At 48.5% G+C, this 57671-nt stretch carries 53 protein-coding genes, 1 pseudogene and 1 other annotated feature (1 of these 55 running past the window's edge); of the genes and pseudogenes, 17 read left to right on the top strand and 37 right to left on the bottom strand.

What is annotated here, in order from left to right; all coding sequences use genetic code 11:
* Positions 1-40 precede the first annotated feature (40 nt).
* The 3 genes from QMA13_RS06470 to QMA13_RS06460 all read right to left on the bottom strand — a co-directional run bounded on the left by QMA13_RS06470 (position 41) and on the right by QMA13_RS06460 (position 3470).
* Positions 41-1066 (bottom strand): LacI family DNA-binding transcriptional regulator, encoded by a 1026-nt coding sequence (locus tag QMA13_RS06470; RefSeq protein WP_282940330.1) that lies wholly within the window; start codon positions 1064-1066, stop codon positions 41-43.
* A gap of 102 nt (positions 1067-1168) precedes the next feature.
* Positions 1169-2032 (bottom strand): phosphatase domain-containing protein, encoded by an 864-nt coding sequence (locus QMA13_RS06465; protein WP_282940328.1) that lies wholly within the window; start codon positions 2030-2032, stop codon positions 1169-1171.
* A gap of 64 nt (positions 2033-2096) precedes the next feature.
* Positions 2097-3470, bottom strand: coding sequence for a sulfatase family protein (locus QMA13_RS06460; RefSeq protein WP_282940326.1), 1374 nt, complete (start codon positions 3468-3470; stop codon positions 2097-2099).
* Between the two features lie 276 nt (positions 3471-3746).
* On the opposite strand from QMA13_RS06460, the gene QMA13_RS06455 reads away from it, so the two are divergent.
* Both QMA13_RS06455 and QMA13_RS06450 read left to right on the top strand, forming a co-directional pair.
* Positions 3747-4073: an SPW repeat domain-containing protein gene (locus QMA13_RS06455; RefSeq protein WP_282940324.1), complete on the top strand. Its 327-nt coding sequence runs from the start codon at positions 3747-3749 to the stop codon at positions 4071-4073.
* A 98-nt stretch (positions 4074-4171) separates the two neighbouring features.
* A complete protein-coding gene (locus tag QMA13_RS06450; RefSeq protein WP_282940323.1) occupies positions 4172-4336 on the top strand; it encodes a hypothetical protein in 165 nt (54 codons plus the stop codon).
* Positions 4337-4404: 68 nt separating this feature from the next.
* On the opposite strand, the gene QMA13_RS06445 is transcribed toward QMA13_RS06450, so the two are convergent.
* The 22 genes from QMA13_RS06445 to QMA13_RS06340 form a co-directional block, all read right to left on the bottom strand.
* The gene (locus QMA13_RS06445; RefSeq protein WP_282940322.1) at positions 4405-5478 is read right to left on the bottom strand and encodes a lactonase family protein; all 1074 of its coding nucleotides are present in this window, start codon (positions 5476-5478) and stop codon (positions 4405-4407) included.
* A gap of 74 nt (positions 5479-5552) precedes the next feature.
* Positions 5553-6353, bottom strand: coding sequence for a polysaccharide deacetylase family protein (locus tag QMA13_RS06440; protein WP_282940320.1), 801 nt, complete (start codon positions 6351-6353; stop codon positions 5553-5555).
* 182 nt (positions 6354-6535) lie between these two features.
* Positions 6536-7591 carry an ATP synthase beta subunit C-terminal domain-containing protein gene (locus tag QMA13_RS06435; protein WP_282940319.1) on the bottom strand — a complete coding sequence of 352 codons (1056 nt, stop codon included), beginning with the start codon at positions 7589-7591 and terminating at the stop codon, positions 6536-6538.
* Between the two features lie 365 nt (positions 7592-7956).
* Positions 7957-8547, bottom strand: coding sequence for a DUF421 domain-containing protein (locus QMA13_RS06430; protein WP_282940317.1), 591 nt, complete (start codon positions 8545-8547; stop codon positions 7957-7959).
* An 81-nt stretch (positions 8548-8628) separates the two neighbouring features.
* Positions 8629-9396 carry an alpha/beta fold hydrolase gene (locus tag QMA13_RS06425; protein WP_282940315.1) on the bottom strand — a complete coding sequence of 256 codons (768 nt, stop codon included), beginning with the start codon at positions 9394-9396 and terminating at the stop codon, positions 8629-8631.
* 203 nt (positions 9397-9599) lie between these two features.
* The gene (locus QMA13_RS06420) at positions 9600-10997 is read right to left on the bottom strand and encodes a sulfatase family protein (RefSeq protein ID WP_282940314.1); all 1398 of its coding nucleotides are present in this window, start codon (positions 10995-10997) and stop codon (positions 9600-9602) included.
* A complete protein-coding gene (locus QMA13_RS06415) occupies positions 10994-11272 on the bottom strand; it encodes a hypothetical protein (protein WP_282940313.1) in 279 nt (92 codons plus the stop codon). The genes QMA13_RS06420 and QMA13_RS06415 overlap by 4 nt, the downstream gene beginning before the upstream one ends.
* Positions 11229-12458, bottom strand: a complete 1230-nt coding sequence (locus QMA13_RS06410; protein WP_282940311.1) for an ABC transporter substrate-binding protein — start codon at positions 12456-12458, stop codon at positions 11229-11231. Before QMA13_RS06410 ends, QMA13_RS06415 begins: the two co-directional genes overlap by 44 nt.
* A 34-nt stretch (positions 12459-12492) precedes the next feature.
* The gene (locus tag QMA13_RS06405; protein ID WP_282940309.1) at positions 12493-13308 is read right to left on the bottom strand and encodes a carbohydrate ABC transporter permease; all 816 of its coding nucleotides are present in this window, start codon (positions 13306-13308) and stop codon (positions 12493-12495) included.
* Between the two features lie 11 nt (positions 13309-13319).
* Positions 13320-14261, bottom strand: coding sequence for a carbohydrate ABC transporter permease (locus QMA13_RS06400; protein ID WP_282940308.1), 942 nt, complete (start codon positions 14259-14261; stop codon positions 13320-13322).
* Positions 14262-14274: 13 nt separating this feature from the next.
* Complete coding sequence (locus QMA13_RS06395; protein ID WP_282940307.1) at positions 14275-15279, bottom strand: Gfo/Idh/MocA family protein; 1005 nt, start codon at positions 15277-15279, stop codon at positions 14275-14277.
* 30 nt (positions 15280-15309) lie between these two features.
* The gene (locus tag QMA13_RS06390; RefSeq protein WP_282940305.1) at positions 15310-16698 is read right to left on the bottom strand and encodes a sulfatase family protein; all 1389 of its coding nucleotides are present in this window, start codon (positions 16696-16698) and stop codon (positions 15310-15312) included.
* A gap of 51 nt (positions 16699-16749) precedes the next feature.
* A complete protein-coding gene (locus tag QMA13_RS06385; RefSeq protein ID WP_282943285.1) occupies positions 16750-17556 on the bottom strand; it encodes a sugar phosphate isomerase/epimerase family protein in 807 nt (268 codons plus the stop codon).
* A 100-nt stretch (positions 17557-17656) separates the two neighbouring features.
* A complete protein-coding gene (locus QMA13_RS06380; RefSeq protein WP_282940303.1) occupies positions 17657-18763 on the bottom strand; it encodes a Gfo/Idh/MocA family protein in 1107 nt (368 codons plus the stop codon).
* A gap of 232 nt (positions 18764-18995) precedes the next feature.
* Positions 18996-20426 carry a sulfatase family protein gene (locus tag QMA13_RS06375; protein WP_282940301.1) on the bottom strand — a complete coding sequence of 477 codons (1431 nt, stop codon included), beginning with the start codon at positions 20424-20426 and terminating at the stop codon, positions 18996-18998.
* Positions 20423-21043: an adenylyl-sulfate kinase gene (gene cysC / locus QMA13_RS06370; RefSeq protein WP_349254195.1), complete on the bottom strand. Its 621-nt coding sequence runs from the start codon at positions 21041-21043 to the stop codon at positions 20423-20425. The genes QMA13_RS06375 and cysC overlap by 4 nt, the downstream gene beginning before the upstream one ends.
* Before the next feature lie 426 nt (positions 21044-21469).
* On the bottom strand, positions 21470-22303 hold the full coding sequence (locus tag QMA13_RS06365) for a carbohydrate ABC transporter permease (protein WP_481858136.1): 834 nt from the start codon (positions 22301-22303) through the stop codon (positions 21470-21472).
* Positions 22300-23166, bottom strand: coding sequence for a carbohydrate ABC transporter permease (locus QMA13_RS06360; RefSeq protein ID WP_282940299.1), 867 nt, complete (start codon positions 23164-23166; stop codon positions 22300-22302). Before QMA13_RS06360 ends, QMA13_RS06365 begins: the two co-directional genes overlap by 4 nt.
* A 124-nt stretch (positions 23167-23290) precedes the next feature.
* Entirely contained in the window at positions 23291-24646 is a 1356-nt protein-coding gene (locus QMA13_RS06355) for an ABC transporter substrate-binding protein (protein ID WP_282940298.1), read from the bottom strand.
* Between the two features lie 155 nt (positions 24647-24801).
* A complete protein-coding gene (locus tag QMA13_RS06350) occupies positions 24802-26343 on the bottom strand; it encodes a response regulator (RefSeq protein ID WP_282940296.1) in 1542 nt (513 codons plus the stop codon).
* Positions 26340-28172, bottom strand: coding sequence for a cache domain-containing sensor histidine kinase (locus QMA13_RS06345; RefSeq protein WP_282940295.1), 1833 nt, complete (start codon positions 28170-28172; stop codon positions 26340-26342). The genes QMA13_RS06350 and QMA13_RS06345 overlap by 4 nt, the downstream gene beginning before the upstream one ends.
* Positions 28173-28194: 22 nt before the next feature.
* On the bottom strand, positions 28195-29088 hold the full coding sequence (locus QMA13_RS06340) for an AraC family transcriptional regulator (RefSeq protein ID WP_282940294.1): 894 nt from the start codon (positions 29086-29088) through the stop codon (positions 28195-28197).
* A gap of 757 nt (positions 29089-29845) precedes the next feature.
* Between QMA13_RS06340 and QMA13_RS06335 the strand changes: the two genes are divergently transcribed.
* From QMA13_RS06335 to QMA13_RS06320, 4 genes are all read left to right on the top strand, one after another.
* Positions 29846-30094 carry a hypothetical protein gene (locus QMA13_RS06335; protein WP_282940292.1) on the top strand — a complete coding sequence of 83 codons (249 nt, stop codon included), beginning with the start codon at positions 29846-29848 and terminating at the stop codon, positions 30092-30094.
* Between the two features lie 7 nt (positions 30095-30101).
* Positions 30102-30326 (top strand): HAD family hydrolase, encoded by a 225-nt coding sequence (locus QMA13_RS06330; RefSeq protein WP_282940291.1) that lies wholly within the window; start codon positions 30102-30104, stop codon positions 30324-30326.
* Between the two features lie 90 nt (positions 30327-30416).
* Positions 30417-30692 (top strand) — a binding site (T-box leader).
* A 69-nt stretch (positions 30693-30761) separates the two neighbouring features.
* Positions 30762-32054 (top strand): aspartate aminotransferase type Ic, encoded by a 1293-nt coding sequence (locus QMA13_RS06325; protein ID WP_282940289.1) that lies wholly within the window; start codon positions 30762-30764, stop codon positions 32052-32054.
* 228 nt (positions 32055-32282) lie between these two features.
* Entirely contained in the window at positions 32283-33644 is a 1362-nt protein-coding gene (locus QMA13_RS06320) for a catalase (protein ID WP_282940286.1), read from the top strand.
* Positions 33645-33706: 62 nt separating this feature from the next.
* On the opposite strand, the gene QMA13_RS06315 is transcribed toward QMA13_RS06320, so the two are convergent.
* Positions 33707-34483, bottom strand: coding sequence for an AraC family transcriptional regulator (locus tag QMA13_RS06315; protein ID WP_282940285.1), 777 nt, complete (start codon positions 34481-34483; stop codon positions 33707-33709).
* Positions 34484-34509: 26 nt separating this feature from the next.
* Positions 34510-35085: a LysE family translocator gene (locus tag QMA13_RS06310; protein WP_282940283.1), complete on the bottom strand. Its 576-nt coding sequence runs from the start codon at positions 35083-35085 to the stop codon at positions 34510-34512.
* Positions 35086-35318: 233 nt separating this feature from the next.
* On the opposite strand from QMA13_RS06310, the gene QMA13_RS06305 reads away from it, so the two are divergent.
* Complete coding sequence (locus tag QMA13_RS06305; protein ID WP_282940282.1) at positions 35319-36260, top strand: S66 peptidase family protein; 942 nt, start codon at positions 35319-35321, stop codon at positions 36258-36260.
* Here the strand turns inward: QMA13_RS06305 and QMA13_RS06300 are convergent.
* Entirely contained in the window at positions 36253-36876 is a 624-nt protein-coding gene (locus QMA13_RS06300) for a C40 family peptidase (protein ID WP_282940280.1), read from the bottom strand. The genes QMA13_RS06305 and QMA13_RS06300 overlap by 8 nt on opposite strands.
* A 412-nt stretch (positions 36877-37288) precedes the next feature.
* Here QMA13_RS06300 and QMA13_RS06295 point away from each other — a divergent pair, with 412 nt between their 5' ends.
* Complete coding sequence (locus QMA13_RS06295; protein ID WP_282940279.1) at positions 37289-37435, top strand: hypothetical protein; 147 nt, start codon at positions 37289-37291, stop codon at positions 37433-37435.
* A 127-nt stretch (positions 37436-37562) separates the two neighbouring features.
* Here QMA13_RS06295 and QMA13_RS06290 read toward each other — a convergent pair whose 3' ends face one another.
* The 7 genes from QMA13_RS06290 to QMA13_RS06260 all read right to left on the bottom strand — a co-directional run bounded on the left by QMA13_RS06290 (position 37563) and on the right by QMA13_RS06260 (position 45708).
* The gene (locus tag QMA13_RS06290; RefSeq protein WP_282940278.1) at positions 37563-38438 is read right to left on the bottom strand and encodes a sugar phosphate isomerase/epimerase family protein; all 876 of its coding nucleotides are present in this window, start codon (positions 38436-38438) and stop codon (positions 37563-37565) included.
* Between the two features lie 51 nt (positions 38439-38489).
* The gene (locus QMA13_RS06285) at positions 38490-39278 is read right to left on the bottom strand and encodes a carbohydrate ABC transporter permease (protein WP_282943281.1); all 789 of its coding nucleotides are present in this window, start codon (positions 39276-39278) and stop codon (positions 38490-38492) included.
* 103 nt (positions 39279-39381) lie between these two features.
* Positions 39382-40257 carry a carbohydrate ABC transporter permease gene (locus tag QMA13_RS06280; protein WP_282940277.1) on the bottom strand — a complete coding sequence of 292 codons (876 nt, stop codon included), beginning with the start codon at positions 40255-40257 and terminating at the stop codon, positions 39382-39384.
* A gap of 662 nt (positions 40258-40919) precedes the next feature.
* On the bottom strand, positions 40920-42260 hold the full coding sequence (locus QMA13_RS06275) for an extracellular solute-binding protein (protein ID WP_282940275.1): 1341 nt from the start codon (positions 42258-42260) through the stop codon (positions 40920-40922).
* A 105-nt stretch (positions 42261-42365) separates the two neighbouring features.
* On the bottom strand, positions 42366-42545 hold the full coding sequence (locus tag QMA13_RS06270; protein ID WP_282943280.1) for a helix-turn-helix domain-containing protein: 180 nt from the start codon (positions 42543-42545) through the stop codon (positions 42366-42368).
* The gene (locus QMA13_RS06265) at positions 42533-43942 is read right to left on the bottom strand and encodes a response regulator (protein WP_282940274.1); all 1410 of its coding nucleotides are present in this window, start codon (positions 43940-43942) and stop codon (positions 42533-42535) included. The genes QMA13_RS06270 and QMA13_RS06265 overlap by 13 nt, the downstream gene beginning before the upstream one ends.
* Positions 43939-45708 (bottom strand): cache domain-containing sensor histidine kinase, encoded by a 1770-nt coding sequence (locus tag QMA13_RS06260; RefSeq protein WP_282940273.1) that lies wholly within the window; start codon positions 45706-45708, stop codon positions 43939-43941. The genes QMA13_RS06265 and QMA13_RS06260 overlap by 4 nt, the downstream gene beginning before the upstream one ends.
* Positions 45709-45876: 168 nt before the next feature.
* Here QMA13_RS06260 and QMA13_RS06255 point away from each other — a divergent pair.
* The 5 genes and pseudogenes from QMA13_RS06255 (at position 45877) to QMA13_RS06235 (ending at position 51309) form a co-directional block, all read left to right on the top strand.
* Positions 45877-46543 (top strand): annotated as a pseudogene (locus QMA13_RS06255) (helix-turn-helix transcriptional regulator).
* Positions 46540-47664, top strand: a complete 1125-nt coding sequence (locus tag QMA13_RS06250; protein ID WP_282940272.1) for an alanine racemase — start codon at positions 46540-46542, stop codon at positions 47662-47664. Before QMA13_RS06255 ends, QMA13_RS06250 begins: the two are co-directional and overlap by 4 nt.
* Positions 47665-47949: 285 nt before the next feature.
* Positions 47950-49554, top strand: a complete 1605-nt coding sequence (locus QMA13_RS06245) for an N-acyl-D-amino-acid deacylase family protein (protein ID WP_282940271.1) — start codon at positions 47950-47952, stop codon at positions 49552-49554.
* 67 nt (positions 49555-49621) lie between these two features.
* Positions 49622-50086 carry a RidA family protein gene (locus QMA13_RS06240; RefSeq protein WP_282940270.1) on the top strand — a complete coding sequence of 155 codons (465 nt, stop codon included), beginning with the start codon at positions 49622-49624 and terminating at the stop codon, positions 50084-50086.
* A gap of 95 nt (positions 50087-50181) precedes the next feature.
* Entirely contained in the window at positions 50182-51309 is a 1128-nt protein-coding gene (locus QMA13_RS06235) for a GNAT family N-acetyltransferase (RefSeq protein WP_282940269.1), read from the top strand.
* A 258-nt stretch (positions 51310-51567) separates the two neighbouring features.
* Here the strand turns inward: QMA13_RS06235 and QMA13_RS06230 are convergent, their stop codons facing one another.
* Complete coding sequence (locus QMA13_RS06230; RefSeq protein ID WP_282940268.1) at positions 51568-52884, bottom strand: PASTA domain-containing protein; 1317 nt, start codon at positions 52882-52884, stop codon at positions 51568-51570.
* A gap of 416 nt (positions 52885-53300) precedes the next feature.
* Between QMA13_RS06230 and QMA13_RS06225 the strand changes: the two genes are divergently transcribed.
* From QMA13_RS06225 to QMA13_RS06210, 4 genes are all read left to right on the top strand, one after another.
* On the top strand, positions 53301-54218 hold the full coding sequence (locus tag QMA13_RS06225; protein WP_282940267.1) for a DMT family transporter: 918 nt from the start codon (positions 53301-53303) through the stop codon (positions 54216-54218).
* A gap of 254 nt (positions 54219-54472) precedes the next feature.
* Positions 54473-55405 carry an aromatic acid exporter family protein gene (locus tag QMA13_RS06220; RefSeq protein ID WP_282940265.1) on the top strand — a complete coding sequence of 311 codons (933 nt, stop codon included), beginning with the start codon at positions 54473-54475 and terminating at the stop codon, positions 55403-55405.
* Between the two features lie 153 nt (positions 55406-55558).
* Positions 55559-56362 carry an AraC family transcriptional regulator gene (locus QMA13_RS06215; protein ID WP_282940263.1) on the top strand — a complete coding sequence of 268 codons (804 nt, stop codon included), beginning with the start codon at positions 55559-55561 and terminating at the stop codon, positions 56360-56362.
* 79 nt (positions 56363-56441) lie between these two features.
* Positions 56442-57407, top strand: coding sequence for a proline dehydrogenase family protein (locus QMA13_RS06210; RefSeq protein WP_282940262.1), 966 nt, complete (start codon positions 56442-56444; stop codon positions 57405-57407).
* Between the two features lie 246 nt (positions 57408-57653).
* On the opposite strand, the gene QMA13_RS06205 is transcribed toward QMA13_RS06210, so the two are convergent.
* On the bottom strand, positions 57654-57671 hold the 3' end of the coding sequence (locus QMA13_RS06205) for a GNAT family N-acetyltransferase (RefSeq protein WP_282940261.1). The gene runs 474 nt beyond the window's last position; 18 of the gene's 492 nt are visible here — the last part of the coding sequence; its start codon lies beyond the right edge, outside the window; its stop codon occupies positions 57654-57656.

Raw genomic sequence — 57671 nt, 5'->3', positions numbered from 1 at the left:
ATTTCACTGAAAAATGGAGAGACTTAGCACAGCAAAGTCTCTATTCTTTGGACGCCAATTGTTGAGCAATTGAAGAGCAAGTACCCCTCACAATCAGCTGCGTTTCGAGCGTAATCGAATCTGCGGTGAGCATATTGTCCGTCATCATCTGCATTAACATTTCTGCAGCCTTTCTTCCCATCTCTTTGCGTGGCTGGGCGACGGTCGTCAGCTTAATCCAATGCAGATCCGTCACTTCCAAATTATCAAAGCCGATAATGCTGATCTGATCCGGTACGGCTATGTCGTGCTTCGCCGTATACTCCAGAGCGCCGATGCCGAGCAAATCGTTGGCTGCAAATACAGCCGTCATGTCCGGTAATTGCTCCCGCAATCGCCCCATGGCCTTATATCCGCACTCAATGGTCCGACCGTTCCATGAAATACCTTGAGGGTCCGGGGTAATTCCCTGTTTCTCCATGCTGTCTATATAACCGCGATACCGTTCCTGACCGGTAAACGAATAGCGAGGCATCCCAATAAAGCCGATGTGCCTATGTCCCAAGGAGAACAAATAATCCATCGCGCGACAGGTTCCTTCGTAATGGTTAACGTCCACGAATGGCATATTCAATGTCTCCGGCGGCCGTCTGCGAAGAAATACAACCGGGATGTTCAACCTCTGCATCAGCTCCATAGCCTCATCATCCAGAAAATCCGGCGTTACGATAATGCCATCCATCTTCCGCTCCATGACACTGGTCAGAAACCGTTTTTCCTTGTCAGGTCTTCTAGACGTATTGACGTAGACGACCTGATACCCGTTTTCCGAGAGCACTTCTTCAACGTCATGAGCCATGGCCGAGAAAAAAGGATCGGTAATATCCGGGATCATAAGGCCTACCGTATTGGACTTGCGTTGAATCAAGCTTCGAGCCAAAGCGTTAGGGGTATAGTTGAACCGCTTCATCGCCTCTAACACTTCCTGCTTCGTTTCTTCCCGGATATCCGGATGGTTGTTAAGTGCCCGTGAAACGGTTGAGACGGAAACACCGAGCTGTTTTGCGATATCTTTAATAGTTAGCATAGTTGGGATTCTCCTTTGGTAACGTTTCCGGTAACGTTACCAAAAGTGTAAAATAAACCGCTTTCTTTGTCAACGAAAACATATTTGTGCAGCCGCCTATTTTCAATTGATTCCATTTTGCGCTTCGTTTGCTGCAAACCATTGCGACCAGGTTGTGACGTAATTATCTTGGTTGCAGGAGCAATAGTCATAAAACCGATGAAGAAAAGCCAAGCGCTCCAAGGCAGGGCCATATTTGAACTCATCCTTCGGATCTGCACTGCTAACGTCCTTGCCGCCAATCAGAATATGTCTTTGGAGGATGTCGTCTCTGCTGACCCGCTGAGCATTGTGCAGCATATCGTATATAAGCATAAAGCTGGTCGTTCGCCCTACTCCTCCGCGGCAGTGGAAATGCAGCCATGTCCCTTGAGGCAGCGCAATCGCATAACGAATAAAGCGATCGACTTCTTTGTCCAGCGGCCTATGGTGATCGGTAACAAAGAAACGGATGTAGTCTGCTCCTTCGGACTTAACGAGCTCCTCTTCAGTCTGAACCGACTTCTGACCGGTCACGGGCCCATCCAGATCGACGGATTTTTTCTCCAAATGGTCGAAAACAAGCTCAGGAGTATCCGTAACCTCCTGCAGCAGCCGCCCCTCCTCCGTCCGAATCTCTTCTTGCGTGAGATGCTTGTTGCAGCCATTGTTCTGCCCATACCAGCTGATCGCCATCCCATTGACGAAGCCATGGCTTTCCTGACGCAGATCAACGACCGTAATGCGCGATTTGCCAATCGTTTCTTGCATAAGCCGAAGACCTTTTTGGGAGAATTGCCCGCTGCCGGATATATTCAACTCAGCCAGACCGGTTAAATTAGCCGTTTCGCTTAGCCTTTTCGGTAACGGAGTGGTCATCCTGAACTTTTTAGGCAATGCCTGCTTATTATCTACGTCGATGATGCGTTGTGCTGTTTGACTTAGCATTCTTGCAGCTCCTTTCTGTTTCCAGGTTTATGGACAGTAGTGAACTATAACATTCCTTATGCGGTTAAAAAGGATTCGTTCTCACCGGAAGCGTATTCTCCGTTTGCATCAGCCTGTGAAGCAGCTTCCATACAAGCTCAGCACGGATTTCTCTATACTCCGGCTCATTCCATACGTTCACAGATTGAAGGGGGTCCTTGCGCAAGTCGAACAGCTCCCCTTCCTCCCGATCGCTCCATACCGTCAAGCGATAGTCGCGACTACGCAGCGTCTTCTCAAACACCTCGGCCGTATTAATACGGGACACCTCGAAGTTATGCTCGATTAAGGCGAAGGGTATTCTATACGCATCCGGCTCACCCCTAAGCAGAGGAAGCAAGCTTCTCGCTTGCATCGAGTGTGGCTTCATGCTGCCGGTCAAGTCGCAAATCGTAGGAGCCAGGTCGAACAACTGGACAACATCTTCAACTACGCGTGACGGCGGAGGCTGCCTCTTCATGTCCGGCGTTCTAACGATCATCGGAATGCGGGTGCTCTCATCCTCAGACCGGCCTTTGCCCCATCGTCCATAATCGCCAAGAAATTCTCCATGATCACTGGAAAATAAAACAGCCGTCCGATCAGCCAATCCTGATTCGTTCAAGTATTGAAGCAATTCGCCTACACAGTCATCCACATGTGAGACCAACGTGTAATATGCCGCCTTCTTTTCACGAATCACCTCCTCATTGTCTGGTGTAATCTCGCAGTTTCTTGGCAGAGACACTGCCTTAGGGTCGTAGCGACCGTTCAAATCGGACGGAACGATAAAGGGTGAATGCGGATCAAAGAAGCTCGACCACAGCAAAAAGGGAGCGCCGCCATACTGCTCCAAAAATTCAATGGAAGCGGTGCTAACCCATTTGCTGTGCGAAGCGCTCGCAGGAAAGCTGCCTCTGGCCGACAGATGGTCCGTGCTGTTTCTGACGCGGAGCGCACCCGGCTCCATCCGAATCGCATCCGCATATTCAGGATAATTCCGCTCCACCCATTGCGTGTACGGATCACGATAAGTGCCCCGTTCATCCGTAACCTGAAGTGTGCGGTAGCCGTAGCTAGGATGCGGCGCCGTATGATCGCGGTACGTATGGTTCTGCACATGCAGCTTGCCAATGTGAGCCGTATGATAGCCGCGCTGGCTAACAATGTGCGGGAAGGTTACCTCCTCCTCGGATAATCGAACACCTCCACCGCGCACCTTATGCGCATGCGGGAAACGTCCTGTGAGCAGCGAAGATCTGGCCGGCATACATGCCGGAGCGTTTGTAAAAGCGTGAGTGAATCGAACTCCTTCTTCTGCCAGCCTATCGATATGAGGCGTATGGATTTCTTGGTTGCCTGCACATGAGAGCGCGTCCCAGCGCAGCTGATCTACGGTAATGATGAGGATGTTCATCATTCTATCCACCCCCTCCTAGTGACTGACATCTTTCAATTTCAAATAAAAAGGGAAAGCGCTTAACCTTTTGTGTTAAAAATATCTCCCAATCTATTTCATCAGGAGAATGCGTATCAATAAGTCAGTTTGGCTGTGATTGGTAACGTTACCGGAAACGTTACCAAAATTGTAAAATAAACCTCGTCATCTGTCAATGAGAAAATTGAAATCGCTTTAATTTTAGTAACCAACTGCCCACCTTACACATATGATAAGTAATGGGAGGTGCATTATTTTATGAAAGTTAGAAGTGTCTTAATCTCACTCTTCGGACTTTGGTTAATAGGTGCTCCTTGGTTTTTCGGCTACACTGAATCCGTTGCGGCTCTGTGGGCTAGTATTTTGATAGGGTTCATCCAAATCGCAGCTGCCTTTTGGTCCTTGCGTAGATCAACGGGAGATTCACTCCCCAATCTCATTACTCTGCTTACTGGCTTGTTTATGGCCATTACGCCTTTCATTCAACGGATCATCGACCACAAACAATTATGGATCGGCGCAGCCTTAGGTGTGTTAACCATTTTACTCAGCTTCGCTAATTTGAGTACGAGAAAGCAAGAATAGCCTTATCGAACAAATCTTTGAACCTCATAAGCAAAATGATGCATAGTATCATCCAAACTGTAAATACTTTACATAAATCATTTTGCCGAGGTGGAACTATGATACGTAATTTCCTTACACTTCTCAAAGACTATTTCCTTCCAAATCAGTTGGATAATCCGTTTCATTATTACGATGAATACGGTCACTACTCCTACTCCAAAATAGCGGAGCTGGATTACGAACCGATCAACGATGATCCTGACTACAAAAAGTTTCAGTAAGCTCTAAAAGACAGCAAAACGGTCCTCTCCCGTTTCCGGGGAAAGGACCGTTTTTTTCTTATCTTATATCAAGGCCGTTTATAAAATCGCACGCAGGTCGGTTGAGGAATCGAAATCGATTGTCCTGTCGGTGTCAGCTTGCCGCTATCTTGATCAACCTTAAATACGTGAACCGAATCGGAATCTTTATTTGCAGCCAGCAAGCAGCGACCGCTTGGCGTTAAGCTGAAGTGGCGAGGATGCTTTCCGCCTGTGGAAATATGCTGAATTAGGCTCAGCTTGCCACTGCTTTTATCGATGGCAAACACAACCATACTGTCATGTCCCCGGTTAGAGCCGTATAAGAATGAGCCGCAGGCGGAAATCTGTACTTCCGCAGTGCTGCTTGATCCGTTAACATCTTCCGGCAAAGTGGATACCGTTTGGATTTCCTGCAGTTTCCCAGCTTGCCCGTTGTAAGCAAATACCGTAACCGTGGAATTCAACTCGTTAATGACATAGGCATAGGGCAAGGACGGATGGAAGGCAAAATGGCGCGGCCCGGAACCCGGAGTCAGCTTCACATCATCATGAGGGACGAACTTACCCTGCTCACGATCCAAACGGTATACCTTAATCGTATCCATCCCCAAATCCGGGACGATGACGAACTGATCCGTCGGATCGGTATAGATGGAATGTGGGTGAGCACTATCCTGCCGCTGAGGCACTACACTCGATCCTTCATGCCTCACCTTGTCCGATAAAGGACCGATTTCTCCGTTCGGCTGAACAGGGAACAGATTAATGGTTCCTTCAGAATAACTGACGGTCATCGCGAACTGCTCCGCATGGTCAAGATTAATATGTGTCCCCGATTTATCCAAGCTCGGCTGCTGTCCAGCCAGGGACAAAGCTCCCGATTCAGCATCAATCCGGTAGGTTAGCACGGCACCGCTGTCCTGCCCCTCATCCGCTTGAGTGTAAGAATACAGAAGACCTTTGGACTGGCTTACGGCTAAAAAGGTAGGGTTAATTAGTCCCGAAGCGGTATCTACGCTTGATAGCTCTCCTGTCTGCTCATCCAGAACATATACGTGAATCCCTGGCGATTGTTTATCCGCATAAGAACCGAAGTAAGTAATCCATTTGGTGTTTTCCATGAAAGCATCTCCTAATCTATTGGCGGTTTCCACTCTATTGTAACCCAATTGTTCCCTTTATTTCCACGCTTCCATTAGATCAAGGAGACATGCGCACCGCCACCGATTTCAACGATATCACCATCGACACTAATCCATACGGACTTGGCTGACGGATTATATACAAAATCGCTTGAAGCAGAGAATTGAAGCTGGCGGAACGCTTTGAAATAATCGACAATCTCGATATTCGTCGCATACCAGATATCATCTTTATTGCTGATATAACTGCAGAAGTTCTCGATCAAATCCCAGTTATTATCATTATCAAATTCATAGCTATGCCCCCATACATACATCATGTACAGGTACTGCTTTTTATGTAATTCCACGAAAGCTTCGGCCAGGTTCATTAAATTTCTGTTATGATGGCAGGTCGGTTTCCACTCCATCCAATCGTCAGGCAGCCCGAAGCCTCCGGTCGTTTCTACCACTCTTGCATATTCGATGCCAAGGTAAGGCAGCGTTTCTTTGATTTGACGGTTAAAAGAGCCGTTAGGGTAAGACAAGCCGCGAACCGTATACCCTACGATGCTTTCAAGTGCTTTACGATCCTCCAGTACCTCTTCGAGGAGCTGCTCTCTCGGAGATCTAACAATGGTCGGATGCGTGACGGTATGCGTGGACACCTCTTGTCCTTTATACAGCTCAGCTGCCTCTTCTTGCGTAATTCTATCGCCTGTACCCATCAAACCGGAGTTAATATGAAAGGCTCCCTTGATTCCATTGTCGTTAAATATTTTAACAAGTCTGCGGTCCGCTGCTCTCCCGTCATCATAGCTCATTGTCAGCACTTTAAATTTCCCTTGCGGATAGGTCATTAATATTTTGGGCATTCCAGTAACAGCCTCCTGAACAATGTCATATTTTACAATGATTCTATGATTCTAGTTTATCACTGATGGCTTGACGTGGAAATGCTTTTAGTGAGACATCCAATCTATCAATCATTCCGAGCTGTGCGGTTGTATCCAATCTGGATGCTGCATTGGAATTGAAAAATTCTTGGACATGACTATCACTCTCCGTTCAGTCTACCGATAAATAACAGCTTCTTGGCCTCTACCTCTTCGTTTATCCCATCCAAAAGACGCCGTATATCATCCAATGTATGCTGCAATGACACCCATTCACCTGTGATTTGGGTGAACCGTTCCGTCGCAAAAAATGGCTGCGTTAGAAACGCTTCCAACCGCTCTCCTAATCGATAGACTTGCGTTTCTGTTTCCGTAACTACCTTCTCTCCACGAATAGCAACCAGTGCACGTATTTCCCGATAACGTCGAAGCACTTTACGAGCTCGCTGCTGAATAGCGAGATGCGTCGCTTCCAATAAAGCCCCCTCCATCATGGTAGATGTGGAAAAAACGGGATCGACTGCCGGATACAATCCCCGTGTCGAAAGCTCCAGGTCAAATTTCAAGTAGGTTTCCAATGGTCCATAAGGTACCTCCTCATCCACGGCTTCAAACAAAATGTCCACCAATGCTGTAGTAACGGGCCTTACCCCAAGCTGCTCCAATCGCTCCCGTAAAGAAAACAATTCTCCTGAAACCACTACCGTTCGATCTGCACAAAGAAAGACGTCACATTCATTATTAAGGGCCGCTATTTGCCGGTACACCGCATCCATTTCTGTAAAAGTATAATCTGCCGCATTTTGCACATGTTGAATACCTTGGACTTCATTTTCCGGCTTCCAAAAAATCGTTACATAGCCGCGGCGTTTCAATCGGTAGCATAGCTCAGTAAGCATAACCAGCTGCCCGCTTCCTTGGCGCCCAACAAGACCTACAGTACCTCCTCTAACGATTGGCGCGAATAAATCAACCACCTTGATTCCAGTTTCAATCATTGCCGTCCCACCTCCGCGAATGATTAACTCGTCAAGACTGCAACCAGCAAGGGATGCGAGGATAACTAAGGTTTTGACCTCTGCCTTTCCTACGGGAGTTTTCCCTGTACACAGATTGGAAACCGTTGCCGGCCGTAGTCCGGCTGTTCTTGCTGCCGTTGTGAGATTAGGAACCCGTCGACGAAGCAACGGAACATTGAGCTGTAAATCATCGTACATTGAATCACCTCCAATATTTACTTTTAACAGTAATTTATTTTACTCTGTAATGCAATAAGTTTTTTCCTGTTTTAACCATATTTTCTAAAACCTAATAAAAATAGGGCTGCCATAACGGCTGCCCCCAATCCAAGTTAAAACTTATATTAAGCCATGTTATTGTTTTTCGTTTATAAGCCATTTCACAGCATCTAAAAAATTCGATGCAACGAAATCCGGCGGCGCCTGATCATACCACTTGTAGCGATGAGTAATCATAGAAGCTTTGCTCCAGCCGGTCATAACAAGGAACTTCACTGAGTGGAGTTTGTATGAATCAAAAGATAGAGGATGACTGTTCAATAAATAAACCCGCATTTAGGTCATTAGTCTAATTCAGAGGGGATATGTTTGTGGTGTTCTTGGTGTACGACTTCATTAAAAATATTATCTTCTTGACCTTGTTGCTTTTGAGGTTTTGTCAACTGTAAGGATGCTGCAAATTTTTCAAATTCCCCTACCGTCAAGGGCTTTGCATGCTTCATCCATTCATAGCCAATTTGTCCGCTCATTTCGATGGTAGCGGTCTTGATATCGCTGAAAGAAGTAATGCCTTTTTCCCTTAATTTAGCTTCCAATTGATCAACGGACAAGCGCAGCTTCTTCAGATTTGCAGGCACAATTTGCCCGTCTTGAATAACCACAGTCGCTTTACCCATAAACCATTTCTCAACCCAGTCGAATTTAATGGAAAGAAATTGAATGGTGAGCAGAAGCGAAACAAAAATGCATAAAGTAATGATGGTTTGCCATACCCCTTGACCGTGTATAGCATGTCCGATCATGGAGGCCATTGCCAAGAGGGTAATGATTTCGAGTCCAGTCATCTCTCCCACCGTTTTTTTGCCTAAGACCCTCAGCAAGCAGAAGCCGGTAAACAATACGACTAACGCTTCCCACATAAAATTGAAGTTCATATGTTCCTCCTTTAGCCATCATATGTTTACATGCAACTCCCCCATATTAACAGTCCTCTCCTTGTTTTATTCCTTTTAAACCTAATGTCCATTTATGTTATAAGGATTAGCTTTTAAAAACTCAAGAATTTCATCATTCACCAGACCAGGCTGTTCTCTTGCCATATGCGGTCTATGACTGCCGCCTTTAACAACAAGATTACGTGAGCCCTTAACCAGAGAGCTTAAATATTTTATTTTCTCTGCACCAACAAACGGATCATTCTCTCCTGTAATGAAGAACGAGGGACTACTTATGCTGCTTAGCTGTTCCTTCGTTAACTGAGGATAAAGACGCCAGTCCATAGCTGCTTGACGCATGTGTTCCTGCCAATTTCCTCTGTGAGCATCCTGGTGCCGTTCAATCATTTGGTTGATAGTATCTTGCTTGTCATTCGCAATAAGCCATTCCGGTTCAAACTTTTCCACTCCCGTCGGGTCCGCAAATCCGCTAGTGCCAATCGTTGTTAGCGTAGCTACCTTCTCTGGATGATGAACGGCACAATACAATCCAACATTCGCTCCCAGACTATAGCCGATAAAATGAGCTTTTTGAATATTTAGCGCTTTTATGAAATCTATCGTATCCTCTACAAGCTGCGGTGTACTCCACTCAAGACTCTCACACCTAGTTCTGCCATGTCCTCTGAAATCCGGATAGTAGCAAGTATAGTTTTTTTGAAAATCAAGTAATTGGCTTGCAAAAGCTAATATGCCTTTGTAATAGCCGCTATGTAAGAATAGTATGGTTTCACCGACACCCATCTTTTCATAAAACACTTCTAAATCATTAACTTGTATGTACGGCATAAAAAAGAACCTCCTAAACTCTTTTTACACTTCTAACAAACAGAAACACTCGTTCTCATTATATAACCATATATTGGATATGTCATCCAATCAATATCTTCAGGATCGGATTTACATGCCGAATTGCTAACCTATCATTTATAGCATTCAGGGAAGCTTAAAATGAAAAACCCGTGCTAAGCACGGGCCTTGATTTACCAGCATCACACTATGGCATTATGCAGCAGCTGGTTCCGCATCCACTCATTTTGTACCAGCCCGTCGCCTTCCGCTATCAAGCCCTCATACAACCTAGCCCTATATTGGATCAACAGCTCCTTGCAGTCCGGATCATCAATCCGGTTCGTCAATTCATAGGGGTCCTGCTCCAGGTCATACAGCTCATCCACATCCGTCGTGTTCCAGATGTACTTCCATCGCTTTGTACGCAGCATTCTTTGGGTATACAGTCCGAACTGCTGCCCGTTATAAGTGGAGACAATGTCCTCCCTCCAATCTGGAACCTCCTCTCCTTTGAATAAAGGGACAAGCGAGCGTCCATGGAAAAAGGAAGGAACCGGAATGTCCAGCAGCTCCAATAGAGTCGGCGGTAAATCCAGCAGATTGCTTACGAAGGAGTCACACTGGGCTCCGCCTTGCTGTATGATCCGAGGATATCTCACAATGCACGGAACCTTGACGACATCGTCATATAAAATATAATGCTTATCCATCATCCGATGGGAGCCGCACATGTCCCCGTGATCTGCTGTGAACACGACGATAGTATCCTCGGCCGCGCCCGATTCCTCCAGTGTCTGAAGCACTTGGCCGATAGCATCGTCCGCTTGGCTGATAACGCCGTAATACCTGGCAACGATCGGCGCCCAGTCCTCCCATGTAAAAGCGTCCACCTGCCAGCTAAGCAGCTGCTGTTTTTGAATGTACGGCTTGTTGTGGAACGTCTCCTTGAAGCCTCCCCACTGAGGAATGGCTTCAGGCGCATACATAGAAGCAAATGGCTCCGACGGCCGGCAGGGAAGATGCGGCTCCGTAAAGTTCAGCTGCATATACCAGGGAGATTCCGTCTCTCCCGAGGTCAGCTCCTTCAAGTGATGACACGCTTGAGCCGATAGCCAGTGCGTCTGGGAATCCTCCACCGGAATCGGATTTCGCTCTCCGGCATATCCTGCGTGAAACTGCACTTCAGGGTACTTCTCCTCCACCATCTTTTTGTAAGAAGCGAAGCTGACGAAGGTATCATAGCCATAATCCAGAGGGGTGTGCTCAGGATGAACATCCCATTTGCCTAATAACACATTTCGATAGGACCGCTGCTTAAGCTCCCGTGGCCATGCGTACTCCGTTGGGGCAAGCGCGGGAACGGGCAGGCCGTTTTTGAAGTTCCACAGCGCACCGAACGTTTCCGGCCTCCTGCCGTTGATATACGCCTGCCTGGCAGGACAGCAAGTAGGAATGGGTGTAAATGCCTTCTCGAACCGGATTCCTTCCGAAGCAAGCCGATCGATATTCGGTGTCTTAATAAGGCGTGAGCCATGGTGTCCCACGCAGTCGAAGCGCAGCTGATCCAGCATAATCACTAACAGGTTGGGCATCTTCATGGCACTTTGATCCCGTAATTATTTTCTTTGGTCCAGTTGTTATCGTTCATCTTCTTCTTGGCTCCGTCCACCATCAGCTTCTTCAGCTCGCCCAAATATTTATCCAGGGTACTCGATCCCTCCAGATACAGCTGGCCCAGCTTCTGATTATATTCCGTTACGTTCTTATCCACCTCGCCGGCATAAATGTTGAGCTGCATCCGCTCGCCGACAAACTGGAAGCCCTTCAGCTTATCCGGAAGTGCGGCATTGGCAATGACCGGCGTGCGGTACAAGCTTTCCGCCAGCAGTCCCTGCACCTTCGGGGAGGTCGTATAGGCGAGAAAATCGACGGCAGCCTCCATTTTTTCCGGAGCAATGGTTTTGGGAATCGCCATATTCCCCGCAGGCACGCCCCCCGATCTCCATCAGCTTGCCTATGGCATTCGGATGATTCTCCTTGGTCAAATACGGCAACGGAAAAGCCGCCATCTCGAATTTGCGTGCGCTCGTCTCGAATAGAGCCTTGCTCTGTCCCGACGTCCGCATGACCATAGCGGCTTTGCCGCGCAGGAACAGATCTCCCGCCGTTTCAAAATCCAGCCCGTTATACCCTTTGGGCCAATATTTGCTCCAATTTTTGACGATGGGGAAGACATCCTTGAACGGAGCTTTTTCAATATCGATGATGCCCTGATCTACACCTCTCACGTATTCATTCACTTCGATAAAGCCGCTTTTGTCTATATCCAGCTTATCGTACGAGCCGGCCAACAGCTCCTCCGTCAAGATGCGGATCGTCCAGTTGTAGTTATAGTCGCCCGGCTTGGAGTTAGGGAATGCGAAAGGCACGACATTGATCTTCAGAAGCTTCTCCTGCGCATCGAGGAACTCGTTCCAAGTCTTCGGCACATTCGTAATGCCTGCCTGGGCAAATAAATCCTTGTTGTACAAAACGCGAACCGAGTTGACATAATTCGGAACGCTTGCATATGTTTTATCGTCCCCGATCAGCTGCTGAAGGATCGTTGGAGGGAACAGCTTCTCCCAGGTCTGATCCCCGGAATAGGCCGTTTTCTGCTTGTAATAAGGCGTCAGATCGACCAACAGCCCTTTTTTCAAATCTTCTTGATCCCAAATATAGCGGGTTGTGAAAATATCCGGGGCTGTCTTACCGATCAACTGGGTCGTCACCCAAGTCCGGTGCTGCTCCACTCCGGCAAAGCTTTGCATTTGCAGGTTCACTTTCACCCCGGGATGCGAGTCCGTGTAAGTCTTTGCAATGCTTTCCCATGATTTGCGCTCCGCTTCATCCCCGTCGCTCTCCAGCATAACCATCACGTTCAAATCGATTGTCTTGCCGCCACCACTTGGAGCCCCGCCTCCGGGAGCCGCCGTATCGGTAGCCGTACAGGCATTAAGCAGCAGCATGCTGGAGCTCATGGCAATGAGTGGAATCGTCCACCTTTTGCGAGCATTCATAGTCATCACCTCATTAGATCAAACTTATCAGGAGCTACCCTTTCACTGCACCTGCCGTAATACCGGATACGAACGTCCTCGTGGCAAACAGAAATAGCAGCAGCAAGGGAACCGACGCTATAATATACCCTGCAAACTGCATACCCTGCACTTGATCCATCGGACCGTGAACACTTCCGAGTGCTAAAATAATCGGTTTGACTTTGTCCCCCGAGGTTACGACCAGAGGCCAGACATAATTGTTCCAGCCGAGCAGCGCGTTGATAACAGCTACAGTGGATACAATCGGTATCGACAAGGGAAGCGCGATTTGCCCAAAAATCCTCATATCCCCAGCCCCGTCCACCTCAGCCACTTCGAGCACACTGCTCGATAACCCTTCAAAAAACGTTCGGATCAGCATCGTCGCCATAGCGGAAGCCCCAGCCATCGGACCGAAGATTTGCGCCCAATACGTGTTGATCAGACCCAGATTTTTGAACAGGATAAACTGAGGGATCAGGATGAGAAAGGAAGGCACCATCATCAGCATAATAATCAAGTAGTACAGCACGCTCTTGCCAAAAAAAGAAAACCGGGCGAACGCATACCCCGCCAAAGTCGAATTGACCAGAACGCAGATAATGATGCCCGAAGTAATCAGAAGCGAATTCCATAAAAAGGGCCACAGCTGAACGAACGCTTGAGCGTAATTGTTCAAGTGCAGCGGGAATGACGGAGACCAGAATTGATGGATCATCTGATCGCGGTATTTCAGTGAAGAGATGACCAGCATATAAAACGGAACGAGCGTCAAAAGCAGCAGCAGTGTCAGAACCGAGTAGTTCGCTGCAGCACCTAGCCTTCTCATGGTTCATCCCCCTATTCGGTCTGATCTGCCGGCTTGATAAAACGGTTTGCCGCGAGAGTGCATCCCAGCAAAATGACAAAGACGACAACTCCAACGGCGGATGCATAGCCGAGCTCGTTATACTCAAAGCCTTTTTTGTACAAATACAGCGCAGGGGTCAACGTGGAGAACCCCGGCCCGCCGTTGGTCAAGACGAGCACATTCTCAAAGCTTTGAAACTGCTGAATGAACGCAAGAATAAGTACCACTCGGATCTGATTGCGAACCAGAGGAAGCTCGATATGCCATAACCGCCGCCAGCCGTTCATCCCATCCATGCTGCCCACTTCAAACAACTCCGTAGGAATCGCGATGAGCCCCGCCAGATAAATCAGGAAAAAGATGCCGGATACCCAAGGGAAGCCGATAAACACAATGGACCACAGTGCCGTCCCGCTCTCTCCGAGCCAAGCGTGAATCAGCTGCCCGAGACCAACTGCATCAAGAAGACGGTCCAATAAACCGTCGCTTACATAAATCCATTTCCATAATAAAAAGACGATAATCTGCGGCACCACCATTGGCAGCACAAACATGAATTTGTAAAGAGACCGCGCGCCCGCTTGCTTGATGCGGAATACACCGATGGCAGCGAGCAGCGGAAACGTCAGCTGTATGAAGAGAAAGCTTCCGGTGAACAATACGATGTTTTGCAGCGAGACGTAAAAAGTAGGATCATGGAACAATCGGTTGAAATTATCCCAGCCTATAAACCGGTTCACATTAGCGCCGTTCCATTCGTAGAACGATTGAAGGAAAGCATGGACGAACGGCGTATATTTGAACAGCCCGATCGAAACCAGAATAGGAGCCAGGAATAAATAGGCTTTCATATGCTTCCTAAGCCGCCCTGTTCTGAAGCCCCCTGGACGGGTCTTCGCGGGATGATCCATGATAGGCATCCGGTTTGCCATTCGTCCAACCTCCTTACCCTAGAGCGGGCACCTCAACTACAGCTCCTCCCGATTGATGGGAGCGGATCGCCGCCTCTATAATTTCCTGCGCTGCCAGAGCTTCGGCACCCGAGCCTTCGATATCTTCCGGAGAAGCCTGCTCCTTCAGCTGCTCGATGAACCGGTTAATCCGGTTGCCGAACGTATCGTTGAAACCCTGCATTCCCCTCATGATCGAGTTTTGCATCACCAGCTTTTCGCTGCTTTGACGCGGATAATAGACGATGCTTTCATATACGTTGTCGATGACGAACCTGCCTTCGGTTCCTGCTGCCTCGCACCATTCAATCGGGTGCAGCATGGACATATCGTAGCTCCCCGTCAAATGGCCGACCGCACCGTTAGCAAACTCCATATTCACGCTGGCCGTCGACCAGGTCACACGTCCCGGAGCTTTGGTCATAAAGGACTGTACCCGTTTCACATCCCCGAAAAAGTACCGCATCACATCGATAGAATGCGGATGCAGCGCCCTCATATGGAACCACTCGGTGAAATCCGCCTTGTTATCGATCGTGAGCCGCATGTTCAAGAATAAGGGCATGCCGAGCATTTGGCGCCCGATCCATTCTTTCCCTTTGGCGGCTGCCGGTGTGAAGCGATGGTTCAGGTTGCAGCCGAAGCGAACGCCCTTGTCGGCCGCTGCCCTCACCATCGCGCGGGCTTCCTCAATGTTGTTCGAGATGGGCTTCTCGACAAGCACATCCTTGCCCGCTTCGATCGCAACCATCACCGGTTCATAGTGATGGCTGCCCTTCTCTTCTCCTCCGGTCGCTACGCAGACCATATCGATCTCCTCGATCTCGAGCATACGTCGGAGATCGGTATAAGCTTTTACGCCATAAGCGAATGCAGCTTCCCGCGCCCTGTCTTCCATGATGTCGCAAACCGCGACAAGCTCGGTATCCGGATGCTGATGGTAATAACGGCAGTGAATCTTGCCGATATTATTGACCCCGACTACAGCAATTCGTATCATTGCGGCTGCCTCCTATACGGTTTCTCAGATCTACTTCCTCTTGTTCGCCTGAAGCGAGCGGGCCGTAAGCGAGCTGCCTATATGCAGCGTGTCGTAGGCTTGCTGGGAGGAGGTGAACGGAGCGTCCCCTTTGCCGTGCCACGCTAGGTTCGTGTACATAGGATTCGTGCGGCCGGTCTCCTCCTCACGGCGCGCAATATGCGCCTCCATCCTTGCGGTCAGCAGCTCTACGATTTCCGGCTCCTGCTCTGCCACATTATGATTTTCTGACGGGTCTTCAATCAAATTGTACAGCTCGACCTCCGGCTTAAAGTGAAAGTCCGGCTCCAGCGCGCGAATGAGCTTCCAATGAGGGGTACGCCAGCCGTGCTTGCGCATCCATGTGCATTCCGTAATGTACAGCTCGCTGATTCTGCGCTCAGGTTGACCGCTGATGAAAGGCAGCAGGCTTTGACCATCCGCTTCCAATGGTTCATCAATGTCCAGCAGCTCCAGAATCGTCGGCATAATATCTTGAATTACGCTGACCTCAGCAACTCGCTTTCCGGCAGGCACCTTCCCGGGATATTTGATAATCAGAGGCACGACCAACGTACAATCATACAGTCCATGATGGTCAAAGTAGCAATCATGCTCGTATAAAGTCTCTCCATGGTCGGAGGTGACAACGATCAGCGTTTCCTCGGTCAGGCCTAAAGCATCGACAGCCTGAAGGATGTTCTGAATGCTGGCATCCATATAGGCGACGGCTCCATCGTATTGAGCACTCACATATTCATGGTCCGTCACCCCTTCCGGAATCCAAGACTTCAAGAAATCCGCAAACGGCTTGAAATCATACACCGGCTCCATGGAATGATTGTCCGGGTCACGCTCATCGCCTCCATAAAAAATTCGTTCATACGGCTGCGGCGGCAAATAAGGGGAGTGAGGGTCCATATGCCGGAGGAACAGGAAGAATGGCTTGTCGTCCTGCGCCAGACGATTCAGTTCAGGGATGGCTACCGCGTTCAAATTGTCCGCTTTCGGGCATCGGCCCGTTTCATCAGGCATCCATGCCTCATAGTCCAAATACTTATCGAATCCGCGTGAGGATGGATTGCCCGTAAAGCCCACGCAGGTCGTGTTGTAGCCTTGCTCGCTAAGCACTTCGGCCAACGTCCGGCCTTCCAGCGGCCCCTTATGACGGAGGGCGACCACGTCGGTGCCGAAGCAGTCCCGGCCGGTAAGCATAGCCGCATACGCCGGTGTCGTAGGAATGCTCGGGCTGAAGTGCTGCTCGAACAAGACCCCTTCGCCCGCAAGCTTATCGAGATGCGGTGTCGTTAATCGGGAATAACCATAAGTACTCATTCTATCTCTTCTCAGACTATCGATGCCGAGAAGGATCAAATTCGGCTTTTTGGGGGATATAGACATGATTTGCACGCTCCTTCAAATCCGTTGAGATTGGGTTAAGGGGGCCTGTAATTATCGGGCGCCCAGCTGCTTAAGACAAGCATTGAGATAGCCGTAGGTTTCCGCCGCAATGATAGAGACCTGTGCCAACGAATGCTCCGGCTTGGCTCCTATCACTTCCAGGACTACCGGACCGTCGTATTGATTGTCAACCATTGCCTTGCAGTAGGCGAACAGGTTAATGTCTCCGCGTCCGCACGCCTGCAGCTCGATAGGTCCCGGACCCTGCTCGCGTCCTCGGCAATCCCGAATATGCACGTGCTTCACCTTGCTGATCACAGCCGGCAGCGCATCCTCCGGATTTTCATTCGCGCGGTAAATATGGCTCGGGTCCATATCAATGCCGAATGCCGAGGAAGATACTTCGGACATCGCTCTCAGCGTAGTTGGCGTATCATGAATTGCCTGACCGATATGTGCCTTCACGCACAATGTGACCCCCAGCGCAGCTGCCTTCTCCGACATCCGCTGGAGCTGGTCTATCGAGCGCTGCACATCTTCTTCGACACCCGTTTTGCCCCCGGGACCAATATTGACGATAGAGATACCGATTTCCGCCGCAGCTTCGAATGCTGTCAGCAGTCTCTGCTCTTCCTTCACGCTGCCGAATTCCATCGACAGAAAGCTTAATCCATTATCTTGAACGATAGAACGCAGCTCTGCGGCTTGATCCTTCCAGCGGGTCAGATCCAGATGCTCGCACATCCCTTGGATGGCCGAAATTTCTACGCCGTCATAACCGCTAAGCGCAATGTGCCGTGCTGCATCAGCAAAAGTAAACTCTTTAAACAATACCGAATTGACGCCTAGCTTTATCATATCGATCACACGCTCCCTTTTTTATCCATATATGAATTTTGGAATGAAATACGGTTTAACCATTGCCCATATTCATATTGATTCCGAATGACAGTACACCTTATTTCATGGTCAGCGGATCACCGTGGAAGGCCGGCAGCGGATGAGGCCGGACGACTGCGCCGCCTTGTTCATACGACTCCATCACCGCATACGTATATTCCAGCACAGCCAGCGCATCCCGGCCGGAGGCACGGACATGCTCCCGAGGAACACCATTCGTAATATCTTCAAGGAAGGCATGTAGCCTATTATTGAAGGTACTGTTAAACTCCGTTACACCGGATGACGTGACCTCCGGCTGCGGATGGGATCCGATGGCCGGAACGCCTTTTTGCGCGCGCCAGTAGGATACCTTTTCCACGCAGTTTTCAATGCAGAAGGTTCCTTTCGTACCGCCGACCTCCATTGTCCACCAGCCGCCAAGCCCATAGGTCGCATCCCCTCTTTGACTAAGCAGATAACCTGCAGCTCCGCTTGCGAACTTCACGTGAATGCTGTTGATAGATACCGTGATATCCCCGGCGCTTTTGCGGAAGCCCGCCTGATTGGAGAACGTCTGGATATGAGTGATATCCCCGCAGTAATAGCGCATAACACTGAAAGGATGAGTTAAGAACGCTTTCATATGAAAATAAGGTTGGCCTTTATCTTTGGGAGATTTCGGGGCCGAATACAGCTCTTCCCCGCCGTTGAAGCCCATTTTGGCCAGACAGTAGACGGTTTCGCCGATATCTCCGGAGTCCATATACTGTCTCGCCCGTTCAGCAGGAGCGGAGAAATAATGATTCAGGTTGCAGCCAAGCGTCACCTTCTTCTCGGCAGCGAAGCGTACCAGCTCTCTACCTTCACGAATATCGTTCGCCAGCGGCTTCTCAATCAGTACATGCTTTCCGGCAGCAATAGCCTGCATAGCCGGCTCGAAATGCCAGCTTCCGTTATCGATCCCACCGGTCGTCACATCGACGATATCTAATTCCGGCTCCTGCTGCAGCATGTCCTCCAGACTGTAGTAAGCCCGGACACCATATTTCTCAGCCGCTTTATCGGCCCTTTCCTTGACTACGTCACAGACTGCAACAACCTCACCCAATGGATCAGAGGCATAGCATTCCGCATGCCGCATTCCAATTCCATTCATTCCGACTATTCCGATTTTCAGTGCCATTGTTTGCGCCCCTCCACTTGCTCCGTCACCTTCAATCAACAAGCGGGGACTGCACCACCTTTCCTGGTTTAGTATACGAAACTTTTTTCTGCGAGCCTTTTGCCGTGTATCTGAATTCCCGGTTCTGAGGTGTTACAGCTGTCTCCATCATATTCCACAGTTTAGGCCGCAGCATTGCCGATTGCGACATCCTTAGAGTCGATTGCGTCATGGCTGCCTGCGATACGGCAGTTTATCCGCCATGCGTTGAAGCGGCATTCTCCAAAGCATCATAACGCTCTCTCTGCGGATTTCGAATCCACTCTCCCCACGTTAAGCCTACCTCACCAAGAATCGTTTCGATTCTCCGGCGGAACGGCAGCTGCGCTTCCTGAATTTGTCTCAGCATCGGGTCCGGTCTCTCGGCCAATTTAGTCCTCACATGTTGATTCAGCTTCATTTCCAGTTCCTCAGCCAATTCCGGTTCGGTATCCGCTATATTGACCAGCTCTTTCGGATCGTGAAGCAGATCATATAACTCCGTTACCGGACGTTGAAAAAGCCCCGGATCATAGTAACGAATCAGCTTATATCTCTCCGTTCGGATAGCCCTTGCCGCCTGCCATGCGCATTCGCTCAAAAATACTTCCTCCAGCGTCCCATCCGTCTCTCCTTGAATGGAAGACCACAAGCTTCTGCCGTCGATCCCGTCCGGTGTCGCCATCGCAGCTTTATTCCGTTCGGATGTTGCGGCTTTTGCCGCCGCCTCCAATACTGTGGGCACCAGATCCGCATGCTGAACAAAGCCGCTAACCCGTGCCCCTTCCGGAATATTTCCCGGCCACCGCATGATGATGGGAACATGAACCGTTGGCTCATACAGCCCGCAATGATCCCAATAAATATCATGCTCGGTCAAGCTTTCTCCGTGATCGCCGAACAGAACGAGCAGCGTTTCTTCTTTGATCCCCAAGTGCTCCAAGGTGTCATCCAGCTCTCGAAGCAAATCGTCCAGGTAGCGGATTTCGGCGTCGTACAACGCATTCATATATTCCGCATCGGTCACCGGGCCCAGCAGCTTGTAATGATGATGCTTGAAAAAAGGATACGCCGGATGCTCGTAAGCCGAAATCATGCCCGAGCCATCCTTCCGGTAAGGGTCCTTGTTCTTGTCGTAAAATGGTTCGATATATTTCTCAGGAGGCAAATAAGGCGTATGAGCATCCCAATAATGGAGGAACAGAAAGAAATCCTCTTCTTTATGCTCGCAAATCCAGGGCAGCGCCAGATCGTTGACAGTACGCCCGTCAATCCATCGCTTGGGCCCGGAGCTGTTCAAGTAGTATTGGTACCCGCGGGCAAACCACTCCTTCAAGTTATATAAATTGTCTATGGCACAGGTTGCGAACCCTGCAGCCTTCAGCATGGAAGGCAGCCATTTCACGCTCTTGTGCAAGTAGGCCAGATCAGAGCCGTGAGATACAATGCCGGTTGTCAAACCTACCTTTCCGGTAAAAATAGCCGTATGCGCTACTTCCGTAGGGATATCCGCAGCATAAGCTCGCTCCATCAGCACGCCTTCCGAGGCGATCCGATCGAGATGCGGACTTGTCGGCTTAGGATAGCCGTAGCAGCCAAGACGGTCCGCTCGCAGCGTATCAAGAGAAATCATGATGATTTTCATCGGATGATCCTCTCCTCTTCGTTCGCCTTGTCTTCGCTAAGCTGCTCCTTCCCGGCGGCAATGGCGGGCTGCACGATCCATTCTTCGGCAGTCCAGCGGTTTCTCCGCAGCCATTCCAGAAGCTGTTCTGTATTCGCTTCTACCGAATGCTTCTCCGTATCGATGATGAGATCCGCTTGTTCGGGTATCTCATATGCATCCGAAATGCCTGTGAATTGCGGGATCTCCTGCCTTCTTGCCTTGGCGTACAGTCCCTTCACATCCCGTGCTTCGCATTGCTCAAGAGAGCAGTTCACATACACCTCGACATAGCCGCTGACATGGCTCCGCAAGTAATCGCGCATTTCCTTATAGGGCGTGATGGCCGAGACGAGGACCGTTATGCCGTGCCCGGACAGCAAATTTGCAATATAAGCCATGCGCCGAATATTTTCGAGCCGGTCGCTCCGGCTGAAGCCCAAGCCTTTCCCAATGGCTGCGCGGACGGCATCGCCATCCAGCAGCTCGACGGGGCGGCCGATCTCCTTCAGCCTTGCGCATACGTGCTGCGCCGTAGTCGTTTTGCCAGAGCCTGAGAGACCTGTGAACCAAAGTACACTACCGCTGGAGCTTTCCATGTACTCTCCTCCTAAAAGTTTTCGTTAGAAAACTTGCTTCGTAAGCTTTCACTTAGTTTTCGTTAGAAAACTCTGAATTTGTTGAGAAACCCAATCTAGAAGGTGGTTGTATGCTCCGGTGGGGTATCCCCTTCCGGCCGCTGTTGTTATCGGGAAATTTTTCATACAATTTATAGCGGTGATTTCCCGATAACAAAGGCGGACGCATTCGCTCCTACAGGGGACACCCCACCTCCAGCCTTCAACTTTTCTTAGTAAGGACTTCTCACACCCTGACGAGTTTTTTCTAAAACTCCCTGTAAGCAACTGCACAAAGTTCTAACGAAAACTAACTTCTTTTCTCCTTCAGTTTACTTCGCTCCAGAGGAGGCTTCATTGTGCATTACGCCAATCGCATGGTCGATGCGGCCGTAATTCAGCAATCGGCTAGCCCTTTACAGAACCGGCGGTCATGCCGGCGACGATCTTTTTGTTGAAGAAAATAAACAGGATTAACGGAGGGATGGAGATCAGCACCACATCGGCAAACAGCAGATTCCAGGACGTGATGTACATACTCATAAAGTTGTACAGCGTAAGCTGAACGGTCGCATTCTCCGAGCCGGGCAAGAAATAGAGCGGATTGACGAAATCGTTGAACACGCTGACGGATTGAATAATGATGATGGTCGAGGATACGGGCTTTAATAAAGGAAAAATGATATGAGTGAACAGTTTGAGGCCCCCGCACCCGTCAATGAACGCACTTTCATCGATATCCCGGGGAATCGTGGCTGTAAAGGCTTTATACAAAATGGCACAAAACGGAAAGTGCAGAGCGATTTCGACCAAGGTAAGCCCCGGCAGCGTCTTGAACAGCCCCACCGAATTGAGCACCCAAATCGTAGGTACGACGGCAGGAGGGATCATTAGGCCAGCCAGAACTAGGAAATTGAGTGTCGCCGCACCTCTCCCCCTCTCCCTCCTCTGAAGCACGAAGCCTGCCAACGAGCTGACAATAACCAGCCCAGCGATAGACAGAACGGTCAGGAGCGTACTGTTGTAAAACGCCCGAACCAGCATATGGTCCGCTGCCTGCAGCACCGATTTATAGTTCTCGATAATATGGAAGGAATCGGGCCATGCCATGCTCATATCCGCCGCTTTGGTCGGAGATTTGAAGGAGTTAATAATGACGAAGTAGAAAGGCACCCAGAATATAACGGTGGATAGAACCAGCATGAAGATGCTGACGACCGTCTTTTGCGCAACGCGGTTCACAGGTCCACCTCTCTTCTGTTCAAGAACATATAGAGCGGAAATGCCAGAACCGAAATGGCAATGAACAGAATGACATTGCCTGCAGTCGCCAATCCATAGAAACCGGCCTGATACTGCTTATAAATAATCGAGGCGATAAGGTCGGTCGAAAAGCCGGGCCCTCCCTTCGTCATGGCCCAAATCAGGTCAAATGTCCGTAGGCCGCCTATGAACGCCAGGATGATAACGGAGTTCATGGCGGGTCTGCTGAGCGGCAAAGTAATATGCCAAAAGCCCTTGAATGAGCTTCCTCCGTCTATTTTCAAGGCCTCGTAATAATGCTGGGGAATGGACATGATGCCGGCAATGTAAATGACCGTCGCAATGCCGACGCCTTTCCAGACGTCAACGAGCGCAACGGACAGCAGAGCAATGCTGGTATTGCCCAGCCAATCGGGACCGTTGATGCCCATGGCAGCCAGCGCGGTGTTGATAACTCCTTGTGTCGGATGCATCATCGTACTGAAGGCAATACCGACGGCAATCGTACTGAGCAGGGTCGGGAAAAACACCATCGACCGGAAGTAATCCTTAAACCAGATTCGCGACGTCAGCAGCGTGGCAAGCAGCAGCGCGAGAATGACCTTCAAGCCGCAGGTTACGACAGCGAAGATTAGCGTATTTTTGAAACCGATCTTAAGCGATGATTCGTCAAAAAACATGATGTAATTGTCAAAGCCTATAAACTGCCATTTGGTCAGCGTCCAACGGGTCAAGCTGAAGAAGAGCGACATGATGGTCGGAAGCAGGTAAAACACGAAGTAAATGATTCCGGCAGGAAGCAGAAACAAATAGGAATACATTTTCTTTTGGGTAAGCGTCATCTGAATCCTTTCCTTTCATGTGGATAAAATCGGCCCTGCAGCGTTATGCAGGGCCGGATATAGACTTCCTGTTTGGGGTGTAGTTAGAACCCTCACCAGCCAGCAATACAGGGCAGATCAGCTCTTACCATCCTGGAAGATTAAGCTGCTGCGCCTGCTTCTTGACATCCTTATCGTAGTCGGCAGCTCCTTCGGCTGCTGTCTTTTGCCCGGTTCCGACTTCGATCAATATGCTTTCAAGGTTAGGGCCTTTGACAGGCGAGATGAACTCCAGCGCCGGCAGTGTTTTGCCGTTATCAAAGTAAGTCTGCATATCCTTAACCGCCTGATACGCGTCGTCCGGAACCTGAATGCCCTTGACGACAAAAGGTCCGTTCGCCTTGCTTTTGGACATATAGGCTTTTTGACCTTCCGGGGAAATCAGGAATTCGACGAACTTTTTGGCGGCGTCGATATTTTTGCTCTTTTTATTAATGTAATAAGAACTTGGCATCCATACGGTGAATCCGTTTAAGCTTGCATTATCGCTAGGAATCGGGAACACGCCGATATCTTGGACTTTATCCGGAAAGTTTTGAGCCAGGGCATCGATAGCACTGGTCAGCATCGGGTACTGAACCCCACTGCCTTCCGCAAGCATTTTAAGCCCCGTATCATAGGTGGTAGCTAGAAAATCCTTGTTGTAGTATCCTTTTTTGAACACCTCGCTGGTCATTTCAAACCCTCGAAGCGCCGCTGGCGTCGTAGCATATTTGGTTTTGTTCGCCGTATAATCCTTGGCAAAGGTCGGCACCTGCGATTGGACGTTATACTGATTGGCAAGCACGAACAGCTGCGACGTCCAGGTCGTTTTATACGATCCGATGATAGCGGTTTTTCCTGCGGCTTTGATTTTATCGCTGTTGGCTATGAAATCCGCCCATGTTTTGGGGACAGAGAGCCCTAGCTCTGCGTACACCTTTTTGTTGTACAGGATGCCGCCGACATTGGAGGAACCGCCGGGCACGCCGAATACTTTGCCGCCGGAGCTGATCGTTTCCTTGTACGAATCCAGCAGATTCGCCATGTATGGCTCCTTCGACAGATCAACGAAATTCTCTTCCGGATTCAGGGCTTGCAGCAGCGACCCCGAGTTATAGAACAAAATATCGGCCATTTCTCCCGTTGCCAATCGCGTCTTGACCAGGTTGTCCCCTTCGGTGCCGTCCGGCTTGATGTCAAATTTGATTTTGATGTTTAGCTTTTTTTCTGCTTCCGCTGCAACCGCTTGGGTGGCAGGATATGCCGTGCCGGTCGATCCGATGAGGAGGGTCAAGGTAGTCGGTTCATTCGTCTTGCCTGCTGAGGGTGCTGTGGAAGGTGTGCTGCCAGGGGCTGAGCTGCCTCCTCCTGACGGTTGACTGGAAGTGCTGCATCCCGCTGCAAGAACTGAAATCAGTGCTGCATAGGAAACAACAGTAAACAGTTGGGCTCGTTTCATCTTTCGTTCCTCCCTAAAGTTTTTCTGAAGGAAAAACCTGCTTCGTAAGCCTTCGCTTTTGTGAAGGACATTCTAATGACGATAGCTGCAAGGGCTTATTGTAGCTTTATTGTAAGTCGGGCCTCCATACAGCGAATACAGGCGATTTGTACGGATTAAAGGGGGGAATTTTTCCTAATGGCACTGTTCTCTCTTGCGTAGGTAATAGGGGTTTGACCGACATACTTCTTGAACAGAGCGCTAAAATGCTTCGTATCCTCATAGCCGACCAGTTGGCTGACCTCCTGCAGCCGTTCGATGCCTCCGCTAAGCAGCTCCTTTGCCTTGCGAATACGGTATCCGGCAATATAATCGGAGAAGGTCGTACCGGTCTGGCTCTTGAACATACGCGACAAATAGCCAAGACTAATATGATGGTCGCAAGCAAACTGCTGCAAAGAAATGTTCTCTTGATAATGGGTATGGATATGCTGCAGCAGGACAGGAACAAGTCCTTTGGGATTCAGCTCTTTGCTCTCCATACCGCAATACAGATCAACCAGCTTCTCCTGAAGCCATTCCAACAGCTCTTCATAGCTGGTACAGCCGTTCAGGCTGCGCAAATCCTCCTGCAGCTCATTCAGACTGACCATTCCGCTGCTTGAAGCAAGGAGGCGGTAATGCAGTGAAAATAGCATGTCGTGAACAAATAGCTTTAACTGCCGCTTGGTAACACGCTTGTGACTCAATTCCTCCATGATGCACTCCAGCACCTGCTGTCCCTTGAGCAAGTCGCCTTTTCGGTAATGCACCTCCATAACGCGGACCTTATCCCACACATGCAGCAGATCGGCCTCCTGTCGTTTCATACCTAAGGTAAGATAAGTCGGCATGCCGAAAATCGCCTGCTCCTCCACACATTGCTTTAGCTGTATAAACAAACCACGAAGCGATTCCTTTTCTTTTTTGACGGCAAATACCAAATGAAGATGTACAGGAAGGCATTTCAGCCGTTCATAGAAAAGCGACATGGCAGACCGCAGCATGGTTTCCTCTGTTGGTGTCATAGGGATAAGCAGCAATCTTTGTCTGGTATCCAGATCGATACAGCATGCAGCCATCCCTGGAGATCCATCGCGCCCCAACTGGCGGTCAAGCTCCTCCATTCCCTGCTCTACATGCTCCCATACCTTGAACCGCTCCGTTGCACTCAAGGAAAGCAGCGCCATTCCATACATCGGGCGATTCACCTCGCGTTCAAAATCCGCCTTATTCAACCGCTCTTCCTCCGACAACAGCATCTGGGCCAGAGAACCTGTGAACCATTCCGTCCTTCTCCTGCTCGCTTCCTTACTATGAGCAATCGCCTTATCGACGGCTTGAAACAATGCTTCTTTTTTCACCGGCTTCAATAAATAGTCACCTACCCCGAACTTCATGCTCTGCCGGGCATATTCGAACTCATCATGAACGCTCAGGATGATACATTTGATGGCGGAATCCTGCTTAGCCAGCTCTTCGATCAGCTCCAGTCCATCGATTCCAGGCATATTGATATCCGTCAGCACGAGGCTTGGATGCAGCCTGCCGGCAGCGGTTAAAGCATCATCTCCATTATCAAATGCATGAATGCGGTGTTCGGAGCCATATTGGGCCAGCATCATCTGCTCCAGCTCCGCCAGAGCCCATCGTTCATCCTCTACTACAAAAATAATCACAGCACGGCCTCCCCCGTATTGCGGCTCACTTTGACCTCCGTAACGAACGGTAAGACCAAGGATACAGAGGTTCCTTCATCCGGCTTGCTAGTAACTGTTAGCCCATACTCCTTGCCATAATACAGCTGAATCCGCTGGCGAATGTTCGATAACCCGATGCCGTGACCCCCAGCTTCATAAGAATTTAAAGCATTGGACATTCGAAATGACCTCTGCAGTTCCGTCATTGCCTTGTCATTCATCCCATCTCCGTTGTCATGGACGGTAATTGTAAGGATCCCTTGGGCTTCCATTGCCCTAAGCGTAATGCACCCTCCCGATTTTTTCCTCCGGAGCCCGTGATTAAACGCATTCTCAATCAGGGGTTGAATCGTAAGCTTCAGTATGGCGGCCTGCAGCAGTTGTGGCGGAATGTCACAAGAGAGCTGAATCCGGCTGCCGAACCGATGCTGCTGTATTTTAAAGTAATTGTGGATATGCTCGATCTCTTCTTGCAGCTTTACCGGATGCTGAATATTTTTCATACTGTATTGAAACAAACCGGCCAACGACTCGGAAATTTCGGCGACCTCTTCAATGCCTCTCAAGCGGCTGATTGACTTCATAATGTTCAGGGTATTGTACAGAAAATGAGGGTTAATTTGTGCGTGCAATGCGGAGAGCTGAGCATGCTTCTCCGCCAGCTTGGACTCATATACTTCATGAATCAATCGGGAAATGCTTTCCAGCATATGGTTGTACATACGGCTCAGCTTGCCGATTTCGTTGCGGCCTGAGTATTCCATTCTGTGGCTGAAATCGCCCAGCTCCACTCTCGACATATTGCGCATCAGATGGTTCAACGGCAATAAAATTTGATGGGATAAAAAATAGGAAACGGCAGCAATCAACAGCATCGTGAGAGCGCCAACCAACAGGACAATCTCTTGAATCTTTTTTTGTTTCTGCAGAAGAACATCCTTGGGAATAAGAATCATCGTATTCCAGCCTGTATAGCCGGATTTGACGATAGTGTACAAATAATTGTTATGTCTCCAGTTCAGCTCGCCCTCCGTATCATTCCGGTTTAACACCGCAAGGTCGAAATTGTCCTGTAGGCTTCCGCTGCCATCGCTCCCGTTCTCATAGATGATTCGGCCTTCGTCATTCACAATCAAGACGTTCATCGCATGCTGCATTTCATTGGCATTCGTGTTGGCCAGCACCATATTGAACGCATTGACATTCAGGTCGATTTGCACAAAGCCGATGATGGTCTGTGTAGGAATTTTCGTAATTTTACGGATAAACGAAATCCCTTTCTCGGTGTGCTGCTCATCCATATTGATTTCATAGGAGGGCAGACTGACGAACGGCTTCTTGCTTAAGGACACGGCTAACGCGCTCAACTGCTCCGGTGTCAGCTGATTGATCGGCTTCGGCTCCACCCGCTTGGAATACTGGTACAAATGGTTATCCAGAGAGTAGATCGAGATACGCTGAACGTAGGTTTTAGGATAAGAGAAGTTGAACAAAATGGGATTCAGCTTATAGCCGACGACCTCCTTCTCCACAGGATCGGTCGCTTTATAGAAGTCGAACAGAATCCCTTGGATGGACGGATCAATAGAGATGGAGAGAGAAAGTTCTTCCATATTTTGTATGTACAGATCGATCATTTCGGAAAACTGTTTGGAAATAATCTTCGATAATGAAAATGTCTGATCTTTAATGTCACTCGTATTTTTAAAATAAAAGATGCCGCAAGTGATCCCCACAATCAGCAAAGAGACGACGGAAAAAGAAATAAACATCTTTGTCTTTAGCATCCGGTCATTCCAATGGCGCATAAGCAGCCTCCCCGGATATGAATTACGAGGTTTCCCGGTATTTGCCGGGTGAACAGCCTACCTCTCGATGGAACAGTCTGCTGAAAAAGGCAGGATCCTCATAACCTACGCGGCCGGCGATGGTAATCACCTTTTCATCGGTTTCGAGCAATAAATGCTTCGCTCTTTCAATGCGTATCCGATGAATCATGTCCACTACGGTTATGCCAAGCGACTCTTTAAAAATCCGATTCAGCTGCCGGGAGCTGATATTGAATAACTCGCACAGGTCGGAAATGCTAATTTTTTTATCGTAATACCGTTCCAAATAACCGCAAATCCGTCGGACAAGCAGCTGTTTTGCGCTATTGCGCACATTTTCCCTGCCGTTTTGTCCTTCTGCATGGCGGTAGGCACGGGATAACAAAATAAGCAGCTCGACCATTTGAAGCCGAATGAGCGGCTCGAACCCTGGTTGCCGGTTCTCAAATTCCTGAATGATCGTTTCCAGCAAAAATTGGGTGCGGGTCGCATCCTGACCATTCAAATTCAGACAGTGATGAAAACGCTCTCTTTTATCCAAAAAAGGATGCACATAAAAGTAGTCCATCGACTGCGATACGCCCAGCTCCTGAAGCCATTTTCCTTGAATCAAATCGGACAGGAATAGGCAGTTAATGATCTCTATTTCCTTACCGGGGTTGATGCTGTAGGTATGAACCTCTCCGGGATTAATAATAAATACGTCCCCAGAGCGGATGTTATAGAAGCTTCCCTCGAACACATGCTGAGCTTCGCCGCGAACGACATAAACCAGCTCGACAAAGTCATGGCCGTGCAGCAGCGGAACATGCTCATGATCATGAAAAAAACGCCGTATCCAGAACGGAAACGACTGCTCTTTAATAAATTGGCTGCTGTGTAACTGTCTCTCCACTTAGAAAACCCCCTAACAGTTTTACAAAGTAAAACAAGCTTCAAAAGCAGCGGACACGTTGTTTCGGCATATAGTTGAGTCGAGTCCGGAGTTGCCCCCTGTCATGCATCCTCTACTCTTATCATACGGCAACTATGGAGATCCATCATGGTCAATTCAGACACTATTATAGCCTATTTGTACGCAAAAAAGCGGGAACCTTGTCGGATGCGAAAAAATAGGCTGCTGCGTAAAATTTCCGTAAAAACTAAAACCCTATTTGGATAAACCCATATGTTAGTGCGTGAGGAGGAATCGATGTGGGACTCCGGCCGCTGTTGAAGTCATGTTCCTTGAATCATGGGCTTTGTCGCCATTTTCTTTTGTCACCGGCAAAGCTGTCCAGCGAGGGACAGGCAACGTTCATGAGATTGCGGGGATGTATCACGTTTTGATATGATTGGGCTCAAGCAGTGTCTGTAACTCATTTCATGCGGCTGCGGCAGCTTAAGAATGAGGAAAAAGCAGTTCGCCTTTTTTTGAAGGCTTCCACAACAAGCCAACATTTACTGATCTGTCATGGGTTCAATTCCAATTAAAAACGCACACGAAACACGAATATGGCCGGGAGCATACCAGCGCTTTCGGGACTGAATGATGATGTACATTTAAACTTTCATGATGGTGATTCGTAGTAACGATTAACTTTCCGGTGGATACGGGCATATAGTGAACCAACTGGCAATCCACCCCTCATCGGAAAGGAATTGTATAGATCATGCAGCCTAAGGTGCTTGAGAATCATCACAATCTTGCTGTGGCCGGAGAGCCCCGAAGGGAGCTGGCTTACTTCCTGCTCGTACCACCAGTACCGCCTGTACCACCTGTGCCGCCCGTACCGCCTGTATTGCCAGTACCACCCGTATGGCCTGTACCACCCGTATGGCCTGTACCACCGTATGGCCTGTACCACCCGTATGGCCTGTACCGCCCGTATGGCCTACATACTTTTAGATTATGGGTGTAAGTGGAAAATGAGTCCAATTCCTTTACTACAGCTGGCAGAAAAACTTAATTTGAAACCAAGTGATTGTTTTTATGTTGGCGATCAACCGACTGATATACAGGCAACCCACGCTGCAAATATGACTAGCATTGCCGCTCTATGGGGTGAAGGCAAGAAAGAAAGACTATTTCCATTAAATCCAACATACTTATTCGATTCACCAAGTCAGATAGTCACATTATTATTAAACTAAAGGGTGACGATAGCGGAAGAACCCAGACAGAAATAAGATAGCTGTTGACAAAACAAACTTACATTTGCTACTATATTTTCAAATTATCATTAGACGGCTATGAAGAGAAAAGTAATTTTGATCCGTTATTTACAGAGAGCTCCTGTTCGGTGGAAAGGAGTAATAAGGATCTTAATGAACAAAGGCTCGGAGCTTCGCACGGATCTAGGATAGATTCTTTTCTTAGTGATGCTGCGACGGGATCTCCCGTTACAGGGATAGGGTATAATCAATTTCTTTCTGAATTGCCGTACCCGAAAAGGTTGGTATGGCAACATATCGATAAACCGAGGTGGTACCACGAAGCTAATAACTCTCGTCCTCAAGATATATTCTTGAAGACGGGAGTTTTTTGGTTTTTCCTTATAAAATTGAAGTGAAAGCGGGGAAAAGGAAATGCAAACCGATTTTTTTAAACTAGGCACAAAGGAATTAAGCAATATTCAGCAAGAATTACTGGGAAAATACAATGAATACAAGGCCATGAATCTGAAGTTGGATATGTCCCGAGGGAAGCCTTGCCCAGAACAGCTTGAGCTCTCTATGGAAATGCTTGATAGTTTAAAATCGAATGATCCCTTAAAGGCAAAAGACGGTACGGACTGCCGCAATTATGGAGGCGTCGATGGGATACCTGAAGCAAAAGAAATGTTTGCTCAAATGCTCGGAGTGAGTCCCAATGAAATCATGATCGGCGGGAATTCCAGCCTGAATATGATGTACGATACGCTATCCAGAGCGATGCTTCTTGGTGTCAGCGCGGGTGAATTACCATGGGGGAAGCTCCCCAAAGTGAAATTTCTTTGCCCAAGTCCCGGTTATGACAGGCATTTTGCAATTTGCGAGCTGTTGAATATCGAGATGATAACCGTAGACATGACTCCGGATGGCCCGGATATGGATACTGTTGAAAAGCTTGTACATGAGGATGAATCCATTAAGGGGATATGGTGTGTTCCCAAGTATAGCAATCCTGAGGGAACTACCTATTCCAATCAAACCGTGGATAGACTCACTAGCATGAAGACAAAAGCAAGGGATTTTCGAATCATTTGGGATGATGCCTATACGGTTCATCATTTAACTGATACACCCGATCCGTTAAAAGATATCCTGACGGCTTGCAAGACTGCTGGATACCCCAACCGTGTTTATATTTTCAGCTCTACTTCCAAAATAACGTTTCCGGGCTCAGGCGTTGCGATGCTGGCATCCAGTGAAGAAAATATTCAATTTATAAAAAAACAGCTTGAAATTCAAACGATTGGTCCAGATAAAATCAACCAGCTTCGGCATGTTCGATTTTTGCCAAGTCTGGATCATCTCAAGGTTCATATGCAAAAGCAAGCGGCTATTATCAAGCCTAAATTTGATTTAGTTTTACAGCATCTTGAAGCTGAGCTGGGCGGCAAACATATTGCCGAGTGGAGTAAACCCAATGGGGGCTACTTTATCAGCCTCAACACGCTGGATCATTGCGCAAAAGAAGTTGTCCATATGGCAGCTGAGCTTGGAGTGACCTTAACTAACGCAGGAGCTACGTATCCTTATGGAAACGACCCGAAAGATCGGAATATTCGAATCGCTCCTACTTTTCCCTCGATCCATGAACTCAAATTAGCGATTGAAGTACTATGTGTTTGCGTGCAATTAATTAGCATAAAAAAGATTTTGGCCGACAGGAATTAAGGTGTTTCGTTCGGTAAAGCTTGTTACGAGATACGCAGTAAATCATCATGTTCTTGCTGTAAAAAAAGCATTGTCCGCAACCGCGTCAATGCTTTTTTTGCTTTTGTATTCTAGTCTAGTGCTGTTGTAGCTATCATCTCTTAACGCCACACTGTCATATTCGTATTGAAGCTTTTCATACCTTTTAATATATCCAAACCACTCACATGCCAACAAGGAGGTAGAGTAATGAACGAGAACCATGAGAATCGCCCTGACCACCGGTCGAAGGATGCACCTGCTGCTTTTCATTCACAGACGGTGGGTAAACGTGGTCCCATATTAGAACAAGATAACGTTCTGCATGAAACGCTGGAGACTTTCATACATGGGAAGCTGTTGGAAAGACCCGTGCATGTCAAGGGCTATGGCGCATTCGGCTATTTTGAGACCGTAAATGCTATGACGGCTTACACACAACTTGGTTTCTTACAGCACCCGGGTCAACAAGTCCCCGTTGCGGTAAGATTCTCCTTGGCCGTTAGCAACAAAGGCACGCCGGATACCTCCCGCAACGTACGCGGGTTCGCCACCAAATTTTATACGGATCAAGGCGTGTTTGATCTTGTCTGCAACCATATCCCCGTATTCTTGGTCCGGGACCCGATCCGTTTTCCGGAATCAATCAAGGCTTTCCTGCCGTCACCCGTCAATAATCTCCTCGATCCTGAGCACTTCTGGAGCTTCGTCGCCCGAGCGCCGGAATCTACCCACTTTCTCGTCTGGCTCTATTCCGATGCGGGTACCGTCAAGAGTCTTCGCCACATTCCGGGTCACAGTGTCAATACATACGTCTGGAAAAACGCTCAAGGCGTCCGTACTTATGTGAAATACCATTGGATGCCGCTTGCAGGCGTTCAGAATATTGATCGTCAAGAAGCGGACCGGCTCGCCTGCGAGAATCCGGATTATGCCGGCAAGGACTTATTCGATACGCTAGCCGCAGGTAAAACCGTCGAATATGGGCTTTATGTACAGCTGATGAACCCCCAAGACGAGTCCTCTCTCCCCTATGATCCGCTGGACGATACCAAAGTATGGGATGAGCGGCAATATCCCCTGCATCCGGTCGGAAGATTAGTACTAAATCGCAATCCAGATCATTATATGGAGCAAGTAGAGAAGCTGGCCTTCTCCCCTTCGAACTTGCTGGAAGGCGCAGAATTATCGGATGATAAGATGCTGCAAGGGCGCGCTAATATTTACTGGGATTCACAGCGCCGGCGGCTCGGTCCCGACTTCCGCAAAATTCCGATCAATCATCAGCAGAATTGGACGCCTGCTTCCCTTGTAACCAGCGGCAATGGGCGATTCGTAGAAGGACACCTCGAACGCTCCGACATCCCTAAACAAGACGACTTCACGCAAGCCGGACAATATTATCGTGCTCTCGCGCCATTGCAGCAAGAACACTTGATAGATAACCTGGCCGCCGATCTTGCCGGCATTTCTTCCGAAACGCGAAACATCGTGCTAGGCTACCTGCACCAAGCATCTGCAGAGCTTGGGGAGCGGGTTGTTCGAAAGCTCCAAAAGCAAGCCAAGGAATGAAGTAATCGTGCTTCGAAGCATTCCCTCATTCGCTTACAACAGCGGATGGGGGATTTGTCGTCTCAGTGGATATGTGAGATATATTCAAGCGCTGTCGTTCCATATACGCTTTTAAAGTGTTTATTTAAATGGGTTAAGTCGAAAAAACCGCATGCAGCTACCGCTAAATAAATATCCCTATTTTGTTCGATTAACTGCTTCGCACGTTCTACTCTACAATTAAGGAAGTATTGATAAGGCGAAATGCCAGTATGAGCCTTAAATAACCGGATAAATTGAAATTTCGATAAGTCAAGCTCTGTACAGAGCTCATCCAGCTTGAGGACTTGTTCTAGGTTTGCATGAATCATGTCCTTTGCTTTTCTTATGATCGCACTATCCTTCTTGTCGTCCAAAGTAAGATTCGACTGAACCAGACAATCCGTCAGGGATAAGAACAATTCACTGCACAACGCCTCGTCTTTTTCGCTTAATATGGCTCGAGAAAGGCTGACAACTCGTTGTCCAAGTCTATGATCGTACACAATAGGGGTGGAAAATCGCACAATTTCCTTTTTCCCCATAACCTCTAGGAGCAATTCCGGATCAAAATACAGCATTACATAATCAAGGCCTGACTTATCATGTGCCATTCCGTCATGGACCTGTTCCGGATTGAAAAGCATTACGCCATTTTGATGAGACAATTGTAAGCTGCCATCTATATGATAATGTTGAATTCCACGCAATGTTACGCCTATTGCATACTCCTTGTGAGCGTGCTTTTTATATTTAAATTCCGTCATACTTGCTGACAAGGCCGTAATACCTGCCGACTTTTTATAGAGAAAACGGTCCATTTCACAACACCTCTACTTAAGCTGAGCTACATCCAGATCATAATGGCGGCGTAAACTAATAATAGAGCCATCATAACACTTACTAACTTATTGTGCTTCTGTAAAAACGGTTTGAAGACCGTCCCGAAAAGCACCCACGTTGTAAAAGCTAAAAAGCCAATCAAAGTTATCGCCAGAATACTTAGCGTTACAGCAGGGGCCGTACTATAGTGGGGCATAATAAAGGCGGGAATTACAGTCCATGTAAATAGTACCACCTTAGGATTGAAGAACTGCATCAAGAAACCGGATAAAAAGGTTGCCGGTTGGTTTACCGTTGGGTTGGACGAATCCGATTTGCAAATGAGATAAGCTAGATAGAGCATATACATGCTCCCGATGACCTGCATGGTAATTAGTATTTTCGGCATGCCCGTTATTAGCAAGTTATTCAAAGCAGCGGAAATCACAAGTAATAAGCCAAAACCAACCGTTGCTCCGTAGGAATATTTCATTGCTTTTTTTGTCCCATAATTATTAACGGTGGACAAGATGACGAGATTAGTAGGTCCCGGTGTAAAAGTAGCAATCATGCAGTAAATCAAAAAAGATGTAATATCCATGAGAACGCTCCTTTCAAGCTATTCTCATATCCTACATCTTATCATGAATGCCCTATAGTATATTATTGCAAATAAGCACCAGACCCGGCATATCGCTCAATCCGGCCGTGTAAGGCTCATTTCTTTTCCAATATTCCCCTAATACACAGACTTTCCGTGTGGTCCAAGCATTATCTCCACTTACCGAACATAAATTTATATACGAAAATTATATACAAGGAGAGTGTCGAATAATGCCTGTATATCCACCTATCTTGAAACGTGGTGATACCATAGGAATAGTAACATTAGGGAGTCCACTTCATTCTGACACGATCAATAATAGTATTTCTTTTTTGCGGAGTATGGGATTTCAAGTTGTTGTAGGTAACTATGTCTATTCGGTTGATGGTTTTCTTGCGGGGACAGATGAACAAAGAGCATCCGATCTAATGAATATGTTTACGAATCAAAAAGTGAATATGATTCTTCCCACTAGAGGAGGGGTAGGAGTTCTCGGAATTCTCCCTCATTTAGACTACGAAGTCATTGCTGCGAATCCTAAAATACTTACCGGCTACAGTGACATTTCTGTATTAATGAATGCCTTATATCAATTTTCTAACTTGGTTACCTTTTCCAGCTTGCTGCTTTTTGATTTTAATGCAACTACTCCGGCTTATAATTTCGATCAATTTTTTGAGGCGACCTCTAGAGTAATTGCTCCAAGAATTATCCGAAACCCTCCAAATCGGTTACTTTCAAGTAAAGTTGTCGGGAATGTGACAGGGCCTATTGTTGGAGGTAATCTTTCTTCCATAGTAGATTCGCTTGGTACCTCGTATGAAATCGACACGAAAGGAAAAATTGTATTTCTTGAAGAAACACACGAACCCATAAACAAAGTGTATCGAATGATTAATCATTTAAAAATTGCAGGAAAGCTTAATGACTGCATTGGCATTGTAATGGGTGAATGCACAAACTGCCAAACGGCATATGGAAAATCCTACAATGATCTGATCGACGAAGTCTTAGCTCCAATAGGTAAGGTACTTATGACAAACCTGGCGTCTGCTCATGGAATCTATAAGGCTGCCATACCTATTGGAGCAGTGGTTAATCTCAATACCTATAACAGTACTTTGACCGTTCTTGAACCAACGGTTAGTTTATCGCATACAACAACTATTTGACGAGACGACGTGCTCCCCAATAATGGGAGTCATAGTAGGGTGTACCAAATAAGGTGCTGATTTTCACTTCTCTAGTTCCCATTGTTCCAGCTTGTAATATCTTGTTGTTTCCAATATAGAGAGCCACATGTGACACTCCTGCTTGGTAGGTATCACTTAGGAATACCAAGTCACCTTTACGTAATTGATTGGCTGGAACATACTCTCCTAAATCACTTTGCATGGAGGACGAATGAGGGAGCTCAATTCCAATCTCTCTAAACATATATTGAGTAAAGCCAGAACAATCAAATGCTTGGTACGGTTGGTCTCCTCCAAATACATAGGGAACTCCTAGTTGCGACATTCCTTTGGCAATCATTGCATCCGCCTGTGCTTCCCAGTTTTGCTTATGTCCGTTGGGTAAGTTTATGACCAGACCCTCGTAAATATTATTTGGATCGACATTTGGATTTATTTCCATTAAACTGGATAAACTTACGCCTTGTTGATTGGCAATTTTCCAGAACGTATCACTGTCTTTAGCAGTGTACTGATCGTATGTAGCAGCAGAAGCAACGCTTGAAAACATAATACTTACGGCTAATGCGGAGCTCAAGATGATAGATTTTTTCATTGTAACCTCCTAAGTCGAATTAGTCTTAATGAAATACCTCCCGCTTTTAAACTTAACATCATTCTTTACGGATGGGTACACTCAAAATATGGTAGCTAATAGGCTGCCGCCCGTTTTTTCACACATCGCTTTGTCTAAATTCATAGTATGCAATAAACAAGTACAAGCTTCTCAAGGGCAATTGAGCAGACGAAGCTAGGTGGTTGATCGCCGCATCATTGCTAATGTCCACTATGGCTGCTTACGCCTAGGATTCGGCCATTACCGTTTACGTAGATGATCGTCCGATCAGCTTTCAAGAATCGCCAACAATCTACCATTTCCAGTAATGATTGCGTTAGTTTTCTGCTGCGATGGTTGTATGAGGATTCATTGTTGGTGACTGAGTCGGAGGCCATTGTGAAATAGTCTTATGAATGGATTTTCCCCAGATCAGTTTGTTCTGGACTCGGAGACGGCCGATCGGTTTAAGGAATTTATTGATCGAAAGATGGCCCAGTCCAATGGCCAAATTCACATTCAGAAAACCTCAGGTATTTTTATCGGCAGCAGTCGATAGAGTTATTTGGGAAATAAATTCTATTATGATAAAAAAGCACCAGACCCGGCATCAAAGCCAAGCTGGCGCTATTTAGATAACGGAATACATGATTTCATCGCCTTAAATCAATATTGTACGCTAAGCTTCATTTGTAACGGCGAATAAACTCCACCGCTTTGCGAATATCGATCTCAGGCTGCGAACCGACTTCCCGCTCGATCGTCAAATAGCCTTGGTAGCCGATCTCCTGCAGAGCGGCAAAGTAAGCTTCGAACGGTACTTTCCCCTCGCCCAGCGGCACTTCCTTGAAAATTTCGCTGGAGGATACCATCTGAGCAATTTTGCCGTGATCCATAGGCTCGAAGCCAAGCGCTCCGTACACCTCGCGCGGGTCTACTTCACGGAAGCGAATGCCATCCTTGACATGCGTATGAACAATGTAGTCCTTTAACAAATGAACCCCTTGAACCGGGTCGTCACCGGTGACCATGACCATGTTCGCCGGGTCGAAGTTGACGGAAACGCCATTCGTGCTGAGCGAATCGAGGAAATGCTTCAAATGAGCTGCACGCTCCGGTCCTGTCTCGATAGCAAAGTAAGCGTTCAAGCTCTTGGCATACTGCCCGAGCTCCTCACACGCGGACTGCATGCTGTGGAACACTTCGCTTTGCTCGTCCTCCGGAACAATACCGATATGCGTAGTCACGATGTTCGTGCCCAGATCGAGCGCCAAATCCAGAATCCGCTTCGACTTCTCTACCTTGTCCGCATTTGCCGTACGATCCTGGAACCCATGTCCGCCGAGATCACCGCACAGGGCAGAGATTTCCAGACCAAGAGAAGCGATGTAATCTTTCAGCTCTCTACGCGCACTCACCGACAATGCAGCAGGGTCCATCTCTCCGCTCACAGCATAAATTTGTACGCCATCGGCCCCAACGTCCTTCGCCTTTTTCAAGCCTTCACGCACACCGATACCAAAGCTGTCGACAATGACACCGATGCGATTGGACAATGTCATGCTCCGTTCCTCCCTGCATAATCCTTGATTTTATTTTCCTTCGATTCCATTTTAACCCTTTACGGCCCCTGCCGTCATTCCTTTCATGATCTGCTCTTGAAATAACAGGAACACGATGATCGTCGGCAGCACCGCAATGGACAAAGCCGCCATCGTCAGCTTATAATCCGTCGAATAGCCGGTAGCGAATACCGAGAGACTGAGCGGCAATGTTTTCAAAGCAGGCTTACTAATAAACACAAGCGCAAACGCGAAGTCGTTCCAGAACCGCAAGAAAGCGAGAATAGCGACGGTAGACAGCGCCGGAATACTAAGGGGCAGCATAATACGGAAAAAGATACCCCAATACCCGGTTCCATCCATTAACGCAGCTTCCTCAATTTCTTTAGGAACGGAGGTTAAATAAGCAGCAGTTACGAATATCGCAAGAGGCAGCTCGAATGCGGTATAGGGCAAAATCAAAGCCCCGTAGCTGTCCAGCAGCCCGATTTTTTTCATAATTATAAATAACGGCACCAGCGTGCTGTGAATCGGAATCAGCATGCCCAGCAGAAACAATCCCATCATCAAAGGCTTCAATTTGAACTCGAATCTGGCCAATACATAAGCCGCAAGCGCTCCAAGCACCAAAGTAAGCACTAAGGAAGCAATAGTAACAATAGTAGAGTTAATGAGTGAAACGCCCATGCCGGATACTTCCCAAGCACGGCTGAAATTATCCCAATGCCACTGCGCCGGTAAAGAAAAGGGTGCCGAGAAAAACTCCTCATTGCTCTTGAACGCACTCATGAATAACCAAAATAACGGGTACAGCGTAACTAAAGCGTAAAGCGTGAGCATGATGTTGATGGAGCCCCTCTTTACCTTCTGCCTGGTTTGCCCTTGAGGGAAGGCGGTCGTCTTCACTGCGTATCCTGATTCCATCGTATTCCCTCCCATTCGATTATCTCGTTTCCCGCTTCATTAAATATTGACTTCCTACGATCAATGCCATGCTTAAAATAATAATCGCTGTCGACACGGCACTTCCGTAACCGTAACGGAACACGTTGAACGTGTTATTGTACATATAGGAAGCGAGCAGCTCCGTAGAATGAGCCGGACCGCCGCCGGTCATTACATAGATCAAGTCAAATGCCTTCAAGCTTCCGGAAATACATAGAACAACCGCAACCTTGATCGTATCCCAAATCATCGGCAGTGTAATCACGAATAGCTTACGAACCGGACCAACGCCGTCGATTTGCGAGGCATCGTCAATTTCCGGGGAAATGTTTTGCAGCGCCGCTATGAACATAATCATGTACGGACCGATAAAGTTCCAAATAATCGGCACCATGATGGCGTACATCGAAATTTTCGGATCGGAGAGCCACGCTTTTTTCCACGAGGCGAGACCCAGATTTTCCAGCAAAAAGTTAAGAATCCCGATTTGCGGATGATAGATGTAGCCCCAGATGATACCTACCACGACGGATGAAAGCACCATTGGCATAAAAATCGATGCTCTGATGATTCTTTGAAACAAGTTACTTTTCATTAATAGGATCGCAAGTACCAACGCGATAGGCACCTGTCCGAAAACGGATGCTGCTACGATCAGCATATTATTTTTGAACGACTTCCAAAAAATCGGGTCCTTGATGACCTCCGCATAATTGTCGAGACCGATAAACTTCGCGGCGCCGATCCCTTTCCAGTCAAAAAAACCGTAGTAAGCGGACCAAAACACCGGTATGATCACAAAGAAGGCGTAAAGCACAAAGGCCGGAAGAAGTGCAACCGTTATAAACCCCCGTATGCGTGCCGCTGATGTCATGACTTCCCTCCTAAAAAAATCTACAAGGTTCTTCGGTGAGGTATCTCACCTAGAGTTTGTCGAGAAACCTGAAGCTCTGAAAAATTGCTTTGGTACCCCGGTGAGGTATCCCCTTCCAGCCGCTGTTGTTATCGGGAAATTTTTAATTAATCCGCTTTTCTAACGATGATTTCCCGATAACAAAGGCGGTCGCTTTCGCTCCTCCAGGAGATACCCCACCTACCACCTTTCGCATTTTTCTGTACGATATGGTTTCTCGACAGCCTGTCGGTGAGGTATCTCACCCATCACCTCTAACATTTTTTTGAGTACATTTAAAAAACACCCAGTTTCTTCTAACGAAACTGACAATCTTATAAAAATGCAGTTTCTCTTGAGCGATACTCGGCAAATAGAGAAACTCGCTCCCCCCGAGAAATTGGCTAAATACGGAGGTGAGATATGCCTCAGAAGAGCGGAGCGTCCGCCTTTGTTATTAGGAAATCACCTTATAAAATAAATTCGATATTTCCTGATAACAACAGCGGCTGGAGGGGCATATCTCACCGGAGGAACACTAGCCATATTTCAAGTGTTTTGGTTTCTCGCCAGCCGATTCGCTAAAGTGAAACCAATGGCCCCAGCCTTTCGACAAGACTGGAGCCATGTGCTGTCCTGCTAATTTATTTAACTCCCATCGATTTCGCCTGCGATTCCTGAATCTTCTTGGCGATATCCTCCGGCTTGCCGCCCATCAACAGCTCTTGCAAGCCATTGTTCACGACATCCGCTGCCGCAGAGCTCAGTACGCCATCATATACAGGTGTTCTTTTCACTTTGCCGAGCATTTCATAGACTTGTGCGAACAAGGACGATACTTTCGTTTTATCCAGCTCTACCTTGTAGCTGACCAATTGGTTGCTCTCCAAAGTTGACTTTTGTGCGGCAGGACCGGACAACGCATAAATCAGTTCATAAGCAGCGTCCTTAGCCGGTCCGCTTGTTTTCTTGCTCATTCCAAGACCAGTACCTACAACGCCGGATAAGGAGTTCGGATCCCCTTTGCCGCCTGGCACGGACGGAAGTACTGTAACGCCCATATTATCTAATGCTTCCTTGGAAGCCCCTGCCGCAAGGTTTGTCAAAGCCCAACCGCCATCGATCATCATAGCCGCTTTACCTTGAGCAAACATTTGCTCCATTTGCGTATTATCGATGCTGTTGAAGCCCTCTTGGAATGCTCCTGCTTTGCTAAGCTGCTGCAGGTAAGTCAACGCCTGAACGAATTCCGGATCGGTGAACTTCGCGGCTTTTTGATTAGCGGCGTTCAAGAACCATTCAGAACCGGTTACACGATCGGCCAAGGAGCTCAAAATACTGGATTGAGCCAACCAAGCCGCCTTATTCCCCAGCGCAATCGGGGTGATATTGTTCTTTTTAAATGTATCCACGAGACTCATCATGTCATCCCATGTTTTAGGAGGCTTGACACCGTATTTATCGAATATCGACTTGTTATAGTAAAGGATTGATGTAGGAGACAATGCCATCGGTGCACTGTATGTTTTGCCGTCGATGGTGAAATCGTCGAAGGAGTTCGGCAGGAATCCGTTTTTCCAATCCGGCTTACTGTCAAGCAGCGTATTGATCGGCTGGAGCAAATCGCCACCTACAAACTCCTTGGTCATAACCCCTGGCCACATAACGAACAAATCCGGCATTTCGTTTGCCGCAGCAACCGTTTTCAGGCGAGCTCTATAGCCATCGGGCGGAATCCCTTGAATATCCAAGTCTACGTTCGGGTGGTCTTTCTTGAATTGATCCATAATAGCTCTCATGTTTTTGGCACGAAGATCGTCACCCGTGTAGTTATGCCATAGGGAAAGCTTTACTTTGGCTTGCGCTTTATCTTTGCTGCCGCTGTCACCAGCCGCTTTACCGTCCGTACTGCCAGTTGAACCACAGCCAGCCAGAAGAGCCGTTGCCATCACAGCTGTTAGTGCTACTGTTGCCACTTTTTTCATATTGTTGTACCCTCCTCGGTCATCTCTTCTCTTTACAGTTTTAAGTATAGGGGACAGCTTCAATATGAAGAACGGGAGAGAATTCGGAGTGATGGGGGAATTTTTTCAGCCTTTTAGCAATTGTCGATAGTCCGAAGGAGTCTGCCCCGTGTACTTTTTGAACTGTTGACCGAAATATTTGATGTCCTCGTACCCTACACGATTGGCGATTTCACTGATTTTGGCCTGAGAGCCCTGCAGCCATTCGGCTGCCTGCCTCATCCGCTCCTGTGTTACAAACTCGATATAGTTAAGTCCGGTCTCCTCTTGAACACTTCGCTGAAGTGGTTCGGGTTCAAATGGACGAATTGAGCCACCTGTTGAAGCGATAAGTTCTGATCCAGATTGGCTTTGATATAGGCGATGGATTTTTGAATATAGGAAAATTTGCTCTCGGCTAAAGACTCATGATAAGCGGACATCATCCCCGACAGCAGACGGAACACATCCTCTTCGGGCTGTCCGGGCGATTCCCAAGTGAATATATGAGAAGCAGGCTGTGATCGTCCATGATCTTGGGTGCCGCTGTTATCCCCTGTGCCTGTGCAGGCACGCTCCAGCCACCTGTGGCCGGACAATAGAATCGACTGCAAGAAGGCTTGAAGAGAGACAGCGGTTACCGTATCGTTCTCCATTTGTGAGCGCACCTTCTGATTCACCCAATGCCTCAGCTCTGTCGGATTGTTGCTCATCAGTATGGCGGAAAGCTCGGCCTCCTCCTTCTGAGAGCACACGGTTCTTCCTCCCTTACGGTCTTTCACCTCTTCAATCGTATACAGCCCCCGCTCACCGACCAATCCACGAAAAGTGAATACATGCTCCGCCTCGAGATACGACATTTTTAGCTCTCCATAATCGTTAACGGAACAGCCCACTGCTGCATACACGGTACACTTCAACGTCTGCTCCACTCGGAGCAGCGCCCGCTCCAGCATTTCGCGATCTGCCATTCCAGACGCAGCGGGCAGCACGAGCACGAGCCTATCCTTTTTAAGCAGAGTCACGGTTGGCAGCAGCTCGAACAGTATATTTTCTGCCGCCCCAAGCAGCAGACGTGCCAACGGTTTATCTCCCCAGCCCAAAGCGGATACCAGCATCACCTGCATAGGAGCTGTCTCCTTTTGAGCCTGCTGTAAGCCATTTTTGCAAAACCAGACCAACAGCTGCTCATGAACAGACTCCTGTTCAAGCCCTTGCGTAATTAACCGTTCCAGCAGTTGGCTGCGTAAAGCGGCCGTTTGAACATTCTCCTGCTTGAGCGCCTCCCATTTCTCCAAGATGCGCTGCTTGGCCTTCAATGCCGCCTTAATGATCTCTTCGGGACGGCTCGTCTTTAGCAAATAATCCGTAACCCCTTCTCTAAGTGCCTGCTGCGCATAAGTAAAATCGTCATAGCCAGTTAAAATAACAACCTCCGTGTCAGGCAGCATCGCCCTTACTTTATGGGCCAGCTCAATTCCATCCATCCCGGACATGCGGATATCGGTCAATAAAATATGGGGCTTCTCCTCCGGTATGCGGGCGAGCGCTTCTTCAGCGGAGGAAGCCGGAGGCAGCAGCTCCATCCCGAGCTCCTTCCAGTCGATCACCGTGCACAATCCGGTGCGGATAATCACCTCGTCGTCTACAATCAAAATTCTCATGTCATTTCCTCCCCTGTCGGAATGATGAACGATATTTCCGTGCCTTTCCCCGACTCGCTGTCAATCATCAATCCCGATTCATGCCCGTAGTGCAGAAGCAGTCTTTGGTGAACATTGCGCAGTCCGTAGCTGGGTCTTGGCTGGGACATTCCCGTTCGTGTATCCTCTGCCATTATATTTCTGCGGATTTCCCGCAGCTTAGCCGGCTCCATGCCGATGCCTGTATCTTCTACAACAAATTTCATCCGTGACGCTCCGAGCAGCTCTCCGTGGACATAGACATGACCTTTTTCTTTTTTCTTTTGAATCCCGTGAATGACGCTGTTCTCAATCAACGGCTGGAGCAGCAGCTTCAGCATCGGGGTCTGCATCATGGCCGGATCAATGAAAAACTCAATCTCAAACTGATCAGGAAACCGGATTGATTGAATGTAAGCATAGTTTTGTGCGTGGGCTACCTCCTGCTGAACAGGGCAGAACTCTTCCCCTTTATTCAAGCTGAATCTCAGAAAATCGCTCAGCGCCCCTACCATTTCGGCAATTTTTCGATCTTTATTCATCAAAGCGATCCAATGGATCGACGACAGCGTATTGTACAAAAAGTGCGGGTTGATCTGCGCCTGCAGCGCTTGAATATCTGCTTCCTTCTTCATCGCCTCGTTCTTCTGCACCTGCTCCTTCAAACGCTGGATACGGTCGCTCAGCTTGTTGTAGCTGCGCAGCAGCAAGCCTACTTCATCCGTGCTTCGCACCTCGAAATGAGGGATTGGTTCATCGGGGTTAATGTCCTTCATATTTTGAGTAAGCTTGGTTAGCGGCCGCGTCACCCATTGCAGAAAATAAATCACCAGTCCAGCGGCCATCACCAAGGCAAGCCCTACCGCCACAGCTGTAACCATCAGCACATAGCCGTTTTGCTTCGTGTATATTTGCGTAGGGATAAAACCGACCAGCTTCCAGCGCTGTCCAGGGATCGTGTAGTACAGAATCGTCTTCTGCTCCTTGCCCGTACCGTAATTCAGGATCCCGCTATCCTCGTCCATCGCACCAATATCAGGAAAAATATCCGTCACCATATGATTCAGCCATTCCGGCTTGCCGCTCGATAAGATGCGGTCCTGTTGATCCAAGAGCAATACAAACCCGCTGGACTCCCATCCTGCCTCCGTCAAATATCGGGCAATCTCAGCCTCATCGACGCTGATAGAAATCATCCCGAGATTTTTGAAATTGTTAATGCTGCGAACAGGCCGCACAAGGGAAATGACCTTCTTCAAGCCCTCGGTCGTCTGATTCTCATACAGAGGCGTCCACCATCGTGTGCTGCTTCGGTAGATTTGCTCATTTTGCTTCAGCATCTCAGGCAATCCCGAGCTCAGTACGGTCGTGTTGGACAGCGGAGGCTTTCCCACGTCGCTTGTAATCGTAATGTTGGAAATATGCTTTTTGGAAAACGCCAGATTCGTCAAAAAACCAACGTTCAAGGTGAAGCGGACGACATCTTCTTTTTCATCATCCAAATAGGCTTGGATATCCCGCTGCCCGATAATGAACAAGGACATGCTCTCCACATCCTCAATAATAAAATCTAGCTTGCCCCCGATCTGCCGCAGCGTGTTCATCCCGGACTGCTTCGCCTTGTCCTCCGTAATGGAGGTGGCGATCGTGTAAGATACAACCCCGGTTAATAATAAAGGCAGCAGAAGAGCCAGCAGCAGAAACAGGGACAGCTTCCGTTTTAACGAGTTTCCGAACCAGCGCCTCATGATAGGTTCCCCCAGCCACTTTTTTTGTAATCGCATTCATCATTATTTGTATACTAACATACTTTTTTTCTTTCGAACAAACTTTTTGTTTGACATTTAAAACGGATGTGATACTATCGTTCTCATAACAGTCCCGTGATAGTCGGGAGAAAGGAGGTGCACTTACCTATGGAGCATATCCGTGAGGAATCCGAATTTCTGAACAGTCTGGTGAAGGGCATCGCGGCCCAATTCGGCGACAATTGCGAGGTCGTGCTGCATGACCTGACAGGCTCGTATGAAAGCACGATTACAGCGATAGAGAACGGTCATATTACCGGTCGTAAGGTCGGCGATCCCGGCACGAATCTCGGTCTGGAGCTGCTGCGCGGCAACCATGTCGACGGCAACAAATTCAATTACGTCACTCAGACCAAGGACGGCCGCATTCTTCGCTCGACGTCCATGTATATGAAAAACAATGAGGGCAAAACGATCGGAGCGCTGTGCATTAACTTTGATATTACCGAGCTAATGATGGCGGAGAAAACACTCCACTCCCTTACCTCCACTGGTCTGCAGACTGAAGTGAAGGAATCGTTCGTCAGCAACGTAAGTGATCTGCTCGACGCTTTGATCCAGGAAGCACAGGAGCAGATAGGCAAACCGGTAGCCGTCATGACCAAGGAAGACAAGATGAAGATGATTCAGCTGCTCGACCGCAAAGGGAGCGTTCCTGATTAAAAAAGGCGGCGAGAAAATTTGGAGTTATTTGAATATTTCCAAGTATACCTTGTATAACTACTTGGAGGAAGGCAAAACACTACTGGAATCGGAAGGGAATGAGGAAGCATGAACCATACCGGAGCTTCGTCCTTTGTACCTGAAACGCCCTGCATCATCATCCATGACGAGATCATGAAGCATAACATTCAGACCATGGCGCACACCGCCAGCCGGCATCAGGTAAACCTGCGCCCCCATGCCAAAACCCATAAAATGCCTCATGTCGCTCATCAGCAAATCGAAGCAGGAGCCGTAGGCATTACGGTCGCTAAAGTTTCCGAAGCAGAAGTGATGACTCAGCATGGGATTTCCAGCATCTTCATTGCTTATCCGCTGGTCACCGTCCCCAAAATTGAGCGCGCTATAGCTCTGAGCAAGCAAATAGTCCTTATTCTCGGGGTAGACAGCGAGGCAGGCGCCCTGCTGCTGTCGCAGACGGCTGCAAAGCTCGGTCATACGCTGAACGTGCGGCTGGAGATCGATACGGGCTTGCGGCGGACGGGAGTATTGTACGAGGACGCCTTGGCTCTGGCAGCTCGAATCCATGGAATGGAGTCACTGCGTCTTACCGGCATTTATACATTCCGCGGTGCCTTGATGAACAAGAAGCCCACTATGGATTTGAAAAGCGCCGGTGAGGAAGAGGGCCGGTTGATGGTAGAGCTTGCTGACCGCATTCGCGCTCAAGGCATTCCTATTACCGATGTCAGCGTCGGCTCCACTCCGACAGGAGCATACGCCGCAGCCGTTGAAGGCGTTACCGAAATTCGTCCGGGAACCTACGTATTTCAGGATCGGATGCAAGCCCGCTTTGGCGTGTGCGGGATAGAGGACTGTGCAGGCAGTGTGCTGGTTACGGTCGTGAGCCGTCCATCGGCAGACCTGGCCGTCATCGACGGAGGCAGCAAAACATTCGCGACCGATGTGCAGCCAAACACCGAGCCGCTCCTTCTGCAGGGCTTCGGTCATGTCATTGGTCTGGAGGACGCCATATTGGAGAGAATGTCCGAAGAGCATGGCATGCTGCGGCTTGGCCCTGACGCACAGCGTGCAGATTTGAAGGTTGGGGATCGGCTTCATATTATTCCGAATCATATTTGCAGTACCGTTAATTTGCATAATCGTGTCTTTTTCCAGCAAGGTGACAAGCTGGAGCCATTCGATGTATTGGGACGGGGAATGCTCGAATAGAGCTAGGATGAAACCGTATCTCTGAGACTTGTAGCCCTTTAAAGATATATCAAGAAATCTGGAACCGGTGGATGCTCCCTTTAGGAAGGCTTACCCAGCAGGCTTCTGCTTTGCTGAGTAAAGCTGCGGATATTGTTATCGGAAAATTATGAATTTTGCCACTTCTTAGTCAGATAATCAAAATCATATTTCATGAACCGAAATCATCCATTGCATGCATTCTTTAGCAAATTCGGACTATCCTGCGCGAAATAAAAAGGAAACCTTCAGGAGGTTACAAACCCTATGCTGGATCTTATCTTGAAAAACGGACGTATTGTCGATGGTACGGGAAATCCCTGGTTTATCGGAGATGTAGGTGTGAAAGACGGGCAAATTGCAGCTGTGGGGCAGCTGGATATGGAGGCGCACGAGATGATCAACGTCCACAGGCAGGTGATCTCCCCTGGCTTTATTGACGGCCACTGTCATTCCGATCTTATGATTCTGGATCATCCGTTCAGCGAAATAAAAATTCGCCAAGGCGTGACAACGGAAGTGGTCGGCAACTGCGGGCTCGCCCCCGCTCCATTCGTCCGGGAACAGGCAGAGCTGCTGCAAAGCTATGTTCAGCCGGTGCTTGGGAAAACATCCTGGGAATGGCCATGGGAAACCGTCGAGCAGTACATGCAAACGCTTTCTAATTCTTCCCCTTCAGAGAACATCGCCACCTACGTAGCTCACGGGGCGCTGCGTATTGCAGTGATGGGCTTTGCCAATCGCCCGGCGACTTCCCAGGAGCTGAAGCTTATGAAGCACATGCTGGAGGAAGGACTGAAGGCCGGTGCTATCGGCTTCTCCATCGGACTGCTGTATGCGCCCGGAAGCTATACGTCCAAGGAGGAAATTGCCGAGCTATGCTCCGTACTGCCCAAGTACAACGGACTGTTCTCCACCCACATCCGGGGCGAGGGGAATAACCTGATTCCTTCCGTCAAGGAGGTCATATGGATTGCCGAGAAAGCCGGCGTATCCCTGCACATCAGCCATTTGAAGGCAGCGGGTAAAATCAATTGGGGCAAAGTGCTGGAAGCGATGGAGCTTATAGAGGACGCACGCTCCCGCGGACTGGATGTCACCTGCGACGTCTACCCTTACAACGCCGGCTCCACAACACTGACAACCGTCCTCCCTCCATGGGCATTGGAAGGCGGTATCGAAAGCGTACTCGAACGCTTCCGGGATCCCCGTTTGCGCCAACGCATCCGTGAAGAACTGGGACAGGAGCAGAAGGACTGGGACAACCTGGTGTGCTCCACCGGTTGGCAGAGCGTCTTTATTTCCGCCGTGCATAACGAAGCGAATCGTCATCTCGAAGGCAAGCACTTGGCAGAAATCAGTGAGGAACGCGGCCTGCATCCGGCCGATTGCATGATGGATCTGCTGCTCGAAGAGCAGGGCCGCATCTCCATCGTCTATTTCCACATGGCCGACGAGGATGTGAAGCAGGTTATCGGCTACGAGCGATCGCTGATTGCGTCGGATAGCCTGACCTGCGAAACCGGTAAGCCTCATCCGCGGCTGTATGGAACCTTCCCGCGCGTCTTTGCCAAATATGTGCGTGAGGACAAGGTGCTGACAATGGAGCAAGCTGTTCGCAAGCTGACATCGTTCCCGGTGCAGCGATTCAAGCTCGGCAAACGCGGTCTGCTGGTCCCCGGCTATGCCGCCGACATTGCGGTGTTTGACCCGGAAACCATTCAGGACAACGCAACCTTCGAGGATCCACGTCAATATCCGGCAGGTTTCTCTCACGTGCTGGTCGGCGGCAAACCGACGCTGCTCGGCAATCGGCATACTCATGCCAGAGAAGGCGTTCTGATTCGTGCGCACCATTGCTGCAGCCACTAGTCCTTATTCATTTTGATAAAGTACAACCCATTCAGCATCATACCCAATTATATGGAGGTCATCATTTATGAGCAAAGTCGAACAAAAATTATTGGACATGGGCATCGTCCTTCCCCCATCCCCGGAGCCTCGTTTCACCTACGTTCCATGCAAACGCACAGGCAACCTGCTGTACTTATCCGGGCAGGATTGCCGAATCAACGGAGAGCTGATGTATGAAGGCAAGATAGGAAGCGACCTTACTATAGAACAAGGCCAAGAAGCAGCGCGGCAGGTCATCATTAACTGCCTGGCCGTACTGAAAGGCTACCTCGGCGATCTGGACCGCGTCGTTCAAATCGTCAAGCTGCTCGGATTCGTGAACAGCGCGCCAGGCTTCGGTGACCAGCCTTATGTTATGAACGGCGCCTCCAACCTGCTCGTCGAAGTGTTCGGTGAGGACGGCCGCCATGCCCGCTCCGCTATCGGCACGAGCGATCTGCCATTCCATACGCCGGTAGAGATCGAAATCATCGTGGAAATCCGCGACTAAGCGCTCCCTTGCGAGTATACATTCAAGTAGAGACATCCATGATCGCATACTTAACATAACAACAATGGACATGATCCATATGGGAGGCGCTAGAAGTGGAATTTCGATTGGTACAGAGCAGTGAATTGAATCAAGCCGTCCAATTGGCGGACGATATTTTCCGCGATGCCGAGCAAGTCTCGATGGGCACCGCCTTCCCGCTTATTTTCTCGCCAGGGCAGAGCCATTCCTATGGAGCCTTCGTCGAAGACAAGCTCGTCTCCTTCATGGGCTTCGTCCCGTTCGTGCTGCAAGTAGGCGACGCGCGGCTGAACGTGTTCTCGATGGGTTCGGTATGCACCCATCCGGATTACCGCGGCCAAGGCACCGCAGGCCGCCTGCTGGATCTATGCAAGCAGCATGCCGAACAGGCCGGCGCTTCGCTGGTGTTTATCTCAGGCGACCGATCGTTGTACACGCGGGCGCACTGCTATCACTTCGGCCGCACGGAGCGGTTCACGCTGGACGCAGCAGGCGCAGCCCGGCTGCGCTCGTTAACCGCGGGGGCTAGCGGCCGCACGGTCCGCCCGCACGCGCCGACAGACGCGTTCGCGATGCAGGCTGCCGCGAACGCAAGCGATGTCGCGTTCGCGCAAAGCGTCACCGAGCTGCAGCGGCTGCTCGGTGCGGAGGCCCACGCCAGCTGCACGAAGCTGGCGCAGCAGGTGCTCGTCGCCGCCCCAGTTGGCGGCGGCGTGGACAGCTACGCTGTGATCGAGGCCCCCGGCCGCTATCACAGCAAGAGACAGCCGACGGCCACCGAGTGGGCCGGCCCGGCTGAAGCCGTCGGCGCGCTGCTCGCCGACGCGGTAGAGCGCTTCAACCTTGCGGAGCTCAAGGTTGCGGTCGGCTGGCATGAGCACGAGCTCATGCAGCTGCTGCGCGAGGCAGGCTTAGCCTCGACGCCGGGGACGAACAGCGGAACCGTGTTCGTCGTAAGCGCCGAGCGCCTGCTCGAGCAAGCCGCTCCCTATTTGCGCGCGAGCGGCAGCCCTGTTCCTGCAGTCACTGCCCTGCAGGAAGGCCAACATCGCGTGACGCTTCCGGATGGAAGCGTCAGCCTAGAGCTATCCGCAGAGGACCTAGTCTCTCTGCTGTTCGACCCTGAATCCGCGCATGCCAAGCAGCTCCCGGGTTGGAAGTCCATCCCGCTGCCGCAGCTAAACGGACTTCCCTATACTTAATAGCATTCCATACTAAAACAGGTACCATCAAAAGGCTCCCCCACAAAGCCACCCATGCCACTTACACTCCACCATGGGGAGTGGAAATGGGGTAGCAAGAGATATTTCCAGGGTAGTAGGTCTTGGCTTCGAAGCTGATTCAAGTACTTTGCGAGGAGCTCCGAAATTCTATAATGTGAAACAAAGCCCGATAAATTCGCCTTGTAGCGATTTATCGGGCTTCTTCATTTCAAAATGTTAAGGCATTTAAAACAAATGTTATGGTCCCTTACTGATGGAAAAAACGACATTATCTCCCACTTTGGCATCCGCATTCGACTGCGGGTCCTGTTTAAATATTTTCCCCTTCTCCATGCCATTGCTTTCCATAACAAAACTGTAATGCAGACCGGCAGCAAGAGCGGCTTGATGAGCTTCACTCTCTGTCATGCCTATGAAATTAGGTACTTTGGTCGGACTGCCATCAGGCTTCACGCTGCTGCCACCACTATCAGGCTGCTTCGTCTCCTTCGGCGCATCCGGCTTGGGTGTTGCTGACGGCTCGGGTGTCGGAGTCGTCTCCGTAACGGCGTTGCTCGGAGGAATATAGCCTTTATCAGGCTTCAACGTCTCAATAAGCCCCATCAAAATAAGCACCGAGCAAATTCCGATGACGACGATCGCTCCACCGATGAAGAGCAGCTTTTTCATTACACTGCCCACTGTAATTCCCCGGGTCTCTTCCTCTTCCTCGTCTTCTTCCTCCGCTTTAGCCATATTCCTTACAGGCTCGTCTACGTTTACCGCCTTCTTGCGGGCAGGCATTTCCTCCAACGGTGCTTTCATCACGGTCGAAACCGGCTTTTTCCTCGATTCCGGTTCTGCTGTCTTGGTCAAGGTCTGTGTGCTTCTCATGATGACAATACGAGCTAGCTGAGCAATGAATAATTTTAACGGAACATCCTCTGTCATCGCCTGCTGAATCAACGGAACGAGCACGTTTTTTTGTTCTGCCGGAATGGTTCTGAGCGCTTGCTGTACCTCGGAATCCTCCACACTATACGTTGTCTCTGTTGAGCCTACGAGCATTTGCAGCAGCAAGCTGCTTAAGCCCCTAGTCCCGCGCTGCGATACCGCGCCCTGCTCCCAATAATTCATAATAACCGGATGTCTTTCAAAATCCAGCCATATATTATCCGGACGAACGGAAAATCCGACGATGCCGTCCTCCAGAGCTTTTTGCATGCCTAACGCAAGCTTATGCACGATCGACACCATTTCGGGAAAGGCCATCGTTTTCTTGTCGATCTCTTCAATCAGCAGCGTGCCGTTGCACGGCTTTAATACGGCGATTAACCGGTTGGCTGTGCTGCTGTAGCCCGTATCTAAAATGTGTATAAAAGCTCTGTCCGTAAATTGGGATGCTTCCCCTATCATTTGCGTGTACATTTGAACGAACTCTTCGTTCGGAATCTCGAGAGAATACAGAATAACCTTTCGATTTAACGATAAATCTTTCCCCATATAAACCATCCCGCCATCCAACGGTATGATCCGCTGCTCAGGGATATATCTTTGTTCCATACGGTCTTCCATTTCATGCAGCCCCCTTTCTCTTTAAATACCCTATCCATCTTACTCATATAGTTCGGACTTTAGTCCGGATTTTCGTTGATATGTCCGAAAAAAAAGCAAAACTAGCCCCCGCAGAGGGCATTCTTTTACATTACCCATTCTATTATATAACGAAACAGCAAAAAAGCCGACTTTCGCGAAAACGCGTTAATTGGGCTCTTGTTTTCTCCCTATGAAGGCTAAAACATTGTCAGATACTTCTCTATAGATAACCATTTACACGTTAGGGAGACTTAGAGTATTCGAACAACACTAATCCTGAGAATAATACTTGCTGCTTCGCAGCAATGAGGCCATACGCTTGAATTCCTTTAATAATTGCCGAATTTCTCATTTTACATTTAATCTTGCCGCTGATTATAATGGACGAATCATTCATGAAAATCGAAAGGGATTTTACAACCATGGCCCATCAGGCTGTAATTTGGCGTTTGCTTGGCGTCTCGTTATTGTGGGGATGCAACTATGTCGCGAGCGCCTATTTGTTAAGAGATTTTTCTCCTATTTTCTTGTCTTACTCCCGCTTAGTATTAACCTCACTCTTTTTAATTTCTATCGCTTTAATCAATAAGAAAATGAAGCGTCCGACCATTCAAGAGTGGCTTATCTTACTATTTGCCGGTCTGTTTGGTACCCTGTTCAACCAATTCTTTTATTTCATGGGCCTTCAGCACTCTACTGCAGGCAATGCATCGCTTATCATTGCGCTTTCGCCTGTAGCTACCACCCTGCTTGCCCGCATTTTTCTAAGGGAGGCGATCACGGTAAACAAATTGACTGGAGCTGGCTTAGCCTTGGTAGGTGTCATCCTTATTGTGTTGTTCGGAGGCAAATCAATCGGCATATCACAAGGAGATATCCTGCTGCTCCTGGCAATGATTGCCCTATCCGTCAGCTTGTTGTTCATCCGTAAACTGACAACCAGTATGCCTTCCTATGATATCACTATTTTTGCTACCGTAATGGGTACTGTCTTGATGACCCCCGCAGCTCTGTGGGAAGCGAGTCAAGGGCATATGCATTTCAGCCTGCATATTACCATGTGGCTGCTGCTGGCTTGTGCAGCGATTTTCGGCCAAGGCTTGGCAGGTTTTTGGTGGAATCAGGGCATATCCGAGGTGGGGGCATCCACCAGTTCCATGTTCATGAATATTCCCCCCTTTGTTGCCATTATCGTAGCTTATTTGGTTCTTGGGGATACCATACAGATTGTTCAAATCGCTGGAGGAATTCTAATTCTTATCGGTGTAGCCGTATCCAACCGCAGAACGGCTGTGCAAGCCGCTGCATCATAGACCACAAATGGAAAAGGCGCTCCTCTCTGGAGCGCCTTTTCCATTTGTATGTTATTTGAAGCTTTTCTTTGTTAGTCTAATGTAATGTATCATGACATTAACATCCATTAATCAACATATCCTCCGTTTACCACGATAGTATTACTCCTTTTCGCACTAAAACAATGTTGTATTTTGTTGATTTTGTGTGAATTATATTTACACCCTAATCCAACCGCTATACAATATAGCAAAACGTTAATGGTGGTGACAACATGATGAAGATCCAAATCGGCTTCCGCACTCTTAAAACTGCCGTCGGCGTCAGTATTTCCATTTTACTTGCTCAACTGCTCCAGCTCGAATACTACTCTGCAGCGGGCATTCTTACCCTGCTATGCATTCAAAAATCACGTAAGCAATCGACTCAAGCCGTCATCAGCCGATTCTTCGCTTGTTTGTCCGGGCTTCTGTTCTCCAGCCTGCTGTTTATCATCATCGGCTATCATCCTTATTCCTTTCTTGTTTACCTGCTGCTTTTTATCCCGCTCTGCGTCCGATTCCGAATGCAGGAAGGTATTGCGAGCAGCTCCGTCATCGTCATGCATGTCTATATGCACCGAGGCATCGAAGCCGCCTTTTTCCTTAATGAATTCATGGTCATATTGATCGGGCTAGGAGTCGCGCTGCTGGTGAATTGGTACATGCCCAGTATCGATAAGGAACTGAACCGGCGCAAGGAAGAAGTGGATCGGCTCGTTAACGTGATTTTGAAAGAGATGGCCGCCTACCTCAAGGAAGGCTACACCCTGTGGGACGGGAAGGAATTACTGCAGCTGGGCGATGAGCTTCAGCAAGCCAAACGGCTTGCGGTGCTCGATTCCGAGAACAACTTGCTGCGCAAAGCCAATTCCTACGAACGATATTTCGATATGAAACGGCAGCAGTACGAGATCTTGGAACGAATGCTCCCTTATATTTCCAGAATCTCAGTCAAAATGGATCAAGGCATTCGGATAGGAGACTTTATTTTGGAGGTCAGCGACCCAAGCTCAGGAAGTTCTACTGCCCATTTGCGAGAGACGCTGCGTGCGATCCGTGAATATCACAAGCTGCTTCCTTTGCCGGAAACTCGGCACGAATTTGAGAATCGGGCCAGCCTCTATGCCGTGGCTAATGAGCTGGAACGATTTATTCATACCATGTAACATGTAATGCAGCTCCAGTTTACAGATAATCCCTACACCGCTGTATCATCTTTCAAGAGATGCAGTGGTGTTTTTGTTATCCCTCCACTTTCCTGTGAGCTCATTGTATAATACTTTTATCCTGCAGCTGCTGGAACGAAAGGTTGTGAGAATATGGCAGGCATTCGTTATTTCCGAGATGCGTCCTTGCCTTTATTGGAAGCCAAGAAGTGTGAGGCCTATGCTATATCCTACAAAAAACATTTTCACGAAGAGCTTTCCATAGGCATCATCGACAAAGGCACAAGCAAGGTTTGGTGCGACGGCAAAAACCTCCAGGTCGAGGCCGGCAGTGTCATCTGCTTTCCGCCCTATATGCCTCATGCATGCAGTCCCGAGTCCGATTATAACTGGACATATAAAATGCTGTTTATTCATCCAAAGTGGATTCATTCGGTCTTTCGAGATGATACACTACCTGAGTTTCCATTCTTGTTTCAAAATCAAACCAATAAAATATTGGCTGATGGCGTAAATCAATGCGTTAGTGCAATGGAATTCATGATGAGTCCTATGCGAACCGAAGCTTGTTTTATAGACATGATCCGCACGATGACCTTTAAAGGCGAAGACAGTATGAAACATGAACGCCATGCAGCAGAACCTAAGCATCTGGAACGGATCAAAGCTTATTTGCATGAGCATTTCAAGGAAAGAATTACGTTAGACGATTTGGAGCGGGAGACAGGTGTCAGCAAATTTCATCTGAGCCATTTATTCAAAAGAGGAAGCAGCCTTCCTCCGCACACTTATCAAAACCTGCTGCGAATCAACTTCGCCAAAAAGGAATTGTCCCGATCAAGACCTATTGCAGACATTGCTTTGGAAGCCGGGTTCTGCGATCAGAGCCATATGACCAAAGTATTTGCCCACACGGTAGGCCTTTCTCCGCAAAAATACGCATCTTTAAAAATGTAACCCACAGCAATTTTATACAATACATTCTGTGCCGCCGACCATACAATGTGCCTATACCACATAAGGGAGGCGCTACAATTTGAACAACCCACTTATTGAACAACCATTTGCCGAAGCCTTAAAGTCAGTTGCACGGCGCGAGGACATTAAAGCGTATATTAACAAATCTCCACTGCTCTATAGCTTGCTTAGCAGGGCAGCAGGGCGTTATGTCACAGGTGATGCTCGAGCGGACGGATTGAACTCCGGCACACTTCTCCGGAATAAAGGCTACGAAGTGTCACTAGAATACATAGGCGAAAATATATGTAGGTTATCGGATTGTGAACAGGCCGTGCAGGAGTTTCAGGAGCTAATCAGAGCATGCGCAGTATCAGGGGCGGCTTCTAGAATTTCATTGGACTTATCCCACATCGGATTGTCCATTCAACCGGAACTGGCCTATCATAATCTTAGGTTACTTGCAGAAGAAGCGGAAAAGCATAACTTGACAATCCTTATCAGCATGGAAGAAACCGCCAAGACGGATCTAATTCTATCGGTATATAAGCAAGCCATTGCACATTATTCCAATCTTGGCATTACGCTGCAAGCGCATCTCTATCGAACGCCGCAGGATTTGGAAGAATTACTTCCTTTAGGAGGCCGCATACGAATCGTGAAAGGCGCCTATCAAGAGTCTGCCTCAGACGCCATGCCCCGTTCCGAAGCTTTGAACGAACAATTTTTAAAGCTTGTGGCACGCTGCATTCAGACAGGATGTACCGTTTCCGCAGCAACCCATGATGAAGCATTAATAATGGAAATGAGACAAAGGGGCTATTTCAATGCACAACATTTCGAGATCGAAATGCTGTATGGGATTCGTCCGGAGCTTAGCTCGAATTTGCATGCCGCTGGCGTCCCTGTGCGCATCTACCTTACCTATGGAGAGGAATGGTATCTGTACGTGTGCCATCGAATTGCCGAGTTTCCTCCGAATCTATACTTGGCGGTAACCGATATCATTCAAGGTGATCATTCGTCTGCTGCTTTATATAAATAAAAGAAAAAAGACGCCTTGTGGCGTCCTGTGTAGAGAAACCCAAAGATTCAGAAGATGGCGGATGACGGGAGGTGGGGTATCCCCTGGAGGAGCGAACGCGTCCACTGTTGTTATCGGGAAATCACCGCTGTAAAGCAAATAAATTAATATTTCCCGATAACAACAGTGGCCGGAAGGGGATACCCCACCGGAGTACCACGCACACATCTGAAGCTTTGTTGGTTTCCGAGGACGCCTTGCGGGGTTTTATTTGGCCTTCGCCTC

This window comes from Paenibacillus sp. RC67 (genome assembly GCF_030020805.1).
Lineage (GTDB): Bacteria > Bacillota > Bacilli > Paenibacillales > NBRC-103111 > Paenibacillus_S.
Note: the sequence above shows the minus strand (reverse complement) of the source record. Positions and strands in the feature narration are given on the sequence as shown.

What these genes read in the sequence shown, in the direction of transcription:
- QMA13_RS06245 (WP_282940271.1), top strand. Translation starts at nt 47,950, where the DNA reads ATGCTGGATCTTATCTTGAAAAACGGACGTATTGTCGATGGTACGGGA.
- QMA13_RS06330 (WP_282940291.1), top strand. Translation starts at nt 30,102, where the DNA reads ATGAGTCCAATTCCTTTACTACAGCTGGCAGAAAAACTTAATTTGAAA.
- QMA13_RS06240 (WP_282940270.1), top strand. Translation starts at nt 49,622, where the DNA reads ATGAGCAAAGTCGAACAAAAATTATTGGACATGGGCATCGTCCTTCCC.
- QMA13_RS06275 (WP_282940275.1), bottom strand. Translation starts at nt 42,260, where the DNA reads ATGAAAAAAGTGGCAACAGTAGCACTAACAGCTGTGATGGCAACGGCT.
- QMA13_RS06250 (WP_282940272.1), top strand. Translation starts at nt 46,540, where the DNA reads ATGAACCATACCGGAGCTTCGTCCTTTGTACCTGAAACGCCCTGCATC.
- QMA13_RS06405 (WP_282940309.1), bottom strand. Translation starts at nt 13,308, where the DNA reads ATGAGAAGGCTAGGTGCTGCAGCGAACTACTCGGTTCTGACACTGCTG.
- QMA13_RS06320 (WP_282940286.1), top strand. Translation starts at nt 32,283, where the DNA reads ATGAACGAGAACCATGAGAATCGCCCTGACCACCGGTCGAAGGATGCA.
- QMA13_RS06395 (WP_282940307.1), bottom strand. Translation starts at nt 15,279, where the DNA reads ATGATACGAATTGCTGTAGTCGGGGTCAATAATATCGGCAAGATTCAC.
- QMA13_RS06440 (WP_282940320.1), bottom strand. Translation starts at nt 6,353, where the DNA reads ATGCCCAAAATATTAATGACCTATCCGCAAGGGAAATTTAAAGTGCTG.
- QMA13_RS06280 (WP_282940277.1), bottom strand. Translation starts at nt 40,257, where the DNA reads ATGACATCAGCGGCACGCATACGGGGGTTTATAACGGTTGCACTTCTT.
- QMA13_RS06260 (WP_282940273.1), bottom strand. Translation starts at nt 45,708, where the DNA reads ATGAGGCGCTGGTTCGGAAACTCGTTAAAACGGAAGCTGTCCCTGTTT.
- QMA13_RS06345 (WP_282940295.1), bottom strand. Translation starts at nt 28,172, where the DNA reads ATGCGCCATTGGAATGACCGGATGCTAAAGACAAAGATGTTTATTTCT.
- QMA13_RS06380 (WP_282940303.1), bottom strand. Translation starts at nt 18,763, where the DNA reads ATGGCACTGAAAATCGGAATAGTCGGAATGAATGGAATTGGAATGCGG.
- QMA13_RS06360 (WP_282940299.1), bottom strand. Translation starts at nt 23,166, where the DNA reads ATGACGCTTACCCAAAAGAAAATGTATTCCTATTTGTTTCTGCTTCCT.
- QMA13_RS06470 (WP_282940330.1), bottom strand. Translation starts at nt 1,066, where the DNA reads ATGCTAACTATTAAAGATATCGCAAAACAGCTCGGTGTTTCCGTCTCA.
- QMA13_RS06325 (WP_282940289.1), top strand. Translation starts at nt 30,762, where the DNA reads ATGCAAACCGATTTTTTTAAACTAGGCACAAAGGAATTAAGCAATATT.
- QMA13_RS06225 (WP_282940267.1), top strand. Translation starts at nt 53,301, where the DNA reads ATGAAAATCGAAAGGGATTTTACAACCATGGCCCATCAGGCTGTAATT.
- QMA13_RS06295 (WP_282940279.1), top strand. Translation starts at nt 37,289, where the DNA reads ATGAATGGATTTTCCCCAGATCAGTTTGTTCTGGACTCGGAGACGGCC.
- QMA13_RS06290 (WP_282940278.1), bottom strand. Translation starts at nt 38,438, where the DNA reads ATGACATTGTCCAATCGCATCGGTGTCATTGTCGACAGCTTTGGTATC.
- QMA13_RS06410 (WP_282940311.1), bottom strand. Translation starts at nt 12,458, where the DNA reads ATGAATGCTCGCAAAAGGTGGACGATTCCACTCATTGCCATGAGCTCC.
- QMA13_RS06460 (WP_282940326.1), bottom strand. Translation starts at nt 3,470, where the DNA reads ATGATGAACATCCTCATCATTACCGTAGATCAGCTGCGCTGGGACGCG.
- QMA13_RS06230 (WP_282940268.1), bottom strand. Translation starts at nt 52,884, where the DNA reads ATGGAAGACCGTATGGAACAAAGATATATCCCTGAGCAGCGGATCATA.
- QMA13_RS06265 (WP_282940274.1), bottom strand. Translation starts at nt 43,942, where the DNA reads ATGAGAATTTTGATTGTAGACGACGAGGTGATTATCCGCACCGGATTG.
- QMA13_RS06445 (WP_282940322.1), bottom strand. Translation starts at nt 5,478, where the DNA reads ATGGAAAACACCAAATGGATTACTTACTTCGGTTCTTATGCGGATAAA.
- QMA13_RS06430 (WP_282940317.1), bottom strand. Translation starts at nt 8,547, where the DNA reads ATGAACTTCAATTTTATGTGGGAAGCGTTAGTCGTATTGTTTACCGGC.
- QMA13_RS06220 (WP_282940265.1), top strand. Translation starts at nt 54,473, where the DNA reads ATGATGAAGATCCAAATCGGCTTCCGCACTCTTAAAACTGCCGTCGGC.
- QMA13_RS06310 (WP_282940283.1), bottom strand. Translation starts at nt 35,085, where the DNA reads ATGGATATTACATCTTTTTTGATTTACTGCATGATTGCTACTTTTACA.
- cysC (WP_349254195.1), bottom strand. Translation starts at nt 21,043, where the DNA reads ATGGAAAGCTCCAGCGGTAGTGTACTTTGGTTCACAGGTCTCTCAGGC.
- QMA13_RS06335 (WP_282940292.1), top strand. Translation starts at nt 29,846, where the DNA reads ATGCAGCCTAAGGTGCTTGAGAATCATCACAATCTTGCTGTGGCCGGA.
- QMA13_RS06465 (WP_282940328.1), bottom strand. Translation starts at nt 2,032, where the DNA reads ATGCTAAGTCAAACAGCACAACGCATCATCGACGTAGATAATAAGCAG.
- QMA13_RS06355 (WP_282940298.1), bottom strand. Translation starts at nt 24,646, where the DNA reads ATGAAACGAGCCCAACTGTTTACTGTTGTTTCCTATGCAGCACTGATT.
- QMA13_RS06285 (WP_282943281.1), bottom strand. Translation starts at nt 39,278, where the DNA reads ATGCTCACGCTTTACGCTTTAGTTACGCTGTACCCGTTATTTTGGTTA.
- QMA13_RS06425 (WP_282940315.1), bottom strand. Translation starts at nt 9,396, where the DNA reads ATGCCGTACATACAAGTTAATGATTTAGAAGTGTTTTATGAAAAGATG.
- QMA13_RS06385 (WP_282943285.1), bottom strand. Translation starts at nt 17,556, where the DNA reads ATGATAAAGCTAGGCGTCAATTCGGTATTGTTTAAAGAGTTTACTTTT.
- QMA13_RS06215 (WP_282940263.1), top strand. Translation starts at nt 55,559, where the DNA reads ATGGCAGGCATTCGTTATTTCCGAGATGCGTCCTTGCCTTTATTGGAA.
- QMA13_RS06435 (WP_282940319.1), bottom strand. Translation starts at nt 7,591, where the DNA reads ATGTACGATGATTTACAGCTCAATGTTCCGTTGCTTCGTCGACGGGTT.
- QMA13_RS06315 (WP_282940285.1), bottom strand. Translation starts at nt 34,483, where the DNA reads ATGGACCGTTTTCTCTATAAAAAGTCGGCAGGTATTACGGCCTTGTCA.
- QMA13_RS06375 (WP_282940301.1), bottom strand. Translation starts at nt 20,426, where the DNA reads ATGAAAATCATCATGATTTCTCTTGATACGCTGCGAGCGGACCGTCTT.
- QMA13_RS06305 (WP_282940282.1), top strand. Translation starts at nt 35,319, where the DNA reads ATGCCTGTATATCCACCTATCTTGAAACGTGGTGATACCATAGGAATA.
- QMA13_RS06450 (WP_282940323.1), top strand. Translation starts at nt 4,172, where the DNA reads ATGATACGTAATTTCCTTACACTTCTCAAAGACTATTTCCTTCCAAAT.
- QMA13_RS06455 (WP_282940324.1), top strand. Translation starts at nt 3,747, where the DNA reads ATGAAAGTTAGAAGTGTCTTAATCTCACTCTTCGGACTTTGGTTAATA.
- QMA13_RS06400 (WP_282940308.1), bottom strand. Translation starts at nt 14,261, where the DNA reads ATGGCAAACCGGATGCCTATCATGGATCATCCCGCGAAGACCCGTCCA.
- QMA13_RS06390 (WP_282940305.1), bottom strand. Translation starts at nt 16,698, where the DNA reads ATGTCTATATCCCCCAAAAAGCCGAATTTGATCCTTCTCGGCATCGAT.
- QMA13_RS06420 (WP_282940314.1), bottom strand. Translation starts at nt 10,997, where the DNA reads ATGAAGATGCCCAACCTGTTAGTGATTATGCTGGATCAGCTGCGCTTC.
- QMA13_RS06300 (WP_282940280.1), bottom strand. Translation starts at nt 36,876, where the DNA reads ATGAAAAAATCTATCATCTTGAGCTCCGCATTAGCCGTAAGTATTATG.